The organism is Enterobacter cloacae complex sp. I2, from assembly GCF_014896205.1.
In the GTDB taxonomy this organism is placed as follows: domain Bacteria; phylum Pseudomonadota; class Gammaproteobacteria; order Enterobacterales; family Enterobacteriaceae; genus Enterobacter; species Enterobacter quasihormaechei.
On record NZ_JADBRA010000017.1, the window covers coordinates 1 to 57,671 of the forward strand.

Annotated in this window: 50 protein-coding genes and 2 pseudogenes (1 of these 52 running past the window's edge); 38 read left to right on the forward strand and 14 right to left on the reverse strand. The window is 54.8% G+C overall.

All coding sequences use genetic code 11. The features are described 5' to 3' along the window. Nucleotides 1-294: 294 nt before the first annotated feature. A complete protein-coding gene (locus IM300_RS15375) occupies nt 295-711 on the reverse strand; it encodes an ASCH domain-containing protein (protein ID WP_193037174.1) in 417 nt (138 codons plus the stop codon). A 161-nt stretch (nt 712-872) separates the two neighbouring features. On the opposite strand from IM300_RS15375, the gene IM300_RS15380 reads away from it, so the two are divergent. Further along, entirely contained in the window at nt 873-1,475 is a 603-nt protein-coding gene (locus IM300_RS15380) for a site-specific integrase (RefSeq protein WP_006818634.1), read from the forward strand. Nucleotides 1,476-1,558: 83 nt separating this feature from the next. On the opposite strand, the pseudogene IM300_RS15385 reads toward IM300_RS15380, so the two are convergent. The 4 genes and pseudogenes from IM300_RS15385 to IM300_RS15400 all read right to left on the reverse strand — a co-directional run. Next, nucleotides 1,559-1,719 (reverse strand): annotated as a pseudogene (locus tag IM300_RS15385) (arsenical resistance protein ArsH); the annotation flags it as partial. 52 nt (nt 1,720-1,771) lie between these two features. Next, complete coding sequence (locus tag IM300_RS15390) at nt 1,772-2,176, reverse strand: H-NS family nucleoid-associated regulatory protein (protein WP_193037338.1); 405 nt, start codon at nt 2,174-2,176, stop codon at nt 1,772-1,774. 571 nt (nt 2,177-2,747) lie between these two features. Beyond that, complete coding sequence (locus tag IM300_RS15395; RefSeq protein WP_006818627.1) at nt 2,748-2,975, reverse strand: hypothetical protein; 228 nt, start codon at nt 2,973-2,975, stop codon at nt 2,748-2,750. Between the two features lie 302 nt (nt 2,976-3,277). Further along, nucleotides 3,278-3,496, reverse strand: coding sequence for a cold shock domain-containing protein (locus IM300_RS15400; RefSeq protein ID WP_193037176.1), 219 nt, complete (start codon nt 3,494-3,496; stop codon nt 3,278-3,280). 266 nt (nt 3,497-3,762) lie between these two features. On the opposite strand from IM300_RS15400, the gene cspF reads away from it, so the two are divergent. The 3 genes from cspF to IM300_RS15410 all read left to right on the forward strand — a co-directional run bounded on the left by cspF (nt 3,763) and on the right by IM300_RS15410 (nt 12,959). After that, on the forward strand, nt 3,763-3,975 hold the full coding sequence (cspF, locus tag IM300_RS15405; protein WP_071601025.1) for a cold shock-like protein CspF: 213 nt from the start codon (nt 3,763-3,765) through the stop codon (nt 3,973-3,975). Nucleotides 3,976-4,056: 81 nt separating this feature from the next. Further along, nucleotides 4,057-4,221 (forward strand): YnfU family zinc-binding protein, encoded by a 165-nt coding sequence (locus IM300_RS22670; RefSeq protein WP_213076230.1) that lies wholly within the window; start codon nt 4,057-4,059, stop codon nt 4,219-4,221. A gap of 155 nt (nt 4,222-4,376) precedes the next feature. Continuing rightward, entirely contained in the window at nt 4,377-12,959 is an 8,583-nt protein-coding gene (locus tag IM300_RS15410) for a GH36-type glycosyl hydrolase domain-containing protein (protein ID WP_193037178.1), read from the forward strand. Between the two features lie 19 nt (nt 12,960-12,978). Here the strand turns inward: IM300_RS15410 and IM300_RS15415 are convergent, their stop codons facing one another. Further along, nucleotides 12,979-13,212, reverse strand: coding sequence for a hypothetical protein (locus IM300_RS15415; protein ID WP_032682062.1), 234 nt, complete (start codon nt 13,210-13,212; stop codon nt 12,979-12,981). Nucleotides 13,213-13,365: 153 nt separating this feature from the next. Between IM300_RS15415 and IM300_RS22825 the strand changes: the two genes are divergently transcribed. Then, nucleotides 13,366-13,542, forward strand: a complete 177-nt coding sequence (locus IM300_RS22825; protein WP_226842315.1) for a YnfU family zinc-binding protein — start codon at nt 13,366-13,368, stop codon at nt 13,540-13,542. Here the strand turns inward: IM300_RS22825 and IM300_RS15420 are convergent. After that, nucleotides 13,508-13,972, reverse strand: a complete 465-nt coding sequence (locus IM300_RS15420; RefSeq protein ID WP_193037356.1) for a hypothetical protein — start codon at nt 13,970-13,972, stop codon at nt 13,508-13,510. The two genes, IM300_RS22825 and IM300_RS15420, sit on opposite strands and share 35 nt — an antisense overlap. A gap of 124 nt (nt 13,973-14,096) precedes the next feature. Here IM300_RS15420 and lpxP point away from each other — a divergent pair, with 124 nt between their 5' ends. After that, nucleotides 14,097-15,005, forward strand: a complete 909-nt coding sequence (gene lpxP / locus IM300_RS15425) for a kdo(2)-lipid IV(A) palmitoleoyltransferase (protein WP_160862981.1) — start codon at nt 14,097-14,099, stop codon at nt 15,003-15,005. Between the two features lie 416 nt (nt 15,006-15,421). Here lpxP and IM300_RS15430 read toward each other — a convergent pair whose 3' ends face one another. From IM300_RS15430 to IM300_RS15445, 4 genes are all read right to left on the reverse strand, one after another. Next, nucleotides 15,422-16,231 (reverse strand): oxidoreductase, encoded by an 810-nt coding sequence (locus IM300_RS15430; RefSeq protein WP_059305025.1) that lies wholly within the window; start codon nt 16,229-16,231, stop codon nt 15,422-15,424. Next, a complete protein-coding gene (locus IM300_RS15435) occupies nt 16,224-19,334 on the reverse strand; it encodes an efflux RND transporter permease subunit (RefSeq protein WP_193037180.1) in 3,111 nt (1,036 codons plus the stop codon). Before IM300_RS15435 ends, IM300_RS15430 begins: the two co-directional genes overlap by 8 nt. Continuing rightward, a complete protein-coding gene (locus tag IM300_RS15440) occupies nt 19,331-20,440 on the reverse strand; it encodes an efflux RND transporter periplasmic adaptor subunit (RefSeq protein WP_059305027.1) in 1,110 nt (369 codons plus the stop codon). Before IM300_RS15440 ends, IM300_RS15435 begins: the two co-directional genes overlap by 4 nt. Nucleotides 20,441-20,515: 75 nt before the next feature. Beyond that, complete coding sequence (locus IM300_RS15445) at nt 20,516-21,130, reverse strand: TetR/AcrR family transcriptional regulator (RefSeq protein ID WP_193037182.1); 615 nt, start codon at nt 21,128-21,130, stop codon at nt 20,516-20,518. 89 nt (nt 21,131-21,219) lie between these two features. Here IM300_RS15445 and IM300_RS15450 point away from each other — a divergent pair, with 89 nt between their 5' ends. Continuing rightward, nucleotides 21,220-22,686, forward strand: a complete 1,467-nt coding sequence (locus tag IM300_RS15450) for an efflux transporter outer membrane subunit (RefSeq protein WP_193037184.1) — start codon at nt 21,220-21,222, stop codon at nt 22,684-22,686. A gap of 75 nt (nt 22,687-22,761) precedes the next feature. Next, the gene (locus IM300_RS15455) at nt 22,762-23,253 is read left to right on the forward strand and encodes a hypothetical protein (protein WP_059305030.1); all 492 of its coding nucleotides are present in this window, start codon (nt 22,762-22,764) and stop codon (nt 23,251-23,253) included. Nucleotides 23,254-23,344: 91 nt separating this feature from the next. On the opposite strand, the gene IM300_RS22830 is transcribed toward IM300_RS15455, so the two are convergent. Further along, nucleotides 23,345-24,004, reverse strand: a complete 660-nt coding sequence (locus tag IM300_RS22830; protein WP_193037186.1) for a TetR/AcrR family transcriptional regulator — start codon at nt 24,002-24,004, stop codon at nt 23,345-23,347. Nucleotides 24,005-24,124: 120 nt separating this feature from the next. Between IM300_RS22830 and IM300_RS15465 the strand changes: the two genes are divergently transcribed. The 7 genes from IM300_RS15465 to IM300_RS15495 all read left to right on the forward strand — a co-directional run bounded on the left by IM300_RS15465 (nt 24,125) and on the right by IM300_RS15495 (nt 30,314). After that, complete coding sequence (locus tag IM300_RS15465) at nt 24,125-25,018, forward strand: NAD(P)/FAD-dependent oxidoreductase (RefSeq protein ID WP_059305032.1); 894 nt, start codon at nt 24,125-24,127, stop codon at nt 25,016-25,018. Between the two features lie 1,720 nt (nt 25,019-26,738). Beyond that, a complete protein-coding gene (locus IM300_RS15470; protein ID WP_193037188.1) occupies nt 26,739-27,128 on the forward strand; it encodes an ammonia monooxygenase in 390 nt (129 codons plus the stop codon). 60 nt (nt 27,129-27,188) lie between these two features. After that, on the forward strand, nt 27,189-27,482 hold the full coding sequence (locus IM300_RS15475) for a hypothetical protein (protein ID WP_193037190.1): 294 nt from the start codon (nt 27,189-27,191) through the stop codon (nt 27,480-27,482). 46 nt (nt 27,483-27,528) lie between these two features. Beyond that, nucleotides 27,529-27,885, forward strand: coding sequence for a hypothetical protein (locus tag IM300_RS15480; RefSeq protein ID WP_193037192.1), 357 nt, complete (start codon nt 27,529-27,531; stop codon nt 27,883-27,885). Between the two features lie 84 nt (nt 27,886-27,969). Continuing rightward, the gene (locus IM300_RS15485) at nt 27,970-28,236 is read left to right on the forward strand and encodes a hypothetical protein (protein ID WP_193037193.1); all 267 of its coding nucleotides are present in this window, start codon (nt 27,970-27,972) and stop codon (nt 28,234-28,236) included. Nucleotides 28,237-28,277: 41 nt separating this feature from the next. Further along, nucleotides 28,278-29,108: an N-6 DNA methylase gene (locus IM300_RS15490; protein ID WP_193037195.1), complete on the forward strand. Its 831-nt coding sequence runs from the start codon at nt 28,278-28,280 to the stop codon at nt 29,106-29,108. Nucleotides 29,109-29,783: 675 nt separating this feature from the next. Then, nucleotides 29,784-30,314: an antirestriction protein gene (locus IM300_RS15495; RefSeq protein ID WP_193037197.1), complete on the forward strand. Its 531-nt coding sequence runs from the start codon at nt 29,784-29,786 to the stop codon at nt 30,312-30,314. 40 nt (nt 30,315-30,354) lie between these two features. Here IM300_RS15495 and IM300_RS15500 read toward each other — a convergent pair whose 3' ends face one another. After that, nucleotides 30,355-30,828, reverse strand: a complete 474-nt coding sequence (locus IM300_RS15500) for a transglycosylase SLT domain-containing protein (protein WP_193037199.1) — start codon at nt 30,826-30,828, stop codon at nt 30,355-30,357. 429 nt (nt 30,829-31,257) lie between these two features. On the opposite strand from IM300_RS15500, the gene traM reads away from it, so the two are divergent. The 20 genes and pseudogenes from traM to traG all read left to right on the forward strand — a co-directional run bounded on the left by traM (nt 31,258) and on the right by traG (nt 50,115). Continuing rightward, the gene (traM, locus tag IM300_RS15505) at nt 31,258-31,653 is read left to right on the forward strand and encodes a conjugal transfer relaxosome DNA-binding protein TraM (RefSeq protein ID WP_193037201.1); all 396 of its coding nucleotides are present in this window, start codon (nt 31,258-31,260) and stop codon (nt 31,651-31,653) included. A gap of 183 nt (nt 31,654-31,836) precedes the next feature. Continuing rightward, nucleotides 31,837-32,541: a LuxR C-terminal-related transcriptional regulator gene (locus IM300_RS15510; RefSeq protein WP_193037203.1), complete on the forward strand. Its 705-nt coding sequence runs from the start codon at nt 31,837-31,839 to the stop codon at nt 32,539-32,541. A gap of 78 nt (nt 32,542-32,619) precedes the next feature. Beyond that, nucleotides 32,620-32,844 carry a TraY domain-containing protein gene (locus IM300_RS15515; RefSeq protein ID WP_046622499.1) on the forward strand — a complete coding sequence of 75 codons (225 nt, stop codon included), beginning with the start codon at nt 32,620-32,622 and terminating at the stop codon, nt 32,842-32,844. A 46-nt stretch (nt 32,845-32,890) separates the two neighbouring features. Further along, a complete protein-coding gene (gene traA / locus IM300_RS15520; RefSeq protein ID WP_046622497.1) occupies nt 32,891-33,241 on the forward strand; it encodes a type IV conjugative transfer system pilin TraA in 351 nt (116 codons plus the stop codon). Between the two features lie 136 nt (nt 33,242-33,377). Continuing rightward, nucleotides 33,378-33,683: a type IV conjugative transfer system protein TraL gene (traL, locus tag IM300_RS15525; RefSeq protein WP_063449767.1), complete on the forward strand. Its 306-nt coding sequence runs from the start codon at nt 33,378-33,380 to the stop codon at nt 33,681-33,683. A 14-nt stretch (nt 33,684-33,697) separates the two neighbouring features. After that, nucleotides 33,698-34,264 carry a type IV conjugative transfer system protein TraE gene (traE, locus tag IM300_RS15530; RefSeq protein ID WP_193037205.1) on the forward strand — a complete coding sequence of 189 codons (567 nt, stop codon included), beginning with the start codon at nt 33,698-33,700 and terminating at the stop codon, nt 34,262-34,264. Beyond that, a complete protein-coding gene (gene traK, locus IM300_RS15535) occupies nt 34,251-34,994 on the forward strand; it encodes a type-F conjugative transfer system secretin TraK (RefSeq protein WP_193037207.1) in 744 nt (247 codons plus the stop codon). The genes traE and traK overlap by 14 nt, the downstream gene beginning before the upstream one ends. Next, entirely contained in the window at nt 34,981-36,384 is a 1,404-nt protein-coding gene (gene traB, locus IM300_RS15540) for an F-type conjugal transfer pilus assembly protein TraB (RefSeq protein WP_193037209.1), read from the forward strand. The genes traK and traB overlap by 14 nt, the downstream gene beginning before the upstream one ends. Before the next feature lie 20 nt (nt 36,385-36,404). Then, nucleotides 36,405-36,941 (forward strand): type IV conjugative transfer system lipoprotein TraV, encoded by a 537-nt coding sequence (traV, locus tag IM300_RS15545; protein WP_193037211.1) that lies wholly within the window; start codon nt 36,405-36,407, stop codon nt 36,939-36,941. A 306-nt stretch (nt 36,942-37,247) separates the two neighbouring features. After that, the gene (gene traC / locus IM300_RS15550; protein WP_193037213.1) at nt 37,248-39,878 is read left to right on the forward strand and encodes a type IV secretion system protein TraC; all 2,631 of its coding nucleotides are present in this window, start codon (nt 37,248-37,250) and stop codon (nt 39,876-39,878) included. Next, on the forward strand, nt 39,875-40,222 hold the full coding sequence (gene trbI, locus IM300_RS15555) for a type-F conjugative transfer system protein TrbI (protein WP_193037215.1): 348 nt from the start codon (nt 39,875-39,877) through the stop codon (nt 40,220-40,222). Before traC ends, trbI begins: the two co-directional genes overlap by 4 nt. Continuing rightward, a pseudogene (gene traW, locus IM300_RS15560) lies at nt 40,222-40,901 on the forward strand (type-F conjugative transfer system protein TraW). The gene trbI and the pseudogene traW overlap by 1 nt, the downstream one beginning before the upstream one ends. Continuing rightward, the gene (traU, locus tag IM300_RS15565) at nt 40,898-41,884 is read left to right on the forward strand and encodes a conjugal transfer pilus assembly protein TraU (protein WP_193037217.1); all 987 of its coding nucleotides are present in this window, start codon (nt 40,898-40,900) and stop codon (nt 41,882-41,884) included. The pseudogene traW and the gene traU overlap by 4 nt, the downstream one beginning before the upstream one ends. 15 nt (nt 41,885-41,899) lie before the next feature. Further along, on the forward strand, nt 41,900-42,517 hold the full coding sequence (gene trbC, locus IM300_RS15570) for a type-F conjugative transfer system pilin assembly protein TrbC (protein ID WP_193037219.1): 618 nt from the start codon (nt 41,900-41,902) through the stop codon (nt 42,515-42,517). Next, complete coding sequence (gene traN / locus IM300_RS15575; protein WP_193037221.1) at nt 42,514-44,367, forward strand: type-F conjugative transfer system mating-pair stabilization protein TraN; 1,854 nt, start codon at nt 42,514-42,516, stop codon at nt 44,365-44,367. Before trbC ends, traN begins: the two co-directional genes overlap by 4 nt. A 9-nt stretch (nt 44,368-44,376) precedes the next feature. Continuing rightward, a complete protein-coding gene (gene traF / locus IM300_RS15580) occupies nt 44,377-45,132 on the forward strand; it encodes a type-F conjugative transfer system pilin assembly protein TraF (protein WP_063865636.1) in 756 nt (251 codons plus the stop codon). 16 nt (nt 45,133-45,148) lie between these two features. Then, the gene (gene traQ / locus IM300_RS15585; protein ID WP_193037223.1) at nt 45,149-45,394 is read left to right on the forward strand and encodes a type-F conjugative transfer system pilin chaperone TraQ; all 246 of its coding nucleotides are present in this window, start codon (nt 45,149-45,151) and stop codon (nt 45,392-45,394) included. Further along, on the forward strand, nt 45,384-45,923 hold the full coding sequence (gene trbB, locus IM300_RS15590; protein WP_193037225.1) for a type-F conjugative transfer system pilin assembly thiol-disulfide isomerase TrbB: 540 nt from the start codon (nt 45,384-45,386) through the stop codon (nt 45,921-45,923). Before traQ ends, trbB begins: the two co-directional genes overlap by 11 nt. Then, nucleotides 45,923-47,296: a conjugal transfer pilus assembly protein TraH gene (gene traH, locus IM300_RS15595; RefSeq protein WP_193037340.1), complete on the forward strand. Its 1,374-nt coding sequence runs from the start codon at nt 45,923-45,925 to the stop codon at nt 47,294-47,296. Before trbB ends, traH begins: the two co-directional genes overlap by 1 nt. Continuing rightward, nucleotides 47,296-50,115: a conjugal transfer mating-pair stabilization protein TraG gene (gene traG / locus IM300_RS15600; RefSeq protein ID WP_193037227.1), complete on the forward strand. Its 2,820-nt coding sequence runs from the start codon at nt 47,296-47,298 to the stop codon at nt 50,113-50,115. Before traH ends, traG begins: the two co-directional genes overlap by 1 nt. A gap of 1 nt (nt 50,116) precedes the next feature. Here traG and IM300_RS15605 read toward each other — a convergent pair whose 3' ends face one another. Beyond that, complete coding sequence (locus IM300_RS15605; RefSeq protein WP_370552240.1) at nt 50,117-50,560, reverse strand: heavy metal-binding domain-containing protein; 444 nt, start codon at nt 50,558-50,560, stop codon at nt 50,117-50,119. Here IM300_RS15605 and traT point away from each other — a divergent pair. The 3 genes from traT to traI form a co-directional block, all read left to right on the forward strand. Then, nucleotides 50,517-51,248 (forward strand): conjugal transfer complement resistance protein TraT, encoded by a 732-nt coding sequence (traT, locus tag IM300_RS15610; protein WP_193037231.1) that lies wholly within the window; start codon nt 50,517-50,519, stop codon nt 51,246-51,248. The genes IM300_RS15605 and traT overlap by 44 nt on opposite strands. Before the next feature lie 174 nt (nt 51,249-51,422). Then, the gene (gene traD / locus IM300_RS15615; RefSeq protein ID WP_193037233.1) at nt 51,423-53,636 is read left to right on the forward strand and encodes a type IV conjugative transfer system coupling protein TraD; all 2,214 of its coding nucleotides are present in this window, start codon (nt 51,423-51,425) and stop codon (nt 53,634-53,636) included. Beyond that, nucleotides 53,636-57,671: the 5' portion of a conjugative transfer relaxase/helicase TraI gene (gene traI, locus IM300_RS15620; protein ID WP_193037235.1), read on the forward strand. 1,208 nt of this gene lie beyond the right edge of the window; the window shows 4,036 of its 5,244 coding nt (coding positions 1-4,036); the start codon lies at nt 53,636-53,638; the stop codon falls past the right edge of the window. The genes traD and traI overlap by 1 nt, the downstream gene beginning before the upstream one ends.

Here is a 57,671-nt window from a genome sequence, read left to right on the forward strand (position 1 = left end):
CTTTTTTCGGATCTGCGGACAAAATGAGAGGGATTATTGCCCGATAGGCATAAAACGTGACGGATTGTTGTGATTTGTGGATTATTGCTATTCAGGAAGGAAAACAATGTGAATATTGCCTTTAGTGGATAAATCAGCCTGGCGGCGGATCAGCGACGAAGCGACACTTATCAACTTCACGCTGAGTGTCCGTCATGACCTCGGACATCGTTGCTGCCCCTGAAGTCCGCTTTGTGCCAGAAGCGGACATTGGTATAAATGGCAATTGATGAACGTCAACCCGTTTACTCTGTCCTACAGGATCTCAACTACTTCAAACTCTTCTGTGATCAACTCCATATCTTCAGAAAAATGACCTTCGCGGCTGAAAAATCTCTGATGCTCTTTCTGCCAGTATTCAAGGCTTAAATCCCCTTCACCTTCTTTGCGAGCGAACGCCTCAGTCACATCACAAAAACGCACAAGCCGCAATGAAACCAGTCTGATCACGCAGACCGGAACATTCTGGCCATCAAGAATGATGTTATAACTCCCAATCCTCAGGGCAGAATCCTCCTGCTGGAAAGAGGCAAAAGATCCGCAAGAGGCCGTTTTGATCCCTTTTTTGATCAGGTCCGCAAGCTCGCTGGCGAGTTCCGGGCTGTCACCCATTTGCCAGGCATCTGCGCCTGGATACTTCATTTTTATTACCTCAACCTCAACCTCAACCATTGAAATCCCTTCTTTATCGTCGGTGAAAAAAAAAGTTATACATTTTTTAGCATGAGCTGTCCCGACATTATCTGTGATGCCTTTATTTAGATAGTGTGGTCCGCTTATCGCTCATAAGGGACAACCATACTCAAATCTCCTACATTGCAGGAGATTTGAGTATGAACACGTCACCGTGGAACAAAGACCGTATCATAGGCCAAAAAAAACCACTTCAGATATCTCATATCTGGGGTATCCGAATCCGGCTTGAACTGGAAGGTAAAACGCGCGATTTAGCTCTGTTCAATATGGCCCTGGACAGTAAGCTTCGAGGCTGTGATCTCGTCAAACTCAAAGTATCTGATGTTGCATATGGTAGCTCTGTTTCAAGCAGAGCTACGGTGTTGCAGCAGAAAACCGGTAGCCCTGTGCAATTTGAGATAACCAAAGGAACAAGAGAAGCTGTTGTTGCATTGATTAAGCTTGGCAATTTGCATAGTAAAGACTTCTTGTTTCGGTCTCGGGTCGGAACTAACCAGCACATTTCAACCCGGCAATACAACCGAATCTTTCATGGGTGGGTAGAAAAGCTTGGTCTCGAAGATTCTCTTTACAGCACACATTCAATGAGAAGAACAAAACCTTACCTGATCTACAAAAAAACCAAGAATCTCCGGGTGATCCAACTTCTGTTGGGTCATAAGAAACTGGAAAGCACAGTCCGTTATCTGGGCATTGAAGTCGATGATGCGTTAGAGATCTCCGAATCGATTGAAGTCTAAGGTTGTCAGGGCTGCAACAGCAGCCCTGTGCCAATAACGGACGTAGTTAAGCTCATGCAGAATGGATTCAGGAAGAACATACGTTATATTTTGTCCTGATTGACTCGGGATGAAAGCTCCTGATGGTTCTCTTTTGCTCGCTGTAACGATCTGCAAGATAACCGGTTTGTCCCTTTAGCAGTACTGTGGTTTTAAACAGCTCCTCGGCTACATCGACGGAACTAAATGTTTCTCGACTATTCTCTAAGGCAACTTGCGGCCTATACCAATAAGAGCCGTGTTATACCCGGCTCTTTTTAGCTGATTTCAAAATCTTTTAATTCCCCACCTTCAGCAATCAGATTTGAGATCTGCTTCGGCATTCGCCCCTGACCTGACCATGTTTTTGACTCTCCAGTTTCGTCAGTATATCGATACTTCGCGGGGCGGGGGGAGCACGTCCTTTTAGCCTTACCCGGAGAGCCAATAGCAGCCATAAGTTCGGAGGGGTCGATACCTTCATCAAGCATCATCTGACGAAGTGTTTCCAGTTTATCGCGGCGCTGACTTTCATTTGTTAGACGTAATGTCTCTTCTTCTCGTCGTTCTATAAGAATAATCTTAAACTTTTCCAGAACATCTTCCAGTACATCTAATGACATTTCACGAGTCTGAGAACGTAAGGTACGGATATTGTTTAACTGTGTAAGAGCATCTGACATAAAGAGACCTTTTAAAGTTTTTTCGTTGTTCAGCAAATACCAATGTCGACGGTTGCTCATCAACCCGATTTTTCTTACTGAGCATTTTAATCCTATTGGTACATATTGTTATTAATGAGGTTTAGACTACTTATATAAATCTCTTATCGCAAGACAAAATTAAGAAGAATGTGCAAGAACTAAATTCCAACTCCTACGAAATGTCCCTGCATTTTTGAAGGTACTAAAAACTATGATGCCAGGAGCCATCCGGAGAGCCTTTTTATACCCTCATAACTATTGCTTCAGTCATACCTGGTGAGCTTAAATCAGGTGAGACATTTAGTGAATTAGCGCGGCCACTTAGTAAGATTTTTCACAAATGGCAAGATGGCACGCAGGTAAGAGACACCTGCATTTTGTCAGAGGGTAGCGAATTACTCTCTCTTTATTGAGGTGTTTCTAAAAAAGTGTAATGTAAAAAAATGCCTGCTGTTAGCAGGCCATAAATTTTTTTAACTCATTTTTTGTTCGATTCTGATAAATAGGGTAAGCATGCAATTAAACGTGGAGCAGAGAGCATGACAAAATGCTATAAATATTTCCTGACCGCATCAAGTATCTCCTGTGACGTCAACTCCCTGTCAGAAGCTACGTAAACAATATCATGATCGCCAGTTAAGGAAGGAAAGCCTGCAGACATAATCCGAAGAGACCTTTCTTCACCGTTTGGATATTCCAGCCTGATAGAGGATATACCTTCCAGAACGGCCATGACTTTACAGGATTCAGCATTAAAGAAAACAAGGACTTTAATCATATTCTATTACCCTGTACATCACGTGGATGTTAACTGGCAGATGTGATTAAGGTAGAAGCAAAGATGTGATGCTTTCGGAGGCAGCCTCGCCTCTTACGCACTTTATTATTTAATAAGCAGTTAGCTTCTGCTTTCAGACTTTCATGCAGCAGTCCTGCACTTCATCACATCGGTCAGCACGCTAATAATTGCGAAAAAGCATGCTGGCCTGATATTAAGAATAAACGACCTTCATCTGATTTAAGTTATGGATCTGTCTACTCAGGAACAATCCTTCATCGTTATTGCAGATCCACAATAATTTATTTATCGCAAAGTATTACTTTTGCTGCAGCAGGACCTTTGTCACCGCTGTGAATAGCGAATTCAACTTTCTGCCCTTCAAATAAAGTTTTAAAGTTGTCGCCATTAAGCGCAGAAAAATGGACAACGATATCTTTGCTGCCATCAAGAGGAGAGATGAAGCCAAAACCTTTGTCTTCGTTAAACCATTTTACCAGGCCTGTAATTCTAGAGGTCATACTGACTCCAGTTATGCATCATTGTATTGATAGTAAACGTATGGACTCAAAAAGAGGGGATATCAACGATAGCGCCTGGTAATGAGAACTGCCCGGAAAATTTCTTACTTTCATTAGTATATCGAACTGATGGAATTCATTAAGGCACAGGGAATCGATATAAGCAAATTATATTTTAGCCGTCCAGCGGTCCTGTAGGGAAAATAAAAGTGGCTGAATGCCATTTTCAATGTATAGTCTTTACGTGTTTTCAATAAGGAATTGACTTGTCCCATAAAATGACTGGAATTGTCAAAAGCTTTGACATTCTTAGTGGTAAAGGCCTCATCATCCCATCTGATGGACGAAAAGACGTTCTGCTTCACATTTCAGCCGTTAACTCCCGCGAATCAGAATTACTCATCCCTGGAAGGCGCATAGAATTTTGCCGGATAAACGGTCTCCGGGGGCCTGTGGCTGCGAACATTTATCTTTCCTGATTTTCAGTGTGTCAAAATAGATAGATTAAAACTTAACCACATGTGGTACGGTGAAGCTCATTCATTGAAAGGTTAATGGTTATGTCTGTTATCAATTACGCAATGAAATTCTTCAGCAGTGCGTCTACTGCCACAGCTGCCTGTCCTGTTTGTGGCTTAAAATCAGTACAACCGTTGTCAAAAATCCGGCTCAACCAGACCATGCTTTGCCCCGGATGTAAGGCTCTGTTTATCTCCCGACGCTAGCTCGACCAAAACCGCAGAACAGAGCTCATGTCCTATACTTATGTTAGATTCCGGCAGCTGTTAAATCCCTGATGCCTGACGCCCATCCTGAGAGAACGTTTCTGAACTGATTTCGCAACTGCTCCTGCGCGCTAACGTCGCATCAGAGCAATGCTATGAAAATGATCCCCAGAGCGTGGTTTAACCGCTCCCGTATACTGATGAATGCTGCCGAAAACATAACGTTTTCGGCGAACGATCCTGCCGGTGAAAGCTCGCCGCGGTCAGAACTCTTTTCGACCGTCCAGATGGAACGCTACGGCCAGAAGCTGGCGCGGACTCATAAAGTATCACCGGATAAGCATCCTTATTATCTTCTGAAACGGCTTGGCGACAATGAGGCCGTCATTACCCAAAACTGCTATGAGCTTAACGCGGGTAAAAAGACCAGTATCATGCCCGCCGGTGAATGGCTGCTGGACAATTATTATCTGATTGAGGAACAAATCCGCACTGTCCGCCAGCATCTGCCGAAAAGCTTTGGCAAAGGTCTTCCGTCGCTGGTATCGCCGCTGAATTGCCCACGAATTTATCATATTGCATCAGAGGCTATTGCTCACGGCGATGGCCGCTGGGATGCCGCCAGCCTGACCAGCTATCTCACTGCCTATCAACAGGTGACGCCGCTGACGCTGGGTGAAGTCTGGGCGTTACCGGGAATGCTGCGCCTGGCGCTGATTGAAAATCTTCGTCGTATCAGTATGGAAGTGATAAAAGCGCAGCAAGACAGAAACCTTGCCGATACGTGGATAACAAGGATTGTCGAATGCGCAGAGAGTGCGCCTGGTGATTTAATCATGGTGGTTGCCGATATGGCGCGCTCCCGGCCTCCGTTAACCAGTGCGTTTGTCGCAGAGGTGGTGCGGCGCCTGCAGGGGCATGGCAACGCGCTGTCGTTACCTCTGACCTGGGTTGATCAGTGCCTTCGGGAACAGGGGATCACCACTGACGTTCTCATACATAGTTTCAATCAGCAGCTTGCCGCCAGCCAGCTGTCTGTAAGTAACAGCATTGCGGGCCTGCGATTATTGAGTGAAACGGACTGGGCTGATTTCGCCGAAACGATAAGCGTTGTCGAACAGACATTACGCAATGATCCTGCCGGCATCTATCCCCGGATGCACTTCAATACCCGGGATCATTACCGGCACGTAGTTGAGGTTCTGGCCAGAGACAGCGGTCTCAGCGAGCCTGAGGTTGCAGAGAAAGTGCTGGCGTTTTCAGAGGAAAAAGCGCCCGATACACCGGAACATCATCTTGGTTATTATCTTGCGGGCGAAGGTCGACAGGCGCTGGATATTCATCTCCTGGCAGATGCCTCAAGGCTCCTACGCTTGCGGCACAGTTTCAACAGAATAACCCTGCTGTCATGGATTGGAAGCCTGACGCTGCTGACAACCGCAGCGACCGCAGCAATATTGCACGAAACCGCCATGCAGGGCACAGACTGGCTGTTGATCGCGGTGATATTGCCTCTGATTATCGCTTTGACTCAGTTAATGAGCGATTTACTCAGTGATGCAACCACCCGTTTTCGCGTTCCTCGACCCTTGCCGGGGATGGATTTTTCAGCCGGGATTCCCGCTGACAGTGCCACCATGTTAGTCATTCCCTGCATGTTGACCAGCCACGAAAGTTTCAGCCAGCTCCTCACCAGTCTTGAAGTCTGCTGGTTAGGGAATGAAAACGAAAATCTCAGGTTCGCGCTGCTCACTGATTTTGCTGATTCTGAAAATGAACCCTCGCCGGAAAGTCACGCGCTGCTCAGACAGGCTATCGCCGATACGCAGGCGCTTAATCGCCGCTACCCCTCCGGCCGACCACGTTTTTATCTGTTACATCGCCAGCCTGAATGGAACCCCTCGGAAGGAGCGTGGATGGGCTATGAACGCAAGCGGGGAAAACTGGCGTTACTGAACAGCTGGTTGCGCCATCCCGGAACGCAATTCGTCAGCGTTGCAGAGATGCCTGCCCACCTTTTACCGGGTCACATAAAATACGTCATTACCCTGGACAGCGATACGGTACTCCCGCGCGATACGGCACACAAACTCGTCGCGACGATGGCGCATCCGCTGAATACGCCTGAGTATGATCCGGTACGCCAGAGGGTTGTCAAAGGATTCGGTATTTTACAGCCCGGTCTTGCGGAGGAGATACCACGCAACGGTCAGGGGCGTTACGCAGCCCTGCGCAGCAGCGTACCGGGCAATAACCCTTATTCGATGATGTCTTCGGATATCTATCAGGATCTCTTTGGGGAAGGCTCGTTTGTGGGCAAAGGGATTTACGATGTTGATATTTTTATGCAGGCCACTACCAACATCTGCCCAGAAAATCTGGTACTCAGCCACGATCTGCTTGAAGGATGCTATGCACGTTCGGGTCTGCTGAGCGAGGTATTACTGTACGAACAGTATCCTAATAATTATCTGTCGGATGTTGCACGACGTTCACGCTGGATCCGGGGTGACTGGCAACTGCTTAACTGGCTGAAACCACGCGTCAGAAAAGCCGATGGAACCCGGGTCAGGAATCCGCTGACCGCGCTTTCTTACTGGAAATTACTCGATAATCTACGTCGCAGTCTGGTCGCCCCCTCTTTACTGGTATTGCTGTTCTTCACTCTGCTTTGGGTACCCAATCCGGTTTACTGGCTGGGCATACTGTTGCTGATATGGCTGTTGCCAGCCATCCTCTGCATCAGCCATGACCTTCTGCATAAACCTCTGCGTCGCCGCGTGAAGCCGCATCTGTTACTGGTGGGGGCGGGCGCGCTAAAGCGTCTGTCAGGTATCAGCCTTAATTTTGCGATACTGCCGCACGAAGCCGGATATTCGCTGAAAGCGATCGCCGTGACGCTATGGCGACTGGGGATAAGCAGGCGTCACCTCAGCCAGTGGGTCAGCCACAGCCAGGACAGCAGTCAGGCCAGATCCACTGTTGCACGTTTTTATCAGGCGATGTGGCTGAACGTTGCCGGTGGCGTGACGCTGACAATACTGACCGGACAATTTGCCCCCCAACTGCTGGGGATTGCGTTACCGATCGGTTTGGTATGGTGTGTGGCCCCGCTGCTGCTGAGTTGGCTGAGTCGCCAGCCCGTGCGTAAGGTTTTTTCGCCAACTCAGGAACAAAAACAGCTGTTACGCCAGACAAGTCGTGAAATCTGGGCATTTTTTGAAACCTTTGCCACAGAAAAAGAGAACTGGCTTCCACCTGATAATTATCAGGAAATACCACAACCGACGGTGGCACACCGAACTTCTCCTACCAACATTGGTCTTTCCCTTATGGCTAACCTGACGGCATGGGACTTTGGCTACCTGCCCGGCGGAGAGGTGCTCCGGCGCGTGTCGCTCACGCTCGACACGCTGGATAAAATGGAGCACTACCGGGGCCATCTCTACAACTGGTATGACACCCGTACGCTGGTCCCCCTCAGTCCACGCTATATCTCCAGCGTCGACAGCGGCAACATGGCCGGGCATTTGTTGACCCTGCGTGCAGGCCTGTCCGCCATGCGTCATCAGCCTGTTTTAAGCAGCCAACAGATACTGGCAGGACTGAACGATACGCTGGATATTCTGGAAAAACAGTGGGGTGAGAACCCACCTGACAGCCTGAGACTGCTGCGCAAGCATTGCCTGAACGCGGTGTCGCTCTCTCCGCAGGTGTTTTTCAGCGAACTGAAAAGCATGCGCACCCAGTGCAACCATCTGACCAGCGCATGTCATCAGGGATCTCCTCTTCAGATGCGCTGGGCTGGACATCTGGAGCATCAACTGGTTCAGCTTTGCCATGAGTGGTCTCTGTTGCTTGGCTGGTTACCTGCATCCTGGAATGAACAGACGCTGCCGACGCTGAGCGAGCTTGCCCGTCCGACATTAACCGGTACAGGAACGCCTCCGGCGTCAGTGGCAGAGCAGGCCCGAATGCGACTCAATATTATCATCGAGCTGGAACAGCGGCTGGATGAGCATGCCCGGATGGATTTCGCCTTTCTGTACAGTGAAGCAACCAGTCTGCTCAGCGTCGGTTATAACTGTGACACCAATATGCCTGACAAGAGCCACTACGATCTCCTGCCGTCTGAAATCCGCCTGACCAGTTTTCTTGCAATTGCGACTAATCAGCTACCTCTTAAAAGCTGGTACGCGCTGGGTCGATTGTTTACCACGATTGATAATGAAACTGCCCTAATGTCATGGAGCGGATCCATGTTTGAATATCTGATGCCGAATCTGGTTATGCCCACCTGGCCCGGCAGCCTGCTCGATGAGATGAGTCAGTCGGCAGTTATGCGCCAGATCCACTGGGGGAAAGAACGCGGGGTACCATGGGGTGTTTCAGAGTCTGGCTATCATGCTTTTGATGTTCAGCATAATTATCAGTATCAGGCCTTTGGCGTGCCGGGTCTCGGTCTGCGCAGGGGGCTTGCTGATGACATGGTTGTCGCCCCGTATGCCACGTTGCTGGCGCTGATGGTCTCTCCACAGAAAGCCTGTGAGAACCTGTTCAGGCTGCAAAAAAATGGCGCGCACGGCGAATATGGTTTTTACGAAGCGCTGGACTATACCCCCTCACGTCTTGCAACCGGTCAGCTCTATGCGGTGGTACAGTCCTGGATGGCGCATCACCAAGGTATGGCATTTCAGGCGCTGGCTCATGTGCTGCTTGACGCCCCCATGACTGAACGCTTTATGTCCAGTACGGTATTCCGATCAGCGAGTCTGCTGTTACAGGAGCGCGTGCCGGATGCGGTCGATCTGTACAGTCCGCGCCGTCATTTTGAATCTCATGAGGGCAGGGTCAAACCCGTCCGCTATGAACCCCGTATTTTCTATAGCGTGGATACTCCCGCCCCGGATATTCAACTGCTGTCCAACGGCCATTATCATCTGATGTTGACTGCGGGGGGCGGTGGTTACAGTCGCTGGAAGGATATTGCACTAACGCGCTGGCGCAGTGATACCACCCGTGATAACTGGGGAGCATTCTGCTACATCCGCGATACCCAGACGGGAGATGTGTGGAGCAATACCTGGCAACCGACAGGCTACACCAGCGGACAAGACGAGGAAGTGTTGTTCACCGATGCGGGGGCAGAATTCAGATGCAGCTTCGGGGGACTCAGCATCAAAACTCAGGTGGTGATCTCTCCGGAGGATGATGTTGAATTGCGACGGCTCACACTGATTCATCGTGGTCGCAAGCCTCGCTCTCTGGAGCTGACAACCTATGCTGAAGTGGTACTGGCACCTGATGCCAGCGATCTGGCACACCCGGCATTCAGCAATTTGTTTATTCAGACTGAGCTGGCTCCTGAGCGTGACGCTATTCTTTGCCACCGGCGCCCGCGCTCACCGGATGAACCGGGCCCTTGCCTGTTTCACATGATGGTGGTGCATGGCGATAACCGACATAACGTGTCGTTTGAAACGGACAGGGCAAGGTTTATTGGACGTGGCAGAAACCCTGAGATTGCCCAGGCAATAGAGACGGGAGGGATGCTAAGCAACACGTCGGGCTCGGTGCTGGATCCGATACTGGCAATTCGCAACGCCATCATTCTGCAGCCGGGGCAGCCGGTTACGATTGATATCATTTATGGCATCAGCGAGACCCGTCAGCAGAGCCTGGCGTTGCTGGAGAAATATCGCGATTACCCTATCGCCGATCGCGTCTTTGAACTGGCCTGGTCTCACAGTCTGGTGGTATTGCGCCAGATGAACGCCAGTGAAGATGATGCCACGTTGTTCAATTGTCTCGCCAGCGCTGTGCTTTACCCTGTCCAGGAGCTGCGCGCCGAAGGACAGGCGATCGGCCGCAACCGGCGTGGCCAGTCCGGACTGTGGGGCTGGGCAATTTCAGGGGATCTGCCGATAGTGCTGCTGAGTATAACCAGCGAGGAAAGTATCACCTCAGTGACCACACTGATTCAGGCACACCGTTACTGGAGACAGAAAGGGTTGAATGTTGATTTGGTTATCCTGAATAACAGCCCCGGCGGCTACCAGCAGGGATTACAAAATCAGATTATGGAGTTAATTTATGCCGGGTCTGAAGCCAGTCTGCTGGATAAAAAGGGCGGGCTTTTTGTCCGCAACGGTGAGCATCTCTCCGCTGAGGATAAGTTGCTTTTGATGAGCGTGGCCTGTCTTTATCTTGATGACCGCGCAGGGGGTATTATTGAGCAGCTTAACCAGCGTATTCATACCCTGAAATCGCCGGCAAGGGCATTCATTCCGCGTGCTGTGCGCGAGCGTAATCAACATACGGACTGGAGCCCTGATACCAGTCAGTTATGCCATTTCAATGGGTACGGTGGATTTTCTCAGGATGGGCGGGAGTATCAGATCGTCCTTCGGGAAAATGCGCTTACACCGGCTCCCTGGTCGAACATACTGGCAAATTCCCGTTTTGGCAGCGTGATCTCAGAGGCAGGGCAGGCCTATACCTGGTATGAGAATGCCCATGAATACCGGTTGACGCCGTGGGAGAACGATCCGGTGAGCGATCGCAGCGGCGAGGCATTTTACCTGCGCGATGAAGAGAGCGGGGAGTGCTGGTCGCCGACGGCTTTACCTGTTCGCGGACACGGTGATTACCTGACCCGCCATGGTTTTGGCTACAGCGTTTTTGCCCATCGTGAGAGTGGTATAGACAGCGAGTTGACGGTCCTGGTTGCTGAAGAAGATCCGGTTAAACTGGTGCTCCTGACGCTCAGTAACTCTTCGGGACGGACACGTCAACTTTCCGTCACAGGCTATGTAGAGTGGACGCTCGGAGAAACACGAACGCGCTCAGCCCCTCACATTGTGACACATGTGGCCAGAACGCCCGGCGGCTGCGGGGTGCTTGCGAATAACTTTTATGGTGATAATGGTGGCGGCCGAACTGCATTTTTTGCCGTCAGCGGTAATGACTGTTCTCTGACAGGGGACCGCCGGGAGTTTATTGGCCGTAATGGTTCCCTTCACGCCCCTTCGGCCATGAAACTGCAAAAGCTTTCTGGTAAGACGGGGGCCGGTCTGGATCCCTGCGGAGCGGTGCAATCGGCGGTTACATTAATTGACGGGGACCAGAGGACGTTTATTTTTATCCTCGGCGCAGAGGAGAATGATGTTTGTGCTCAGGAGACGCTGGCCCGCTACATGAACGAGGATACGGTCCGCCAGGAGCTGAACCGGATTCATAATCACTGGCACAATGTGCTCGATAAAATCGTAGTTAACACCCCCGACACGTCCGTAAATTTACTGGTTAATGGCTGGCTGTTGTATCAGACGATCGCCTGCCGTCTTATGGCCCGGAGTGGCTACTATCAGTCTGGCGGTGCATTTGGTTTTCGCGATCAGCTGCAGGATACGCTGGCTCTGAGCCACGCTGCTCCGAACCGGATGCGTGAACAGATAATACTCTGTGCATCACGGCAGTTTATCGAGGGAGATGTGCAGCACTGGTGGCACCCGCCACACGGCAACGGTGTGCGTACCCGCTGTTCCGATGACTATCTTTGGCTGCCGCTTGCTGTTTGCCACTATGTTGAAACGACGGGGGATATGGATGCACTGGAAATACGCATTCCTTATCTGGAGGGACGCTCGCTTCAGCCTGGTGAAGAGTCTGTCTATGACACGCCGGTCATCAGCGGCACCGAAGAGACACTCTGGTTACACTGCGTCAAAGCTATTCACTATGGACTTCGCTTCGGGGAGCATGGCCTGCCGCTGATGGGGGCTGGTGACTGGAATGACGGGATGAACCGGGTGGGTATCGAGGGCAAAGGTGAAAGCGTCTGGCTGGGCTTCTTCCTGTACGACATTTTGCAGCGGTTTGCAGCGCTGGCGGAGCGCAGGCTGGATGAAAGCGTCGCCGCGATGTGCCGTTCACAGGCTCTGCGCCTGCAAAGTAATCTCGAAGCCCACGCCTGGGATGGGGAATGGTACCGGCGCGGGTATTTTGACGATGGTACTCCCCTGGGATCGAAAACCTCACAGGACTGCCGGATTGATGCGATTGCGCAGAGCTGGTCTGTATTGTCCGGCGCCGCGAGCCCGGGACGGTGCGCAAAGGCCATGCAGGCGCTGGATAAGCACCTTGTGGATAACGAAGGAGGGCTGATCAAACTGTTAACGCCTCCTTTCGACGGACACGGTCCAAATCCGGGCTACATACAGGGGTACCTGCCCGGCGTGCGGGAAAACGGAGGGCAGTATACGCATGGCGCCATCTGGGCAGTGATGGCCTTTGCCCGAATGGGGAATGCCGAACGCGCCTGGCAACTCTGGTCAATGCTCAGCCCTATAAATCATACCCTGAATGCGGACTCTGTCGGGATTTATAAAGCTGAGCCTTATGTCATGAGTGCTGATGTCTACAGCGTCGCTCCCCATACCGGACGTGCAGGGTGGAGCTGGTATACCGGTTCCGCAGGCTGGGCCTGGCGTTTACTTACCGAGGAATTACTGGGGATAAAACGTTCCGGCACTGACTTTAGTGTTCATGCCAGGTTACCGGATGAGTGGTCGTCTTTTTCTATGGCATATCAATATGGTGAAAGCCATTATCAGATTAGTGTTTCACGCGGCGATGCAGAATATTGCGTGACGCTGGATGGTGTTCTCCTCCCTGATGACAGAATACCGCTGAAGGATGATGGACAAAACCACACGGTTGAGATCATTCAGAACTGACACTGATCCCGGAGGTGCGTTAACGTCTGCCGTTAATGCGCTGATTATCCCTGAGAACATTAATCGCAGTCTGCATGGCGATTTTGTCATCCCGCCTTTTTTGTTTGTCCTGCATGACCTGAAGGTATTCCAGCAAGGTGCGGGTATTAATCGGTCGGCCCTGTTTACCCACAGCCAGCACGGCTTCGCCAAGAATAATTTTCACAGGCGGTAGTTGTGCCGGATACCAGTCAAGGGTGTCTTCTGATTTCATCTTAAATTTCTCACGGAAGGGTAGTGTATCATAAATAAGACGTTCAATTTTCAATATCTGATATCCTGATTCAGACACAACTTAACATAACTTATGCCAGTTATTTTTATATTAAAGCGTATAATAATTACTGTATTCCTCAGAGAATTATTTATGTCTTATACAAATGGGCTCAGGTATTTTAAAGAAAGACCGGTTCATGTTGCCTGCCCTGTATGCGCACACAGAGCCGATCAGAAAGCAGGTAAACTAAGAAAAGATGCGGTTCTTGAGTGCCCTCCCTGCGGACTGTTGTTCAGACCTTCAGAATGCTGGTGTATCGGCGGCTGATCAGCTTCTGCCACTTAACGTCAGTGATGTCGGAAAATGACAACGTTCCTCCTGTACTGCTGTTGTCGAGGGTATGATAATGAAATCTAAAAAATCTGTTTTTATTGAAGGGTATATCATGTCGAACAGCTGTCACGGACAGGCTGGCCAACCTTTCTGTATTCACCGGGTCAGGTTTAGTAATGGTAAATATGCGATTATTCGGGTGGCATCCGGGATATGTTTCAAACCAGGCGAAATTATTCAACGAAACGATTGTGAGTGGTTTTATAAACTTACCAAAATTCGGCTTCTTTCTTTTGAGTACCTTGATGATGATGAATCGAGAAGACAACTCCTTGAGTATCAATGATAAAACCATGGATTTATAACAGAATAAATTTGCTGGCTTACAATTCATTCCTGGCTCTTTAAATCCTTTACCAGGCATTGCAAACTTATTTTTTCTGAATTTAGATGAATTTAAATTGTCTAAAACAAAATGTATCGCTAAAGACGAATTGCCTCATTGTTTTCCTTTTGCGTTATAACCTTCATTAGCATTAAGGAAATTTATGGCACAGACTTTTACTCATAATTTACTTCATCCTCGCCACTGGCTTACCTGGTCTGGTTTGGGTCTGCTGTGGCTTCTCGTTCAACTTCCTTACCCCATTTTACATATTCTGGGTTCTGGCCTTGGAAAAATATCCAGACCCTTTCTGAAACGCCGGGAAGGAATTGCGATTAGAAATATCGAACTGTGCTTTCCCGAGATGACGCCGTTTGCCCGGAGCCAGATGGTCAATAAAAACTTTGTTTCTCTCGGGCTGGGACTGATGGAAACAGGAATAGCCTGGTTCTGGAGCGATGCGAGAGTCAAAAAATGGTTTGATGTCGAAGGGCTTGAAAATCTGACCGGTGCGACAAGGGGAGTAATGGTTGTCGGGATTCATTTTATGTCCCTTGAGTTGTGTGGAAGAGTAATGGGGTTATGCCATCCTATGATGGCAACGTATCGCCCACACAATGATCCATTAATGGAATGGGTACAGACAAAAGGGCGTATGCGTTCAAATAAAGCTATGATTAATCGACGTAATTTATCTGGTTTTGTTCATGCGCTAAAAGCTGGTGAAGCCGTTTGGTTTGCACCAGACCAAGATTATGGGTCTAAGGGAAGCGTTTTTGCACCTTTTTTCTCGGTAAAAAAAGCAGCCACGACGAACGGAACGTATGCTCTGTCAAAACTCGCTGGTGCACCCTTGATCACACTTAGCATGATTCGACGTAGCGATAAAAAAGGTTATCACATGTATATCAGCAATCCGTTGTCAGGCTATCCAGGGGAAGACAAGGTCGCCGCAGCGGCTTATATGAACAAGATCATCGAGCGTGAAATTCTCCGTGCCCCTGAGCAATACCTGTGGATGCATCGCAGGTTCAAAACGCGTCCTGAAGGCGAAGTCTCTTTATACAAATGAACCACTCTGCTTGTCATGAGCCAGAATCTATCTTTCTTGCCACTGCGTATTTGTAAAAAATTCGATAAGGAATTTCCGATCGGATTCATGTTAACGATGGCTTAACTGACAACCAAGGTTAATCAATTGAACCGGTTCGGATTTGAAGGTCCGTTTTTCGCTCACAGCGGACTTCCAACCCAGGAAACTCCTCGGCTTCGTGCCAAAAGCAGACGTTGATAACATTGTGTTATGTTAATTTATACTGAGCAAGTCGCTATGTTAATACCAGACTTTGATAGCAACGCATTCGCCCGCTTTGGTGAGATAAATACAGAATGTCTTGACACAAAAAGTCATGCCAGTTGTGCAGTACTGCACAACTGGCATATCCATCGGCTTGCATTTATTCCAGCTTAGGCATGATTCTCAAGTGACTAATCTTTCATTCCAAAGGCTTTTCTCAATCCCTTACTAACCATACTGGCAGGTGCAAAACGACGTAGTCTGGCAAGCAGCGTGGCTTCACCACCCGGTGTGTGTCGCATTTTCCATGGCCCTAATGCTGCATTAACAATTACTCCTGCAACGCTTTCGGGTAAAGAAGCAGTACTGACTTGTTTCAGTATGGTCCCCAGGGTCTGGCCTCGCGCATTCTCATAAAAGGCGATCTTTTCTGCTGTTTCAGCGGAGTTCATATCAAGTTTTGTTCTTGTAAAAGAAGGTTCAACCAGCGTAGCGCGAACGCCGATTCCACGTAGCTCGTGATCCAGGGTTTCAGACATCCCTTCCAGAGCATGTTTTGAGGCAGCGTAAATGCCCATAAAGGGCGCAGGCAGAAAGCCCAGCACGGAGCTGACATTCACGATACGCCCGCTTTTCTGATTTCGCATGTGTGGCAGTACGGCCCTTGTCGTACGTAATGCTCCGAAAAAATTGGTATCAAACAGCCGGGTAGCCTCCTCCACTGATGTTTCCTCCACTGCACCAATCAGGGACACACCCGCGCTGTTAACCAGAACGTCAATACGTCCGGCTTTGACTATCACTCTTTCAATTGCCTGTTGCACCGAATGTTCATCGCGTATATCAATTTCTGTCAGCGCAACACCATTCAACGGGGAAGCGCTATTGATATCCCTGACGGTACCATATACCTGACAACCTCTGGCTTTAAAAGCCAGGGCTGCCGCCCTGCCAATACCTGACGAAACGCCGGTAATCAGAACGACTTTATGTTCAGACATTTTTTAATCCTTCAGAAATGGATGGATTTTCCGCTGACGAGGTTGAAGTCGGGCTCTTTATCCGGAACCAGATGGCATACATGGCTGGCAGGAATACCAGCGTAATGATGGTCCCCCCCAGTGTCCCGCCTATCAGTGTGTAGGCAAGGGTTCCCCAGAACACCGAATGTGTTAAAGGGATAAAGGCCAGAATGGCCGCCATCGCCGTAAGCAGTACAGGCCGGGAGCGCTGTACCGTTGCCTCAATGACCGCATGGAAGGGTTCAAGCCCTTCCTGCTCGTTATGATGGATCTGGCCGATGAGGATCAGCGTGTTACGCATCAAAATCCCTGACAGGGCAATCAGACCAACCAGCGCATTGATGCCAAAGGGCTGGTTGAAGAGCAGCAAGGTTGGCACCACGCCTACCAGTCCCAGAGGTGCGGTCATAAACACCATTACCATCGCTGCCATTGAACGCACCTGAAGGATAATGATCAGCAGTGTCATGGCAATCATGACAGGGAATAACGGTACCATCGCCAGGGTGGCTTTTCCTGACTCCTCAATAGAGCCAGCCTCCTCAATACGGTATCCATCCGGAAGCGTTGTGATGATGGGCTGCAGCAGCTTCATAATCGCAGTGGAGACATCCGGCGGCTGCAGGGATTCGGCGATATCGCCCCGCACGGTAATGGTTGGCATACGGTCACGACGTCGCAGGACCGGGTCTTCCATGCGCACTTCGACTTCACCAACCTGCGATAGCGGAATACGCTGCCCTGCGGAGCCGACCAGAGTGAAACCCGCTATTTTCGCCGGATCAAGCCTGATATCACCGGCAACGCGTCCCATGACCTGCACCGAACGGATATCTTCACGCACCTGGGTGACAGGAACGCCCGAAAGCAGGAACTGAAGCTGCTGAGCCACTGCGTTTGATGTCAGCCCCACTGCCTGCAGGCGATCCTGATTCAGGGTGAAATGCAGTGTCGGCACGCGTGAGCCCCAGTCCGTGTTGACCGTTCTCATTAACGGGCTAGCCTGCATCAGCGTTTTCACCTTATCTGCAATGTCCCGTAATACAGTCGGATCAGGCCCTGTCACACGGAAGGCAACCGGATAGGGTGAATAGGGGCCAAACACCAGCTGGGTCACGCGAACCCGCGCCTCAGGAGCCAGTCCATCAGCCGCAGCCTGGCGAAGACGGAACTTGAGCACCTCACGGGATTCCTGACTGTCCGCCAGGATAACAATTTTCGCAAAAGAGGGGTCGGGCAGTTCCGGCGCCATGGCGAGATAAAATCGGGGTGACCCTTGCCCGATATAAGAGGTCACAATTTTTGCCTCTTTTTGGCGCTTCAGCCAGTCCTCAATTTTCGTCACGGCGGCGCTGGTTTGTTCAATGGAAGTGCCATACGGCATCTGCACTTCCACGAGGACCTCAGGCCGGTCAGACGTCGGGAAAAACTGTTTTTTCACCAGTGCCATGCCGAGAAGGGCGACGGTAAAAACCGCGATAACAGAACCTGCGACCAGCCATTTTCGCGCGATTACCCGCGTCAGCAACTGACGAAAACGGTTGTAGCGGCGGGTGTTGTAGATAGCATCATGTCCCCCTTCAACTGTTTTGATGTCTGGCAGCATTTTCACCCCGAGATACGGTGTAAACACCACCGCCACCACCCAAGAGGCGATTAAGGCAATTCCCACAATCCAGAACATATTGCTGGTGTATTCACCCGCTGTGGATTGAGCAAAACCGTTGGGCATAAAGCCGACGGCCGTAACCAGCGTACCAGCCAGCATTGGTGCAGCGGTGTGACTCCAGGCATAGGCCGAGGCTTTGATCCGGTCGTATCCCTCCTCCATTTTCACCACCATCATTTCGATGGCAATGATGGCATCATCCACCAGTAGCCCCAGCGCCAGGATGAGCGATCCCAGGGTTATTCGGTCAAAATTCTTGCCCGTGGCTTCCATCACCACAAAAACGGCAGCCAATGTTAAAGGTACCGCAGCGGCAACCACAACACCGACGCGCCAGCCCATACTGAGAAAGCAGACCACCATCACGACCAGCAGCGCCACAAAAAACTTGATCATGAACTCGTCTACGGCGGAACTGATGTTAACTGACTGATCGGTGACTTTCGCGAATGTCATGCCTAGTGGCATGCCCGCATTGATACTGGCGGCTTCCTTATCCAGCGCTTTACCCAGCTCCAGACCGTTCCAGCCCTCACGCATCACGATACCCAGCAGAAGTGCAGGTTCTCCCTGGTTACGCACCATAAAGGTCGCCGGATCTTCGTAGCCGCGCTCGACCGTTGCCACATCGGAAAGCTTCAGCGTCCTTCCCTGCACCACAACCGGCGTTTCACGAATGTTCTCCAGCTTGTCAAACGCCCCATCCAGACGGATAAAAACCTGTGGTCCACGAGTGTCTATCGAGCCGGCAGGTGTCAGCATGTTCTGGTTGTTCAGGGCAGCAAAGATATCCTGCGCAGAAACCCCCAGGGTTGCCAGACGGTCATGGGAAAATGAGACAAAAATCCGCTCGGCCTGCTCACCGATAATATTGACCTTTTTCACCCCGGGAACATGCAATAAGCGCTGGCGTAATGACTCAGCATCGCGCACCAGTAGCCGCTGTGGCTCTCCTTTTGCCTTCAGCGCAAATAGCGCAAACGTGACATCCGAGAACTCATCGTTGACCATCGGTCCTGATACTCCTGCCGGCAGGTTTTTGGCCTCATCGCTGAGTTTTTTGCGTGCCTGATAGAATTCTTCCTGGACCTCTGAGGGGGGAGTACTGTCCAGCAATGAGAGCATAGTAAAAGCCAGACCGGGACGCGTGTAGGTCTCTGTACGGTCATACCACTTGAGCTCCTGAAGACGTTTCTCCAGCGGTTCGGCTACCTGATCCTGCATTTCCTGAGCCGTCGCGCCTGGCCAGGCAGAAATGATGGTCATCTGCTTGACCGTAAAAGGCGGATCTTCTGCGCGCCCCAGTCCAAGGAACGAGAGAATACCGGCAACCGTAATCAGCAGAATGAGAAACAGTGTGATGGAACGCTCGCGCACCGCGAGCGCGGAAAGATTGAAGCGCCCGCGGCTCATGGACGACTCCCGGCGACACTGACATCGCTCTGCTTCGCCAGCCGGACAGTCTCACCGTCATGGAGCAGATGAGCCCCCAGCGCCACGACCTGTTCGCCGGGCTTAAGGCTGCCGGTCACGCTTGCCGCATCATCCCCGAGGCTGACGACCTGCACGGGCAGCCATGTCACTCTGGCGGGATTGCCTGAAATGCGCCAGACCCCCGGGCCTTTACCCGCGTCAAACACGGCAGCTAAAGGCACCTGCAGCAACGGCTGGGATGATCTGCTCTGCGCAATATGGATGGTGACAGTGGATCCCAGAGGGGCGCCAGACATGGGACCGTTGAGCACGTACCTTGCCTCAAACGTGCGCGTTAGCGGGTCGGCTGCATCAGAGAGTAACCGCAGTGTCGCGGAAACAGATTGTGTATCGCTGCCGTACAGTGAGGCCTGTGCCGCACTTCCAACTACCGGGCGCAGCGTCTCAGGCAACTGGACGACCGCTTCGCGCTGTCCAGCCCTCGCAAGCCGGATAACCGGTTGTCCGGCACTGACCACCTGACCTGGTTCGGCCAGCGTTTCCATGACCACGCCGTCAGCATCGGCCACCAGGACCGCGTAGCTCATGGCGTTTTGCGCCACATTCGCCTGCGCCTGGGCGGCACTGAGGTCAGCCCTGGCCGTGTCTGCGGCAGCCTTAATCTGATCGTAAGCGGATGCCGATACAGCGCCTGCGGTGACCAGACCGCGATAACGCGATTCGTCATCCGCTGTCTGGCGGGCACGCGCTTTTGCTGCGGCGACAGCCTGCTGTTGAGCCTGAGCCTGCAGGCTCAGATCAACCGGGTCCAGACGCATTAACGGCTGGCCACGTTTTACGGCCTGGCCGGTATCAACGAGACGTTCCAGGATTTTGCCCTGAACCCTGAAACCAAGGTCGCTCTGAATTCGTGCAACAACCACCCCCGTAAAAGCGCGGGAAAAGTCGGTTGCATTGATCGCTGCGGCAGACCTGACCAGAGGTGGCAGACTGCGTGGATCGCTGTTATCGGAAGCATCACCGCAGGCCACAAGGGCAAACGGCAACAGGCAGACAGCAAAGGTGACAGGTTTAAGCCCGAGCATGGGTTCCCTTAATTAATTAAACAGGACAGGAACCCATATTTATACCTGTGACTAAATTTGTCAATAGTCACAATGTCAGGGTGACAAACTTCTCAGAATCAGTGATGGCAGCAACACCGCCGCTGCCTGGGCGGTTTCCAGATTATATTGCAGCAGAACCGGGCTAATATAGGGACGCATGACCATAAAAATCGCATCCGCCGTCTCGTCCAGTGGCGTTTTTCTTTCGAACTCACCAGCCTGTCGCCCTTCAACAATGATCTGCTCAATAAGCTGCCGCAGGAGCTGCTCATGAGCTTGTGCTGAGGGCCATTTATCACGCACAGCAACGGCCGCGATGTCGTGCAACTTACGGTCATGAAAAAATAAATCGCAGCCGGATTCTGACAATGCCCTGAATAACCGCCTTATTTTCTCTGAGGCTGTGGGCGCATCCACAATCGCTGCGTTGACAATGTCCCTTATGATTGCCAGCCGGTTAGCACAGATCACTTCTCCGATAGCCTGTTTGGAATCGAAAAACTTATAGATATAAGCCTTTGAAAAACCAATTGCTTTGGCGAGGTCTGAGACAGTTGTTTTTTCGTAGCCAAAGTGACCGAAATGCTCAGTGGCTGCGTCAACGACCTGATCGCGGACATTATGATCGGAAGGTCCCCTGGAAGGAGTTTCATTCATTTGTTTAGTCATTTTTCCATATTAGCTCAATGAAGCCTGATTGACAACGAGTGACCATTTGGTAATGTAGTCACAATTCACATTCGACTCAAGGGTTCTTCATGTTTTCCCTAAATACACTTGCACTCATTGTAGGTGCCCTCACTCTGGCAGGCTGTACCGTTGGACCAGATTACCATCTCCCTGCGGCTCCGCTTGGGGAGCGTTATCAGGCTCAATCAGCCTTACAGCAACGCAGCACTTCCCTGCCTGCCAGTTTATCTGTCTGGTGGGAGGGTTTCAGAGACCCCCTGTTGAGCAGGCTCATTTCAGATGCACTTGAGCAAAATCTCGACCTTGCACAGTCTTCCGCCAGAATGACTCAGGCCCGGGCCGGGCTGGGAGCCGCAACAGCGGCACTGTTACCGTCCGGGAGTGTCAGTGGGCAAGCGGCGCGCGCCTATCAGTCGGTTGAAACACCATTGGGTCAGGTGGTCAATTCAACGCCGTATTATAATCGCTACGGCAATTCCTATGAAACCGATCTCAATGCAGGCTGGGAGATAGACCTGTTCGGTGGCCTGCGGCGCAGCCGACAGGCGGCCCAGGCCGATTATCAGGCTTCTGAGGCCGGTATCGCGGCGACACGTCTTGCTGTCGCCGCGCAGACTGCGGATATCTATATCACCCTGCGTGGATTACAGACCCGTCTGGATATTGCGAATAAACAGGTCATCACAGAACAGCAACTTCTGGAAAAAATTCAGCGTTTATACACCAAAGGGCTGGCTCCTCAATATCAGGTCCGCCAGGCTGAAGGCGCGCTGGCACAGGTGCAGTCAACAGTACCTGATCTGAAAAACGGGCTTGATGCCGCCATGAATGCGCTGGACGTTATGCTCGGTACCCCGCCAGGGAGCCACAGGGCTCAACTCTCTTTGCCGGGTGCTATTCCGCAGACACCCGAAATCACCGTAATGGGTACGCCTGCAGATCTGCTTCGCCGTAGGCCCGATATTATTGTCGCCGAGCGTCATCTGGCCGCATCAAGCGCACGTATCGGTGTGGCTGTCAGCGAGTATTATCCAAAGTTTTCCCTTAACGCGCTGCTTGGCAGCGCAACGGCAGTGTCAGGCGATAATCTTTTCACTGCCGGTGCCAGCCAGTCGTCGGGTGTGCTGGGATTACGCTGGCGGCTTTTTGACTTTGGTCGTATTAACGCCCAGATAGAACAGGCTAAAGGCCAGGAAGCAGAAGCGCTTGCCGCTTATCGTCTGTCAGTGTTACGCGCAACCGAAGATGTTGAGAATGCCTTCTCGGCACTGGTCAATCGCCAGACACAGGCAGCCACACTGACCCGCGGTGAAACCGCCCTGTCCAGTGCCCGACAGTCTTCTTTTATCGCTTTTCAGCAAGGAACAGCCAGCCTGATTGACGTGCTGCACAACGATGAAACGCTTCTCCAGGCTTCCGATGCCAGAGCGCAGGCGCAGACAGAATCGGCCCGTGCAGCAGTGGCGACATTCAGGGCGCTGGGCGGTGGGTGGCAAACGTCATTACCTGACGAAATAGCAAATAAACCCGGTTAAAGGAGTCCGCTGGTTTTATCAGTACGAGCAAAAAATTGTTTATTCAAATGAGCGTAACGGAAAAACGGTGGCTATATGATGACGCGAATTGGCATTCTTGGAATAAATGATCTGACTGAAATCTTTCTGTCTGAATTATTCCGCCTTGACCCTCACGCTTATGTTTTTCTTTCATCCGGAGATCATGAGCGCGCAAACCTGCTGGCAAGGAAGTTTCCCTGCTGGATTCAGGATGATGTTCAGGCGGTAATTAACGAAGCAGATACCATTATCATTACGACAGGAACATTTTCCTCTAAAAACCCGCAGGAAAAACTCGAGTACCGAAAATCACAATTAGTCTTTTTTTTGGAAGCATGGCCATCAATAAGCAGTCAGGTAATTTCACCCCAGACGGATAAAAAAATAAACTTTACAACCAGACACGTGGCGCTGGCTAACATTTCACCATTCATTCATTTAACAGAAGTGCAGATTGATGATTATCTTTTTATTCTTAAGGTCCTGTTAGTGGCAATGAAACCCGTGCATACGCTTGATGTCAATTTCAGATCGTCATCTGAATGAACCTTATCTTGACAGCAATCTTTGCAGGCGCCAGCTAAGACGCCTGGGCGTTACGTTGCGACCAGGATGGAACCGGGAATATGTGGCAGGATCAAATCCGCGATAGCGTACCCAGGATGCCACCGTGCGCAGCGATGAACATAGTGACGGCTGACCGACAATAAGATTCGATTTCGTTGTCATCCTCTGCTCTGGTCTCATCAAAGCGCGCGATCATCAGAAGGTCGGAGCCTTTGAAAAGCGCGGCAAACAAGCGAGCGGACTGAAGAGGATCTGGAACGTTCAGAAGCTGCTTAGCGTGCAACTGACGCAGGAGGACCTCGATTTGGGCGATGACATGAGCGGGTCCGGCTTCGTAATGGAGTTTGCTTAGCGACTTTTGATTCGTCTTATCAGCCATGACCATGGCTTCGACACTACTGACGTCTGATCTCAACAGCGTGCGAAGCAGTAATGATCCCACCGCCATCAGTTGATCTTCAACCGAACCATCGACGCCTTCAAGAAGTGCCTGTGGTGCAAACAACTGATGGCAGCCAGCCACGATGGCCGCACTGAACAGCGCCTCCTTGTTATCGAAGTGCCGATAGATGCTGAGTTTGGATATCTTTGCTCGCTGGGCGATTTTGTCCAGTGTCGTCGCCTGAAATCCTAATTCCACAAAGAGTTCGGACGCGGCGTCGATGATTATCTGGCCAAGCGCTTCGTTGACGGGCCGGCCTCGCCGGGTCTGGCTGTTTTTATTAGTCACTAAATATAGTCCTTGACAGTATCATAATTGCATGATTAAGATACCACGCAGTTTCATAAATATGCAAGCTGCGCCAGACACAGCCCATCTACCTCCATCCAAAACCCGGAGCCAATCACCATGAATGACGTCATTATCATCGGCGGCAGCTTTGCAGGCCTCGCCGCCGCCCTGCAGCTTGGCCGTGCCCGTCGCACGGTCACCGTTCTCGATACCGGCCTTCAGCGCAACCGCTTCGCTAGCCGCTCGCACGGTGTACTCGGCCACGATGACAAGCCACCGTCCGACATCCTGGCTGCGGCGCGGCAGCAACTCGCACGCTACCCTGCTATCAGGATGGTTAATGCCCGCGCGGACAGCATCTCCGGTACCATCGACAATTTCTCCATCCTCACTGGCGATGGTGAAACCCTGAGTGCGCGCCGCCTGATCCTCAGCTATGGCGTTGTTGACCAGATGCCTGATATTCCTGGCTTTGCTGAAGGCTGGGGGACAACCGTCATCCCATGCCCCTATTGCGACGGCTTCGAAGTTGCTGACCAGCACTGGGGCCTCGTCTGGTCTGGCCCGCAGTCGATGAATCAGGTCAGGCTCTTCCATGACTGGACCGACAGGTTAACGGTCTTCAGCAATGGTCACGACATCCCCCCCGACATACGGGCCGATCTGGCGGCCCGCCAGGTACCTCTCGTTGATGGCCGGATCACCGAAATCGCACGCCACGGGAGCCATAGAGCCACCATCAGGCTCGATACCGGCCCCGATGTCGCAGTCGATATCCTGTTCGCGCATCCGCGTACCAGTCCGTCCGCAAGCCTTCATGATGCACTGGGCCTCGCCACGATCAATACGCCAACCGGCATCGCCCTCAGGACCGACGAGCGCCGCGAAACCAGCATGCCCGGTATCTACGCCGCCGGTGACCTTGCCAACCCCGGAATACCCTCGGTCACCACGGCAACATGGCAGGGCGTGATGGCAGGTATTTTCGCTCAGCAGTCGATGCTCGTCTGAGTGCAGGCAGCATCGATCAACCCGGTTCAATTTCACATTAGACAGGAGCGCCACCATGGCTGCCATAAAACCATTCACACCTTTAGACGAAAAATTTCCGTTTGACCGCCAACTCGGTATTGCGGCCGCACCTCTCGTGCTAATCAACTTATTACGGTCATCGATCCCGCCGACAAAGCGGGCTTTCTGGACGCTTTCCGGGCGGCTGCAGAAGTCATAACGAAGGCATCGGGCTTCATTTCCATGCAACTACATCGGGCGACGGCGATAGCCCGACTTACCTGAACTATGTAGTGTGGGAATCCACCGAAGCAGTCCGCGCCGCCTTTGCTGATCCCGGGTTTCTCGCGAAATTTCCGGCTTATCCTTCATCCGTCGTGACCAGCCCGCACCTGTTCCAGAAGATCGCCGTTCGCGGATTCTGCACTGCCTGACCCCGGAAATATGGCAAGTCGTGACGGCGGGAATCTTCGCCAGCAGTCGATGCGGGTTTGAGAGCATAGATTCTTCTCCAGTTGTATCGTCGCCTTCGCTGAGATTGGTTTAGATCAGAGAGGTGGAATACATATCGTCGAGTTTGACGGAGTGGCAGGAGCGCTGATCGCTCGACTTGCGGCGCCAGAGACGATCATACGCGGGTCTGGTGTCTTATCTCTGATATTGAGTATCGTCATATTTGAGTCGCTGCAGATTTGACGCACATGAATGCGCCAATTCATCGTCCGCTCCTCGCTCACAGCAGTCGCTCCTAAAGGTTTTCCATATAATAAAACGCTTTCATTAACTCATCTTCTGTAAGCGGCGATATCAAACTCGCCCCTGTATCTTTCTCAATCTTCATCAATAGCTCGCTGCGGGTTATGCCCAATCTATTCGCAACATGGTTAGCGCAACTCCTTGCATGTGACGCTCTATGCGCAAGAAGGCCTTCTGCGGCCAGAACTTTTCTTCTTGATGACGAATGTGACATTGATTCCTCCTTTAGCCTAAACCACTCCCCGTAAAAGCATTATGCGATACAAAAAAACGATGTTCTCGCTAGCTTTAATCAGGAAACATCGTAAGCGCAAATTCGTAAACCACAATAGCTGAAGTGCCCGCTTCTCGCTCACAGCTGCCCGTCATCCCAGCTCAAAAACAGGCTTAACGTAGGATCATTTCCGTTTTCCATGCGGACTCCTTTTTTTCTGTTAGTTAGCTACTCTCAGCGTTGCGGTAATCTTTTTTGGGCTCATGTGTTTTCCGGGTAGTGAGGCTGATTGCCGGATCGGGCGTCCGGGCGGGCTGTCATGCTTCGCACAGAGCCAGCTCGCTGTCTCTGCCCGCACCCTCCGGGAGCGGGTTTCCACCCCTGACGCGACGTCAATAACACGGCTTGCTCCGACCGTTCCGGTCAGGCCGCCTCAACCGCACCGGCGGTAAAGCCGCCGCTGCTCCTCTGACCGGACCACGATTCGCCAGCGGTGATTCACGTTCCGGCGTGTGTGCATCCTCCCGCCCTCCGGCGAACCACCTCCCGTGGGTTCTGCGCGGAGGGCGTAGTCGTAGCACCGGCTGGTCACACCGCAAGGGGTGAAATGCACGCCGCCATAAACTTTTTGCAGGCAAAAACTTTCCGTCGTCGCCCCTTGCGCTGCTCCCTGTCGCCGTTGCTCCTCTGCCCTTGCCGCGAAGAACTCACCGGGAGATGGAAACATCACCAGACAAGGAGAAAACCAGAATGCACACACAGAACGTCAAAACCGCCGCTTCAGAATCTACCGGAAGATGGGGTACAGACCCGAAAAGCCGTCTTGAATGCGTTATCGCAGAACAGCGCTCTTACCTGCTGGAACTTTGCCAGGTCTGGAACCTGCAGCTTTCAGAAAGCGACGAGGCGGAAGAGGTCTGCAACATCCTGTGCGCCATGAGCAAAAACGTCTGGAATGAAGCCGTGATGGACTGGCACACCGACAAACCGCTCCTCTCATTCCACGTCGTCCAGCCGTGGCTACAGGCGAAGGCTCAGGCCGTTCGGTTGTACGGTGAAACAGGAAAGGCGGCATGGGCATATGCGAACAAGAGCCTGAAAGACTGTATGGCCTTTGAATACGCCATGCTCACGCAGTAACCACCCTTTAATTTCAACCGTGGCGGCAGAGGATGCCGCCAGCGACAACGGAGAAACATCATGAACATCAATACCGGTAATACCAGCAGCACGTTCAGCTTCGACGAATGGGAGAAAAGCGCGCTCATCGAGCTTGGAACACTGCAAAACCGCGTCAGTAAAGCCCTGCTGAAGTATCAGGGGAGCGCAGATACAGCGGCGCTGGGCGAGTCTGCAGGGCGCTATATGAAGGAACTCAGAACCGCAGTGACGCACATCATCAAAGCCACGCCAGCCATTCAGCAAAAAGTCGACGAGATTGCTGACATGCTGCACCTGATGGCGCACTTTTCCGGCATCACGTTCGACGAATAACCACCACGGCGAAACATAAGCGCCACTTACCAAAGGAGACATAACCATGCATTTACATCTGACAGAATCCTGCGCTGAATCCGGCATTCACGCAACCGCTGAGGCCGAGCGCGCGTACTGGCTGAGCCGCGAAAGATCATACGTTACCGCGCCCGTTGAAATCGACGTCACCGCGTTTCATGAGGCGGCGGGACGCATGTACCCGATGAACTGGCAGTGCAACACGGCGCAGGACACGGAAACCTTCATGCTTCAGGAGATGATTTGCGGGAACGTCACGGAAATCTATGTGCGCTGCGGTCTGCGCTACTTCCGTATGCAGGACTACAGCAACAGGAACCACGCCGACATCGTGCGGAAAGTTAAGGAGGTGTTCAGCCCGAAAACCACAGGCCAGAAATGAAAAAGGCAGACTTTCGTCTGCCATATCCCGCCGGATTCCACGCCGCTAAACGATGAATCCGGCCTCAACTAAAAGGAAACATCTATGAATCATTTCAGTAGAGCGTCGATTGTCACACCGACCGCCCTTTATGTCCAGATCTGCGCGGCAGAAAATCAGACCGTGAAAAAGCAGGTGCGGATTAAGCGCGAGGAGATCGCGCCGGAGGATCTCAGCATCGAAATGCGGGCGCTGGGCAGGCATATCGCAAAATGCCGCAGAAAGGGGCGCGCCGTTCGTATTCCTGCCATGCGCGGGAGCGAATGGGGGCAGGTGTTACGCACGCTCGAACTGACTCGGGCATGTAACTGACGAAGGAGCCGCCCCGCAGGGGCGGCATTTAAGGAGGAACTATGTCTCAACTCAGTTTTGCCAGCTTCTTTGACCAGGCGAAAGAGGCCGCACCCGTCATTCCCGTTAAGCCCGCATTGCCCGCCGTGAACGTGCAGGCAATACCGCACCGTATGATGGCCATCGAGGACGCCCGCCGCCAGTTTGTCACCGTGTTTATGGACACCGCCCGTAATTTACGCCGCTGGGAGGTGTTCAGCGATTTCATCACGCTGGCGGCCAGCGAGCTTGATATGGCGTGGATCAGAACGCCGGAGAACATAGAGCGCAGCCGTGAAATCTGCGCGAAGTACGACGAAAGCGATATCAGCAACTTTCACGCGCTTTTCAGCCTGATGGTCTGCGCGCTGGAGGCGAAATTCCATGACTTTCTCGGCGCGATCTTCATGGAACTGGAGCTGGGCGACGACCGGAACGGGCAGTATTTCACGCCCTATAACGTCCAGTCACTGCTGGCGAAGCTGCTGAGGCCGGACGTTGACGAGACGATACGCCGTGAAGGGTTTGTGACGGTGAGCGATCCGGCAAGCGGCGCGGCAGGGATGATTGTGGCGTATGCGGAATATCTGCTTGAAGCGGGCTACAACCCCTCTGAGCAAATGTTTGGTAGCTGCATCGATATCGACCCGATCGCTGCTGATATGGCGTTTATCCAGCTTTCCCTGCTGGGTATTCCCGCCGAGGTGGTTACGGGCAATACGCTCACAATGCAGCTTCACAGGGTGCGATATACGCCGGTGTATTATATCAACAACTTTGAGAAGCGCCTGGACGATCAGCGCCGTGTAGCTGCCATGCGCAAATTTTTGCAGGGACTTACGCAGGCCGCTTAACCGTATGCAGGGCAGGGGATAACCCTGCCTTTTGCGCCGCGAAAACATCACGCCCCTGCGGGGCGAACGAAAAGGGCTGCGCTGACGCGCCGCCCTTCTGCGTTCTGCGTGTACTGTTTGGCTCTTTTTTCAATTCTGGTTCTCTCTGGTATCTCATCTGCCTGCTGTTCTTCTCTGTGCTCTTTCTTCTGCTGTATCTCCTGAAGGACAAAACAGGCAGGACCATGGCCCCCTTCGGCTCCCCGTCCGTTCCGGCCGGGTCGTCGAGCCCAACTATGCCAGACAGCTGCTTGCGCACCCGTCAGGCTCCGCCGAACCCCTGCGGGTTTCGGGCTGGCGCTATGGTCTGATGGCTGACGTCAAGGGCGCGCTTGCTGTGTCCCTGTCAGGACACGCCGCTTAAACCGTGATATACATCACATTTCCATCACTTTAATGACCGGAATGACGCTTCGCCGATGGCAAATCTTCATTCCGGAACGTGCGCATTTTCCTGTCTGAAATCGTCCGGCTTCATCAATTCGCGGAGGGCTGCTTTTAGCAACATTCCCTTTTTAAATACAGGGGTAAATAAACGCTTCGCGCCCCTGGATTTAAAAATTGCCTGTTGCTCATTGCCCTTCGCCGCTCAGTGATGAAGTCGAACATTAATTATTCAGACAGGGAGAATGTAAAATGCGCACGAAAAACGTCAACACCGCCACTAATGAATCAGCCGAACATTTTTATCAGGAATTTACGGAAAGCTGCCGTGTGGTTCAGCCAAAAACAAAGTTAAAAGTTGTTCCGTTTCTGTTCTGCTCGCCAGCAGGTGACACACTGGTTGCTGACTGGTTACGCCGTCATTCTGATTATGACGGCGGAAACTGGGATTATTTTCTCATCCCAAAAGGCTTGCAGGGAAAAATTGCGGCGGACACGATAATCAGCACGCAGGTGATCACGGGATTTATTGCTCCCGCCGGAGAGTTGAACTTTAAACTGGATATCCCCGGAAACTATTTCAGCGCTGAAGTCAGTGCTCAGGCTGCGGGTATCATTGCCACGCTGATGGTAATGAATCAGCTGTCATGGAAATTGTCAGAAATGGGACCGACCTGTTCAGAGATGTGTGATGGGTTAATTGCCCGTCAGGATGCCATCAAGGATTACATCAGTATAATTAAACACCCTCAGCGTGCTTTAATCTGGCGTGCAATTGACTGACCGTTAAGAAGTAAAAAAAGGCTCATAAATGAGCCTTTTTTTACTTCTTAACGATGGCACCGGATTTTTTACTCTCCTTGATGGCCCTGTACGTTGCCTCAATTTTACGGGCGTATTCATATCTCCTCTGAGCCTGCTTATCTGTTTTTCTGAAACCTGCATTATATGCGCCCACTGCCTGCCAGCTAACTCCCCACTTCCTGAATGCAATCGCGAGATAGTAGGCTCCTGTGTAGATATTCATACAGGGGTCAGAAAGCAGGTGCTCGGGTTTTATTCCGTAACGGGCCAGTTCGCTGAAGTGCTGGGAGTCCACCTGCATGAGTCCGGAGCCAAACCCCGAAACAGGATTGTATCCTTTAACATCAGTGCGGAAATTTGATTCATTCCAGGATATTGCACGCAGCAAATCCGGATCAATTCTGTAATCCTTCCCCGCCATGTCGAAACAGTCTGCGGCATTGAGCGTGCCAGATATAATCAGCGATATAACAATAGTGACGATCCGTTTCATTTCTTCCTCCGGGCACGATGCCGGAAATACGTTAATCCATCCCGGAGCCGTATTCAACTAATATGCACTCCTCACCACAAAATCACCACACCCCACGCAAAACGTACTTTTTGCTGATTGGCTATTCAGTTCAGTAACTTAGCGTTTGAATAATTTGAAATAATTTATTTTAAATTACTAATCAGGTTCACTTGTGACTACTGTATGAATCTCTGGAGATCCGTCAACGATTCATATACGATTCACAATATTGTTTTCATGAAGTTAGGTAATAGTGATTCGCCGGCAATCTGCCATGTGAATCGCCGACGATTCGTTATAAAACTACTGGATGAATCGCAGGCAATCCGCCTGAGCTTTGTCGGTTAAACGGCGCTGTTCAGGAGTCGAAAAGTTATTCTTCCACAGCATAATAAAAGGATCTAAGTTATGGCAAAAATACAGGCATACGTAAGCGATGACGTGGTCAATAAAATAAACGCAATTGTCGAACAGCGGCGGGCAGAGGGTGCCAGAAAAGAGGATGTGAGCAGTTCCAGCGTTATCTCAATGCTCGTTGAGCTGGGGCTGAGGGTTTATGAGGCGCAGATGGAGCGCAAGGAGTCTCCGTTCAATCAGATGCTTTTCAATAAAACGATTCTCGCAGCTGTCCTTAAATCACAGTTTATTACCAGCAAGCTGCTGGCAATGGAATCCTTGAGTCCTCATCTGACCGGGTACGAAAAGTTTGAGTTCAGGTCGATGGTGCAGAACATACGTGAAGATGTTCAGGCGATAGTAAATAACTTCTTTCCGGAAAATGATGCAAATTCCGAAAATGATTAACTATAAAACTGAAATAAAAAAATATATTGATCTGCGATTTTCTAATGACAATAACCGAAGGTAAAGGTATATTTTAAGTGTGACTTAACTAAAATTTGATGCGGCAATTATTGCCGATTCGCTGGTAAGGAGGGATTAGGCCCCTCCTTACCAGCTACCCACAAAACCTTCTAAGGAGGCTCTATGAGTGCGCGCGATCCTAATGTTCCTGCCCAAGTAAGTCAATCACTAGATCTTGATAATGCCATTAAGCTCGTAGATAGGCTTTACTGTAACTCTCAACTTCCTGTCTGTATCCGCAATCAGTTCCGCGAAGTAATTTATAAAAATGATGCATTTCACCATTTCTTTCATCCGGCATCTAAGGATTATGCGGGATTTAGCTTTGATAAAGATGAGATTGAACTTGAGTTATCAAGTATAGAACTTGAATCGTTCATGATGGGACCCGGCACTGCAATCTGTCGAACCTTTAGCTTTAAAGGCGAGTATTACCAGTTGCGCATAGAAATACGTGTTATTGATAATGCACTGTTCGCTGTGTGGTTTATAAATTACTTTCCAGACTATAAAGCACTTTTCAAAGTGAGAGATGTTATAACATATAATGGCTTCAATTTGGATGCTTTTCTTAGTGAGTTAACAACGAGGCAAATGGTTACCTTATCATTTTATATGATAGGCTTTCATGTCAATACGATATCTAAAGCGCTTGGAGTATCTGAAGCAGCAGTTTCTAATCGTATGTCAAGTGTTAAAAATAAACTGAAAACCAGTTTTATCGATTTTGACGAATTCAGGATTTATTGTCTTAAAGAAAATGCATATTTCAAAATGGTAAAGGTTGTTTTAAAAATACTTAATGTTAATAGATCGTTAAATAAGTAGTGTATAAATCTCGGTATTGCTTAAATTGGAATTGCCATGGCAGGATTGCTTCACGGAATTCTTAACAAAGGGATTAATATGATTCGACGCCAAAGGCTCCGAGGTCCAAACATAACCATGTCTATTTATCTGGACCCCGATACAGACCTTCGACTCCTTAAGGCAAAAGACAGAAGTGGTCGTTCAAAGTCGCAGGAAGCTCTGCTGAGGCTTCGTGACCACCTGGAGAAATACCCTGACTTCTATAACTCTGAAATGGCGGAGGTGATACCTAATAATTTAAGTAAACATAGTGATGAGTAACTTAAGATTTTTCCAGTAATAAATGTTTGATTAAAGGACTAATGAAATGACTGATGTATCTGTAATGAATGACGTAACTTCTGCTCCGGCTAAAAAGAAATTCAGCAAGCTGGGTTTCCTTAAGGCACTGAAAGTTGCGCTGCCCGTTGCTGCTGTCGCGGCATTCTTCCCTGAAACCGTACTGGCTGCCTCCACGGGTAAAGATCTGATGGCGAGTGGTGACGATACCGTTAAGGGCACCTTCGGTAAGGACTCCAGCGTCGTCAAATGGGTGATCCTCGCCGAGGTACTCGTCGGGGCCGTCATGTATATGACCACCAAGAACCTGAAGTTCCTTGCTGGCTTCGCAATTCTGTCGGTGTTCGTGACGGTTGGTATGTCCGTTGCCGGATATTAATCCCCCTCACGGGTTAGTACTGATCTCCATTTAATACCTGAAAAAGTATTTATGGGCGCATCGCGCTCAGGGGATTGCTTTGCCCTGAAAACGGCTGGCGGCTTATTTTGCTGCCAGCCGACATGCGGACTGAAATATGGCTGACGACTCTCTCAAAAAATACCGATTTCCGGAAACGCTGACCAACCAGAGCCGCTGGTTTGGCCTGCCCGTGGACGAGCTGATCCCTGCCGCCGTGTGTATCGGCTGGGGTTTCTGGACCCAGCACTACATCCCCGGAATTATTGCGGCGGTGCTGGCGTATCTCGCAATAAAAAAACTCAAGAAAGGGCGGGGAAGCGCCTGGCTGCGCGACCTCGTGTACTGGTATATGCCGACCGCGTTGCTGCGGGGAATATTTCACGACGTCCCGGACTCCTGCTACCGCCAGTGGATTAAATAAACGGAACCGAATACATGGAACATGGAGCTCGCCTTAGTACCCAGCGCGTAATTGCCATCGGTTTTATTTCGATGGGCACGCTGCTGCTTCTGAGCAGCATCACGAACGTTATTCAGGGCGTGAATAACTACCGCCTGCAAAACGAACAAAAAACGGTGGTCACACCGATGCTGTTTCGCGCGCCGTTCGCGGTGTCGCAGAACCAGTCGGATGCCTCCTATCTGCAACAGCTGGCGCTCTCGCTTATTGCCCTGCGACTGAACGTGACGCCGGAAACCGTCAACGCGTCTCACGAGCAGCTGCTCACCTACGTTCGTCCCGCCGCGCAGAACGATCTGAAAATCAAGCTTGCCGGGGATGCGAAGCGCATCAAGGACAACAACGTTAACTCCGCCTTCTACATGACCAGCGTGCAGGTGTATCCCGCCATCAGCCGCGTGGAGGTGCGCGGACAGCTGAAAACCTGGATAGGCGACTCTAAACCCTATCCGGACATGAAGCATTACGTGCTCACGTTTGAGCGCGAGGACGGCATCAGCTGGCTCAGCCATTTTGGAGAAATCACCGATGAGAAGAAATAAGCGCCACAGCCTGCCCGCGCTGTTGCTTTTCGTTTGTGGCCACGGCATCGCAGCGCCTCAGGCGCAGACCGCGACGGTGGTACCGCTCTCCAACGGCGGTCAGGCCAGCATCGCGCTGAGCAATACCGATCCCAACCTCTTCACCGTGGCGGGCGATCGCGTCACGGCCCTCACCAGCCTCGACGGCGAGCTGACCCGCCAGGAGCAGACGGCCAGCGGTGGCGTTATTGTCAGCACCCTGAACAAGAAACCGTTCACCTTCATCCTTGAGACCGAGCGGGGCCTGAACTTCTCAGTGCGTGCCGTACCGCGTGCGGGTGCGGGCAGAACGGTGCGCCTGGTCAGCGAGCTGTCCGGTACGGGAGAGGCGGCACGGAGCTGGGAGGAATCCTCACCGTATGAGGCCACGCTGGTCTCCCTCAGCCAGCACCTGCTGGGCGGCAGACTGCCGGAAGGGTGGTACGAGCTTCCCGTTACCCGCGAGTCGCTGACGCCGCCGCCGGGCCTGCTGGCCAGCGCCGAGCGCGTCTGGGTCGGCAACCATCTGAAGGTGGTGCGCTACCGCGTCACTAACCGGAGCTCTGAGGTTCGTCGCGTATCTGAAAGCGATTTCTGGCAGAACGGTATCCGCGCGGTGCTCTTTGCCGAACCGGCCCGCAGCCTCATGGCTGGCGGCGCGATGCAGGTGTACATCATCAGCAGCGGGGAGGCGAACCATGGCCAGCATTAACGCCGTTGTGAAGCGCAAGCAGTTCCTCTGGCTGGGCATCGTGCTGGCCAGCGTCGGCGTGGTGGGCGGGGGCGGCTGGTATCTGGCTGACGCCCGCTATGACGGCGCCTCTGCCGCGCAGGGAGAAAACGAGCCTGCTCCTGATATGACGGGCGTGGTCGACAGCACCTTTGACGCGAAGGTGCAGCAGCACGCCACCACGGAGATGCAGGCCACCGCGTCTGATATGAAAAAACACTACGAAGAGATGCGTCGCGAGCTGGATCTGCTCAGCAAGGGGCAGGCGAGCTACCAGCGTCAGATAGACAAGCTGACCCAGGATAACGCGGCGCTTACCGCGCAGGTCAGCGCGCTGGGCGTTAACCCCGTAACTACATCGGGCGAACCCGCGCCGCAGCCGCTGGTGCCCGCACCAGGTCCGGAGGGGGAACCTCAGCCTGTGTCCTTCCCGCCGCAGACGCAGGCGGGTGCAGTGCCTCCGCCGACCGCGTTCTATCCGGGTAACGGCGTGACGCCGCCGCCTCAGGTGCAGTACCAGCCCATTCCGGTCCCTAACCAGCTGCGCCGCCAGAGCTTTGTCCGCGAGGATAAAAAGGGCCCCTCCCTGCCGTACATCCCGTCCGGCAGCTTTGCCAGGTCCATGCTGATCGAGGGCGCTGACGCCAACGCGTCCGTAACCGGCAACGAGTCCACCGTGCCGATGCAGCTGCGCATTACGGGCCGCGTCGAAATGCCCAACAGCAAAAGCTACGACCTGACCGGCTGCTTTATCGGTCTTGAGGCCTGGGGCGACGTGTCCAGCGAGCGCGCCATCGTGCGCACCCGCAACATCAGCTGCCTGAAAAACGGCGTCACCATCGACCAGCCGATCAGGGGGCACGTCAGCTTCATGGGCAAGAACGGCATCAAGGGTGAGGTGGTCATGCGCAACGGCAAAATTCTGGGCTGGGCGTGGGGCGCGGGCTTCGTTGACGGCATCGGGCAGGGCGTGCAGAGCGCCTCCCAGCCGTCGGTCGGTCTGGGTGCCACCGCCTCGCTGGGCGCGGGTGACGTCATGAATATGGGGATTGGTGGCGGTGCCTCCAAAGCGGCCCAGACCCTCAGCGATTACTACATCAAGCGTGCCGAGCAGTATCACCCGGTCATACCGATCGGGGCAGGCAATGAGGTGACAGTTGTTTTCCAGGATGGCTTCCAGCTGAAGACTATCGAGGAGCTTGCGCAGGAGCAGGAGAAGAGCAGGAGCAGTGCCGGAGCTGCTGACAGCAGCCCCGTGCCTGCGCCATCCCTTCCGCAGGGCAACCTCAATGGCTTCAGCACCGATCAGATGCTGAACCAGCTGGGCAAGCTTAACAAGAATCAGTTTATGCCGGACTCCGGCTCTCAGTAACGCACGCAAAGGAACCGCTTATGAACAGGACTTTCCCTTTCGCACTCTCCCTGGCCAGCGTCCTGATGCTGTCCGGCTGTGCCGGTACGGCCAGCGATTTTGAATGTAACGCCACCACGTCCGACACCTGCATGACCATTGAGCAGGCCAACGAGAAGGCCAAACGCCTTGAGGAAAGCGCGGTAAAGCCGGATGCGGCCTCGCTGCCACGCCTGGCTGAGGGCAACTTCCGCACGGCCTCCGCGCAGCCGCTGACGCCGCCTCCGGTACCTGCACTGTCCGTTGCGTCGCGAAGCGCACCGTCCGGCGGATCTCACTTCGTCGCGAATCCGTTTGCGCACTCTGCTGACGTGAAGCCCGCGAGTAAGACCGCCCCCGTCGTGGCACCGCAGCCGACGTACGAGTCCATCGTTGACCCGCGTCCGCTGCGCCTGGGCGAGAAGACAGCCGGACTGTGGATAGCCCCCTATATCGACACCCGGGACGTGTATCACCAGCCGGGCCGCGTGTTCTTTGTGGTTAAACCGTCCGCCTGGGGTAAGCCCCGCGTTAACTGAGTTTCTTCCCGCCGCCCGACGTGGCGGCTTTTTATCAACAATCCGTCGTTATCACGCGTGCCCTGAAACGTGAAAAGGGATGGGCGGTAGCGTGTCAGCAGCGGCTTGAGTTTCAGTCAAAACAGTATCAGAGGTGGGGATGAACATGAGTAGTGCCGAAAAGGGAAATTTTATGGTTGTGGGCAGTACAGGCGGCGGCAAGACAACGCTCTGTTATGAGGTGCTGAGGAAACGTCTTTCAAGGAAACAGCGCACCGACTGGCTACGCCTGCGAAACGTTGTTCAAAAAAACAGGGAAGACAAGTCATGAGCAACCCTCTGGATACCGTTACACGCACGGTCAACGCGCTGCTGACTGCGCTGAAGATGCCCGATGAGTCCTCTGAAGCCAATGACGTCCTTGGTCAGATGCGCTTCCCGCAGTTCAGCCGCCTGCTGCCGTACCGCGACTACGACGCCGAAACGGGCCTCTTCATGAACGAGAAGACGATGGGCTTCATGCTGGAGGCGCAGCCCATCAACGGGGCCAACGAAACCATCGTTTCGTCGCTGGAAAACCTGATGCGCACCAAACTTCCCCGCGAGGTGCCGGTGGCCATTCACCTAGTCTCCAGCCACCTGGTCGGGCGCGACATCGAGTATGGCCTGCGCGAGCTCTCCTGGACGGGAGAACAGGCCGAGAAGTTTAACGCCATCACGCGCGCCTACTACCTGAAGGCCGCCGAGGAAGGTTTCCCGCTTCCCGATCACCTCAACCTGCCGCTGACGCTGCGCAACTACCGCGTCTATATCTCCTGCTGCGTGCCCCGCAAGCGCGGCAGCAAGGCCAGCGTAATGGAGATGGAGAACCAGGTGAAAATCATCCGCGCCTCGCTTCAGGGGGCGCAGATTTCCACCCGCAGCGTGGATGCTGACGCCTTTATCTGTATTGCCGGCGAGATGATCAACCACAATCCGGATGCGCTGTACCCGACGGCGCGCGAGCTCGATCCGCTCAAGGACCTGAACTACCAGTGCGTGGACGATACCTTTGACCTGAAGGTGAAGGCTGACCATATGACGCTGGGGCTGCGCGAGAACGGGCGCAACAGCACTGCGCGCATCATGAACTTCCAGCTGACCAAAAACCCGGAGATGGCCTTTCTGTGGAACATGGCCGACAACTACAGCAACCTGCTGAACCCGGAGCTGTCCGTCTCCTGCCCGTTTATCCTGACGCTGGTCCTCAGCGTCGAGGACCAGGTGAAGGCGCAGAACGAGGCCAACCTGAAGTTTATGGATCTCGAGAAGAAGTCCAAAACCAGCTACGCCAAGTTCTTCCCGGGTGTGGAACAGGAGGCGAAGGAGTGGGGCGATCTGCGCCAGCGCCTGTCGTCCGGCCAGTCCTCGCTGGTGAGCTATTTCCTCAACATGATCGTCTTCTGCCGGGATGACCAGGAGGTTGCCTTGAAGGTGGAGCAGGACGTCCTGAACAGTTTTCGCAAGAACGGCTTTGAGCTGATCTCCCCGCGCTTTAACCAGATGCGTAATTTCCTCGTGAATCTGCCGTTCATGGCGGGAGGCGGTCTCTTTAAGCAGCTGCGCGAGTCCGGCGTGGTGCAGCGCGCCGAGAGCTTTAACGTGGCGAATCTCGCGCCGGTGGTGGCCGACAGCCCACTCGCCACCTCCGGCCTGCTGGCACCGACCTACCGTAATCAGCTGGCGTTTATCGACCTGTTCAGCCGCGGCATGGGTAACACCAACTTTAACATGGCGGTATGCGGCACTTCTGGCGCCGGCAAGACCGGGCTTATTCAGCCCCTGATACGCAGCGTCATCGACTCCGGCGGCTTCGCCGTGGTGTTTGATATGGGCGACGGCTACAAGTCCCTGTGCGAGAACATGGGCGGGGTATACCTCGACGGCGAGACGCTGAAGTTTAACCCGTTTGCCAACATCACTGACGACACCATTGATGAGATGGCCGAGCGCCTGCGCGACCAGCTGTCGGTGATGGCCAGCCCCAACGGGAACCTGGACGAGGTGCACGAGGGCCTGCTGCTCAAGGCGGTGAAGGCCACCTGGCTTACGAAGAAAAACCAGTCTCGCATCGATGACGTGGTCGACTACCTGGTGATGGCCCGCGACAGCAGAGAGTATGAAGGCTCACCGACCATCCGCAGCCGCCTCGATGAGATGGTGGTGCTGCTGACCCAGTACACCCGCGACGGCGTCTACGGCAGCTACTTCAACTCCGATGAGCCGTCCCTGAGGGACGACGCCCGTATGGTGGTGCTGGAGCTGGGCGGACTGGAGGACAGGCCGTCCCTTCTGGTGGCCGTCATGTTCTCGCTCATTCTTTACATCGAGAACCGCATGTACCGTACGCCGCGCAGCCTGAAGAAGCTGAACGTGATCGACGAGGGCTGGCGTCTGCTGGACTTCAAAAACAACAAGGTCGGGGCGTTTATCGAGAAGGGCTACCGCACCGCGCGCCGCCATACCGGGTCGTATATCACCATCACGCAGAATATCGTCGACTTTGACTCGGATACGGCCTCCAGCGCCGCGCGCGCGGCATGGGGTAACTCGTCCTACAAAATTATCCTCAAGCAGTCGGCCAAGGAGTTCGCCAAGTACAACCAGCTGTACCCGGATCAGTACTCGCAGCTGCAACGCGACATGATTGCCCGCTTCGGCAGCGCAAAGGACAACTGGTTCAGCAGCTTCATGCTCTCCGTTGAGCACCTCACGTCCTGGCACCGCCTGTTCGTCGACCCGCTCAGCCGGGCAATGTACTCCTCGGACGGCCCCGACTTCGAGTTTGTACAGCAGCGACGGCGCGAGGGGGCAAGCATTCATGACGCAGTATGGGAGCTGGCCTGGAAAAAGTCCGGACCGGAAATGGCCTCGCTGGAGCGCTGGCTGGAAGAGCATGAAGGGAAGAAAATCCGATGAAAAAACGCACGTTACTCACCGCCTCGCTGATTGCCGGCACGCTGGTTGCCAGCGCGGGCATCAGCTGGCTGACCTGCCGCCTCAGCATGCCCGCCGTGGCCGCATTTGACATGAAGTCTACCGTGGATGCCTTCTTTGACAGCGCGAGCCGCCGCTCGCTCGACGAGGCGCAGACGAAGGCGCTCTCGGAGCGCTTTAACGCCTCACTGGAAGCCAGCCTGCGCAACTGGCAGGTACGTCACCGTGGACTCATCCTCGTTGCCCCTGCCGTGGTGCAGGGGGCACCGGACATCACGCGTGAAATCCAGACCGACGTGGCCCGCCGGATGAAGGAGGGGGCGTAATGCGCGCCCTTGCCCTGAGCATGATGCTGCTGAGTTCCGTTACTGCCGCGTCAGATCTCGGTACCTGGGGCGACCTGTGGCCGGTCGCGGAGCCGGACATGCTGATCGTGATTGAGCAGCGACTTCAGGCGCTACAGCAGTCCGGCGAGATGGATAAAAAGATGGGAGACTTTAAGGAGCGGGTGGTGCGCAACAGCCAGCGCCCGCCTCCCGTGGCGGGGATCACCCGCAGCGCCCGCCTCCCGTGGCGGGGATCACCCGCGCGGTGCGCTATGAGAAGCGCTGGTTTGATCCGAGCGTGCTGGTGGACAGGGATTTGGCTGACGGGCACGGCAACGTCTTTGCCCGCGCGGGCCAGGTGTTTAACCCGCTGGCGGTGGTGCCCTTTAACCAGACGCTGCTCTTTATCGACGGCGACGATCCTGACCAGCTGGCGTGGGTCCGGCGCCAGAAGCCCGCCACGCTGGTTTCGCGCATTATCCTGGTGCGCGGCAATATCCCGCAGACCTCGGAGGCGCTCGACAGCCGGATCTTCTTCGATCAGAACGGCGTGCTCACCGCGCGGTTCGGCATCAGCCAGGTTCCGGCCCGGGTGACAGCGGCACCGAGCGGGCTGCGCCTCCGGGTGGAGATTATCCCCCCGCTGCTGACGGAGCATGATGCGGGAGGCACGCCATGAGGACGCTGTTTACCGCACTCATCGGGCTGCTGCTCTGGGGTAACAGCCACTCTGCCTCGGCCGACGCGGCCTGTGACGGTAATTTCGTGAATCCGATCACCGATATCTGCTGGCGCTGCATGTTTCCGCTCTCGCTCGGCAGCACATCGGTGACGGGCGGCGACCTGCCGGATACGAAGAACCCCGGCAGCCCCATCCAGATCTGCCCGATGACGCCTGTGGCGCGAATTGGCCTGGCCATCGGGTACTGGGAGCCGATGGCGCTGACCGACGTGACCCGATCGCCGGGCTGCATGGTGAACCTCGGCGGCTTCTCCATCAACCTCGGCAAGATGGGGATGGGAACTGCGAAGAAAGAGGACAAGGCGGTGAACGGCGCGTTCTACCACGTCCACTGGTACAAGTACCCGCTGACGTACTGGCTGAACATTATCACCTGCGTGGGATGCCTTGAGGGCGGGGACCTCGATATTGGCTACCTGTCCGAGATTGACCCGACCTGGGGGGACAGTGCCCTGACCTCCATTCTCAATCCGGAAGCGGTCATCTTTGCCAACCCCATCGCGCAGGGAGCGTGTGCGGCCGACGCGATGGCCAGCGCGGCGAAAACCGCCATAGACACGCTGTTCTGGTGCGCAGGCTCTCAGGGGACGATGTATCCCTTCAACGGCTGGGTGAGCAACGAGTCCAGTCCCCTTCAGTCGTCGGTGCTGGTCAGCGAGCGCATGGCGTTCAAGCTGCACCGCCAGGGGCAAATCATGGAGAGCATCGGCGAGGACACGAAGGTCTGCAATGAGTATCCGTCGCCGATCATCCCCAAGACCCGCTGGCGCTACCAGATGGTGAACACCCATCCGGACGTTGCGCAGTGCCATCCCTTCGGTCGGACGGTGATGCGCTGGGAAGCGGGGCGAAACCCGCCGAACACGAAGAAAAACTACGGCTATCTGCTCTGGCGCAAGCGTAACTGCGTCTTCCTCTGAGAAAAGGACACCCTCATGAACATCAGGATCGTATCAGGATTACTGCTCATAATGCTCTGCGGCGCAGCGTCAGCAGACACCGGGTCAGATCGCGCGTTCATCCGCGACCAGGAAACCGTCAGCCAGCAGCTGCGGGCGCAGGACCACAGCGCGCTGCGTGACATGCTCTCACAGCAGGTGTGGCAGAACCCGCTCTCGGCAGAGGACACCCGCTTTATTGGCGGACTGAAGCAGCGCCAGCAGGAGGCTCAGCAGGACAAGCCGACGCACGGGGCGCTGTACTTTGTCTCCTTTGCCATTCCGGAGACCGGCCTGAAGCGCATGCTGACCGAGGCCCGCCGCTACGACATTCCCGCCGTGCTGCGCGGGATGGTCAACAACGATATGAAAGCCACCGCTGACGCGGTCATGTCGCTTGTCCAGGAAGGCAGCGCCTCCGGCGTGGCCATCGATCCCAACCGCTATCGTGAGTACGGCATCACCAGCGTGCCGTCCCTGGTGGTGTACTGCGAAAGTGGGCACGACGTCATCCGCGGCAACCTCCGCCTGAAGCAGGCGCTCGGGAAAGTGGCGGAACAGGGAGACTGCCGCGATGAGGCGCGGGCACTGCTGGCTAAGGGAGGCAACGCATGAAACGGCATGTACCGGTCGTCTCACTTTTAGCGCTCCTGGCTCTCACGTTCAGTGCTTACGCAAGAGCTGATGCGGACGCGCAGTATAAAGCCGGCTCCGACTTTGCAAAACAGATCAAGGGGCAGGGGGAAAGCAGCCTCAGTAACTTCAACCCGTCAGCCACGCTTCCGGGCTATACCGCCTCGCCTGCGGAGACAAAATACTACGGTGGCGTGACGGCAACCGGTGACGGGGCGCTGAAGGCAGATGCGGCCACCGGCTGGACCACCAATGAGGCCACGAAGGCGGTGACCGACGCCTTCATTAACAACCCGAAGGAGACTATCTCTCAGGACGCGCCGTTCATTACCGCCAGTAAGGACGTGCAGGGGCGCGCTGACAGCATCATCGGCCAGACCGGACAGCTACAGTGCAGCGCGCAGAACATCAGCCGCAGCGAATTCACCAACTATACCTGTGAGCGCGACCTGCTGGTTGAGCAGGCCTGTACGCGCACGGCCAGCATTACCGGCCACTATGAAGATACATCTGAAACAAAACAGATTGTTATCCAGTCTCAGAATATTTCGTTTGCTTCCTCCGAAGCGGGATACACAGGAACATGGACTGCGCCGGTGACAGGGAAGGTTGTTGCTGCAACAGCTACCTATTCCTGGAATAAACGTCTGGCGTTCAGTAATCCTAACTGGTTTATGCGAGTAACCACGCCTTTCGGGTTGATTTCCATGGATAACGATACCGGTAGCCTGGTGCTGAGTAGCGGTATGCAGCTGAAGAAAGGCGCTGGGATGGTGTTTTCCATTCGTACCAGGAGAAACAATCCCACTACAGATTCAATCTGGAAGCACAGCAATATGCGCTACAGCTTCACCGTTACGCTCCAGATTGAAATTCCCGCCAAAAAATGGGTACCAGACGTGGTCTGGAACGAATCCTGTCCGTTCAGCAAGAGCGAAGGTACGCTCAAAAAAACCGAGTGCATCTCGCCAGGCAGCACGAAAACGGTGGTCGTCGACGGCATAACCTATCCGGTGACGCAGGCCTGCTGGCAGTACCGCGACACGTACATGACCCAGGCCGCCGATAACGGCAGCTGCAAAACGTATACGGATAACGCCGCCTGCACGCTGGCCTCGCGCAGCTGCGCCTTCACGGCTGAAGACGGCAGCGGCTGCCTGCATGAATACGCCACGTACTCCTGCGAAACGCGCACCGCCGGCAAGGTCATGATATGCGGCGGAGACACGTTCTGCCTCGACGGCGAGTGCGACCGCGCGCAGCAGGGCAGCAACAACGACTTTGCGCCGGTGGTCTCGGCGCTCGCGGCCCTTGCCGCAGCGGGTAAGGATGCGGCTGCGATTAACAGCGTCAACGTCCGCGCCTTTACCGGCACCGCGAAGTTCTGTAAGAAGTTTGCGGCGGGCTTCAGCAACTGCTGCAAGGATTCCGGCTGGGGCCAGGACGTCGGCCTGGCCAGCTGTAGCAGTGACGAGAAGGCGCTCGGCAAGGCGAAGGAGAAAAAGCTGACGGTAAGCGTCGGGGAATTCTGCTCGAAGAAGGCCCTGGGCGTGTGTCTGGAGAAGAAGCGCAGCTACTGCCAGTTTGATTCAAAGCTTGCGCAGATTGTGCAGCAGCAGGGGCGCAACGGCCAGCTGCATATCGGGTTCGGCAGCGCCAGCAGCCCGGACTGCCGCGGCATCCCCCAGACCGAGTTACAGCAAATCAAATTCGACGCGCTGGACTTCACGAACTTCTACGAAGACCTGCAGAACAACCAGAACATCCCGGACAACGATGTCCTGACCCGGCGGGTGCAGGAAGAAATCGCCGCGCAGCTGAAGGCGCAATAAGGAGGTCCCATGAATAAACGCACGTTAATCAGCATTGCTGTGGGGCTGACGGCTGTGATGCCAGCCCTGACAGTGTCAGCAAACGACGCGGGATGGCAGTGGTACAACGAGAGCCAGAGGCGTCCTGATGCCGAATCCACGGTTACGCCGCCCGCCCCCGCACAGCAGGACATTATGGAAAAGCTCGCCACGCTCCAGCAGGCGACGAAGCGCGCCATGTACGAGGCCATTCTGTATCCGGGCGTGGAGAACTTCGTGCGGTACTTCCGGCTACAGAACTACTGGACACAGCAGGCCGGGCTGTTCTCGATGAGCGCCAAAAAGGCGATGCTTGAACATCCGGAGCTGGACTATAACCTCCAGCACAGCCACTACAACGGCACGGTTCGCAACCAGCTGGCCGCCGACTTTGCCGACCAGCGCCGCGCTATCGAGACCCTGGCGCAGCATTACGGCGTGATGTTCTTTTACCGCGGCCAGGATCCGATCGACGGCCAGCTGGCGCAGGTGATCAACAACTTCCGCGAGACCTATCACCTCAGCGTTATCCCGGTCTCGGTGGACGGCATCGTAAATCCGCTTTTGCCGGACACCCGTATTGACAGCGGGCAGGCGGCTCGCCTCGGCATCAGCCACTTCCCGGCCCTGATGCTGGCCGACCCGAAAAGCGGCACCGTCAAACCCGTTTCTTACGGATTTATCAGCCAGGACGACCTGGCGAAGCAGTTCCTCAACGTTTCAACCGATTTTGCCCCCAACTTTTAAAACAGGGAGAGTTTCCATGCGCAGATTTCGTTTTCGCCTGCCCGAGTTTGACGTGCCCGGACTCTGGGTACTGAGCCTGGGCATCTGGTTTCATATCGTGTCGCGCCTGGTGCGCCACAACCCGTCCATGGCCGTTACGCTGGCGCAGATAATCGGCCTGTCGATGGCGCTGTGGGGCGGCTACCGCATCGTTAACCGGTGGATCGCGCAGGCACGCGAGGCAGAGAAGCGTCAGGAGGAGGGGGAGCATCATGAAGGCTAACTCAGCGATCGCGGTCGCCGCGCTTATCTTCAGTATGGCCACGCAGGCTTCCACGCTGGACGAGATCAAATCGTTGTGGAACCCGCAGGGCATACGTGCAACGACCGGCGCGCAGCAGACAGATACCGTCGCTGCAAGGCCCGCGCCCGCCAGACCACCCGTCTGGTACCGCCTCAGCAACGGGCAGCAGGTCAACCTGGCCGACTGGAAGGTGGTGCTGTTCATGCAGGGACATTGCCCTTACTGCCACAAGTTCGACTCGGTGCTGAAGTCGCTCTCGCAGCAGGTTGGTTTCGGGGTGATGGCCTACACCATCGACGGCCAGGGTGATGCGGCCTTTCCGGAAGCCCTGCCCGCGCCGCCGGAGGTGATGAAGACCTTCTTCCCGAACCTGCCCGTGGCAACCCCGACCACCTTTCTCGTGAACGTAAATACCCTTGAAGCCCTGCCGCTGCTTCAGGGGGCGACGGACGAACAGGGCTTTATGGCCCGTATGGACACCGTCCTCCAGATGCACGGAGCTAAATGATGGTAAACGTTTTCAGACGCCGCGGACTGCTGTGCGGCATCCTTCTTGCGTGCTCGTCGACCGTTTGTGCCGACGTGAACAGCGACATGAACAGCTTCTTCAACAAGCTGGGCTTTGCGTCCAATACCAGCCAGCCACAGGTCTGGCAGGGGCAGGCGGCGGGCTATGCCACAGGCGGCTCGCTTTACGCCCGCACTCAGGTTAAGACCGTCCAGCTGGTCTCCATGTCGTTACCCGACATCAACGCCGGGTGCGGGGGCATCGATGCCTACCTCGGCTCGTTCAGCTATATCAACAGCGACCAGCTACAGCGCTTCGCCAAGCAGATTATGTCCAACGCCGCGGGCTACTTCTTTGACCTCGCCCTGCAAACCACCGTGCCGGAAATCAAGACGGCCAAGGACTTCCTCCAGAAGATGGCCAGCGACATCAACAGCATGAACCTGAGCTCCTGCCAGGCCGCACAGGGCATTGTCGGCGGGCTGTTCCCGCGTACTCAGGTCTCCCAGACCAAGGTGTGCCAGGACATTGCCGGTGAAAGCAATATGTTTGCGGACTGGGCGGCATCCCGCCAGGGCTGCACCGTGGGGGGCAGCCTCGACAAGGTGCGTGATAAGGCCGGGAAAGAGGACGAAGAGCGCATCACCAAAAACATCAACATCATCTGGCATTCGCTGGGCAAGAACGGCATGTTCAGCGGGAACAAAGAGCTGAGGGAATTCATCATGACCCTCACCGGGACCCTGATTTTTGATGAGAAGGGGAACATCACGCCTCTGCCTGCCCGTACTACCGACCGCGACATCATTAAGGCAGTAATGGAGGGTGGGACGGCGAGAATTTACCACTGCAACGACAGCGAGAAGTGCCTGAAGGTGGCAGCCGACGCGACCGTCACCATCAGCGAAAAGAATGCCCTCAAAAATCAGATAAAGGACATTCTCTCCAGCATCCAGAACAAGGCCGCCACGGACACCGCGCTGACCGACAAGGAGAAGGGGTTTGTCTCCAGCACCACAATTCCGGTCTTCAAGTACCTGGTGGACCCGATGATGCTGGGCGTCTCGGACAGCCTCGTCTACCAGCTGACGGACTACATCGGCTACGACATCCTGCTTCAGTACATCCAGGAGATGGTGCAGCAGGCGCGGGCCATGATGGCCACGGGTAACTATGACCAGGCCGTTATCGACAGCATCAATAACAACCTCAACGAAGCCACGCGGCAGATCGCGTCCTTCCAGGCGCAGGTGCAGGTGCAGCAGGACGCGCTGCTGGTCGTTGACCGCCAGATGAGCTACATGCGCCAGCAGGTTTCGGCCCGCATGCTTCAGCGCTATCAGAACAACTATCACTTCGGAGGAGCACGCTGATGCAGGCCATATACGTGATTGCGGGCGGAGACTGGCTGAGCCAGACGCTGAACGCGATAGTGACTTTCATGAACACCGACAGTTGGGCCATCATCCGCCGGATCGTGACTGCGCTCTCGGTGCTGGTCGTAGCCATCTCCTGGCTGCGCCGCCATAACATTATGGACATGCTGGGCTGGATAGCCACCATCGTTCTGATGTCCCTGCTGGTCAGCGTGCGTACACCGGTGCAGATTATCGACAACAGCGACCTGACGAAGGTGTACAAGGTCGATAACGTGCCCGTGGGCCTCGCGCTGCCCGCATCGCTGACGACCACCATCGGGCACGCCCTGGTGCAGGGCTACGAGATGGTCTTTTCGCAGCCGGACAGCGTGACCTACAGCAAGACCGGCATGCTGTTCGGCGCGAACCTGGTCGCGCGCAGCACCGACTTCCTGTCGAAGAATCCCGAAATCACCACGCTGTTTTCGGACTACGTGCAGAACTGCGTGATGGGGGATATCTTCCTCAACGGGAAGTACACCCTGGACGAGCTGATGAACAGCACCGATCCCTACACCATCATTTTCTCTAAACCCAGTCCGCTCCGGGGGGTTTTTAACAAGAACAATCAGTTTATGACCTGCGAACAGGCCGCAAATGAGCTTAAACCAAAACTGGCGCTGGATACCCAGACGGGCGGAAAGAGCTGGAGCTATTACGCGCGCTGGCTCTTTGGGGGACGTCCGAACCCCGATCTCCTGCTGAACCAGATGCTCGGGGAAAGCTACAGCTATTTCTACAACTCCGGGACGAGCGCCTCGCAGATAATCCGGCAGAACGTGACGATGAACGCCCTGCGTGAGGGGATTATGGGCTATGCGGCACGTAACGGCGACACATCGAGCCTGCTGAATATCGCCACCACGACCTCAATGGAGAAGCAGCGCCTGGCGCACGCCACAGTCGGTCAGGTGGCCCTGCGATCCCTGCCTATGTCTCAGACGCTGATTGTGGGGCTGACCATCGGTATCTTCCCCCTCATGGTGCTGGGCGGCATGTTTAACGCGGTCACGCTTAACGTGCTGAAGGGTTACGTCATGGCGATTATGTGGGTGCAGAGCTGGCCGCTGCTTTACGCCATCCTGAACAGCTGCATGACGTTCTACGCGAAGGCGAACGGTTCACCGGTGGTGCTCTCCGAGCTGTCGCAGGTGCAGCTGAAGTACTCGGACCTCGCCACCACTGCGGGCTATCTGTCGATGCTTATTCCGCCGCTGGCGTGGGGGATGCTGAAAGGTCTGGGTTCGAGCTTCTCAAGCCTTTACAGCCACCTGGCGTCCTCAGCCATCAGCCCGGCGGCGACGGCGGCTGCGGGAGCGGTGGACGGCAACTACTCTTACGCGAACATGCAGACCGAAAACGTCAGCGGGAACAGTTTCAACACCAACAGTTCGACCCTGTTCGGCCAGATGAGCCATCAGCTGTCTAACGGGGCGACGTCGACGCAGATGCGGGATGGCAGTACGGTGACTGACTCCACACAGGCGGCGAGCAAGCTGCCGGTGAGCATTAACTTTGCCCGCCAGCTGGCCTCCGCACAGCAGGAAATGGCGCGTGAGGCGCAGACGCAGTCCCAGAGCGCCATGCAGAGCTTCAGCAGCAGCATGTCGAGCACGTGGCAGACCCTCAGCCAGTTTGGCACCAACCGGGGGAGCAGCGACACGATGACTCAGGGCGCCGACAGCACCATGAGCGCGCAGGACTCCATGATGGTCAGCAAGATGCGCAGCGCGGTGGAGAGCTATGCGAAGGGGCACAACATCAGTAATGAGCAGGCGACTCAGGAGTTGGCGGCAAGAAGCACACGTGATTCTCTTGGTTTTTACGGTGATGCTCATGTTAAGGGAGGTATGGGGGTTAGTATTCTTGGAAATGGTGCTCAGATTGGAGGACAGTTCGGGGTTAAAGCAGCTCGAGATTTCGAAGATAATGATTCTCATCAGGCTAGCATTAGCACAAGAGCCAGTCAGGATGCCCGTCATGATCTAGATGCAAAATCCTCTCAGGATTTTAAAGAGGCCAGTGATTACTTCACCAGCCGCAAGGTCAGCGAGTCCGGCAGTCATACGGATAACAACGCCGCTTCTCGCGCGGATCAGCTATCGGCCTCGCTGAGTTCTGCAAAACAAAGCCTTGAGCAGTATGCGACCAGCCTGGCGCGCAGCAAGGAGTTTGCTGAAATGGCGTCCCGTACTGAAAGCATGAGCGGCCAGATTAATGAAGACCTGAACCAGCAGTTTGCGCAGTACGTTCGCAGACAGGCGCCACATGATGCCGACAAGCTGCTGACAGATACGGCATCACCTGAAGTGGCTGATAAGCGCAGGGAGCTGGCCTGGTCGTTCGTTCAGGAGCAGGTTCAGCCGGCTGTTGATACGGCATACTCATCGGGGCGTTCGGAAATTGGGGCCTCATTGGAAGGGGTGGTGTCGGGCGAAAACAAAGAGGCTGTTATGGCTGACCATCAGTTACATCAGGGTATTATTAACCAAAGAACATTGGACAATAATATCCGTAATGATGTGAAACATCAGGTTGAAGATATGACGTCGGAATATCGTTCACAGATTAATACGACTGTAAGAAATGTTCGTGACGGGGAGCAAGATATAAATCAGCAGTATACTGGATTACAGAATCATCATAAAAAAGATGAATTATATCAAAACCAAAAATTTAATGAAGAAAAGGCTACCCAAGAGCGACTGCCGGGGGCAGACACTCCGGATGAACTGCTTAATAAGGCCAGAGAGTATATGGATAAAAATAGTTAAATCATATATCTTCCAGCATAACAGCATCACCAGTTGCTATCAGATAACTCGTAACAAAAGTATGCCCGTTTCTCTGATATGAACCGGAAGTATACTGAAGATTAATGATTGCGTTTGCTCCTAATTTTTTTGCTTCGTTAAATAGAGCAGCAAGTAGTTCATCATCTTCATTACGGTATTTGGCGGTTATTTCTGATGTGGTGGCCTTTACTAGGCCGAAGTTTTTCAAGACTTTCATTTGTGGAGGTGTCGAAGTAAAAATCTGAAAATGAGCCGTGGTACTGACATCTAGTTTTCTTTCAAAAATTCCCATAAATATCCTAAGAAATTGCTGTGTTAAAAAAACTTTTAAATTGTACAACACTTCAAGATTGAATATAAATGATAACAAGGAAATCCTTATGAAAATGGAAAAAATAATGATTGCAGCTCTGGTCAGTTCCACTTTGGTCCTTTCCGGCTGCGGCGCGATGAGCACAGCAATTAAGAAGCGTAACCTTGAGGTGAAAACCCAGATGAGTGAAACCATCTGGCTGGAGTCTTCCTCAGAGCGTACCGTTTATCTGCAGATCAAAAACACCTCTGACAAGGACATGAGCGGGCTACAGGCTAAGGTCGCTGACGCGGTGAAAGCCAAAGGCTATCAGGTCGTCTCCTCTCCGGATAAAGCCTATTACTGGATTCAGGCCAACGTGCTCAAAGCCGATAAAATGGATCTGCGAGACGCCCAGAGCTGGCTGAGCCGTGGTTATGAAGGGGCAGCGGCAGGTGCGGCGCTGGGGGCGGGTATTATGGCATACAACTCCAGCTCTGCGGGTGCCACGCTGGGTGTTGGTCTCGCCTCCGGGCTTATTGGCATGGCGGCGGACGCCATGGTTGAGGATATCAACTACACCATGATCACCGACGTGCAGATTGCCGAGCGTACGAAGGCGGTTGTCACCACCGACAATTTTGCCGCGCTGCGTCAGGGCACTTCCGGCTCTAAAATTCAGACCAGCTCAGAGCAGGGAAATCAGCACAAATACCAGACCCGTATCGTATCTAACGCGAACAAGGTCAATCTGAAGTTCCCGGAAGCACAGCCTGTGCTTGAAGACCAGCTGGCCAAATCCGTCGCAAACATTCTCTGACAGGTGCCGACAGGGCGGACCCGCCGCCCTGTTTATCTGACACAACTTCTCGTTTTTCAACGCTAACGCTTTATGGCTGCACAAATCTTTGTGCGGTCATAAAGGGTTGCCGGCAACGCCGGAATACTTTGCCTTTGCCGCCAGTGTGACGGCACACACCACCGGACCGACATCATGAGTTTTAATGCCAAGGATATGACCCAGGGCGGTCAGATCGCGAGCATGCGCATTCGCATGTTCAGCCAGATCGCCAACATCATTTTGTACTGCCTCGTTATTCTCTTCGGGATCATCGTCGCCCTGACGCTGGCCGTGAAGCTTTCGTGGCAGACTTTCGTCAACGGCATGGCCTGGTACTGGTGCCAGACGCTTGCCCCTATGCGCGATGTTTTCAGGTCCCAGCCCGTTTACACCATTCGCTACTACGGCAAGGAACTGAAGTATAACGCGCAGCAGCTGTTGCAGGACAAGTACGTTATCTGGTGTGCTGACCAGGTCTGGACCGCTTTTATCCTCGCGGCCATCATTGCCGCCGTGGTCTGCGTCATCGCCTTCTTTGTCACCACGTGGATTCTGGGGCATCAGGGCAAGCAGCAGAGCGAGGACGAGGTCACCGGCGGTCGCCAGCTGACCGACGACCCCAGAGAAGTGGCCAGAATGCTCATGCGCGACAATCTGGCATCTGATATCAAAATTGGCGATTTGCCGCTCATCAAAAACTCCGAGATACAGAACTTCTGCCTGCACGGTACCGTCGGGGCAGGGAAGTCCGAAGTCATCCGCCGCCTGATGAACTATGCCCGCAAGCGCGGCGACATGGTCATCGTCTACGACCGCTCCTGCGAGTTCGTTAAAAGCTACTACGACCCGTCAATCGACAAGATACTCAACCCTATGGATGCGCGCTGCGCGGCCTGGGATTTATGGCGCGAGTGCCTGACACAGCCTGACTTCGATAACGTCTCCAACACCCTCATCCCGATGGGCACAAAGGAAGATCCCTTCTGGCAGGGCTCCGGTCGCACCATCTTTGCCGAAGCGGCCTACCTGATGCGTAACGACAAGGACCGCAGCTACAGCAAGCTGGTCGACACGCTGCTCTCCATCAAGATTGAGAAGCTGCGTTCATACCTTCAGAATTCGCCGGCGGCGAACCTGGTGGAGGAGAAAATCGAGAAGACGGCCATCTCGATCCGTGCGGTGCTGACAAACTACGTCAAGGCCATCCGCTACCTCCAGGGCATCGAGCACAACGGTGAACCCTTCACCATCCGCGACTGGATGCGCGGCGTGCGGGAAGACGGGCGGAACGGCTGGCTGTTTATCTCCTCAAATGCCGATATCCATGCCTCCCTGAAGCCGGTCATCTCCATGTGGCTGTCCATTGCCATCCGTGGCCTGCTGGCCATGGGGGAAAACCGCAACCGGCGCGTCTGGATTTTTGCCGACGAGCTGCCGACCCTGCACAAGCTGCCGGACCTGGTTGAAATCCTGCCGGAGGCGCGTAAGTTCGGCGGCTGCTACGTCATCGGCATCCAGTCCTATGCCCAGCTGGAGGATATCTACGGCCAGAAGCCCGCGGAAACGCTGTTCGACGTGCTGAACACCCGCGCGTTCTTCCGTTCACCGTCTCGCAATATCGCCGAGTTCGCCGCCGGTGAAATCGGCGAGAAAGAAATCCTCAAGGCTTCAGAGCAATATTCTTACGGTGTGGACCCGGTGCGTGACGGTACGTCGGTCGGTAAGGATATGGAGCGCGTGACCCTGGTCAGCTACTCCGATATCCAGACGCTGCCCGACCTGTCCTGCTACGTCACCCTTCCCGGGCCGTATCCGGCGGTGAAGATGGCCCTGAAATATCAGGAGCGCCCGAAGGTGGCACCTGAATTCATTCAGCGCCACATCGACCCTCAGGCCGAGCAGCGCCTCAATGCGGCACTCGCGGCCCGCGAGGCCGAGTCCCGCAGCGTGGCCATGCTTTTCGAGCCGGATACGGAAGTCGTTGCTCCGGTGTCAGGTACGGAGAATGCTGGCCAGCCACAGCAGCCACAGCAGCCACAGCAGCCACAGCAGCCACAGCAGCCACAGCAGCCACAGCAGCCACAGCAGCCACAGCCTGCCCCTGTCGCAGCCAGTACCTCCGCTGCGGTCGCCGCCGTTGCGGGCACCGGCGGCACCGAATCGGTACTTGAGACGAAGGCAGAGGAGGCAGAGCAGCTGCCGCCGGGCATTGATGAAAGCGGCGAAGTGGTCGATATGGCTGCCTGGGAGGCCTGGCAGGCGGAGCAGGACGAGCTGACGCCGCAGGAGCGGCAGAGGCGTGAAGAGGTGAACATCAACGTTCACAGGACGCATGACGACGATCTTGAGCCGGGAGGATACATCTGATGATGAGCATCGGCTCGGTTAAGTCTGCCGGCAGCGCGGGCAACTACTATACCGACAAGGACAACTACTACGTTATCGGCAGCATAGGCGAACGCTGGGCGGGTGAAGGCGCTAAGGCGCTGGGACTCAGCGGCAGCGTGGACGTGAAAACCTTTACCCGCGTGCTGGAAGGAAAGCTCCCCGACGGCAGCGATCTGAGCCGCGCCCAGGACGGGACCAACAAACACCGTCCTGGCTACGACCTGACGTTTTCAGCGCCCAAAAGCATCTCGGTGATGGCCATGCTGGGCGGCGACACGCGCCTCATCGACGCCCACAACCGCGCTGTGGACACGGCCATTACGCAGATCGAGGTGCTGGCCTCCACGCGCGTCATGACCGACGGCAAAAGCGAGACGCAGCTGACCGGCAACCTGGTGATGGCGCTGTTTAACCACGATACCAGCCGCAACCAGGAGCCGCAGCTGCACACCCATGCCGTGGTGGCCAACGTCACGCAGCACGACGGAACCTGGCGCACGCTCAGCAGCGACAAAATCGGAAAGACCGGCTTTATCGAAAACGTCTACGCGAACCAGATAGCCTTTGGCCGCCTGTACCGCGCCGCGCTGAAGGACGACGTGACGGCAATGGGCTACGAGACCGAAACGGTCGGCAAGCACGGAATGTGGGAGCTGAAGGGCGTCCCGACGGAGCCGTACTCCAGCCGCAGTAAGGCCATACGCGAGGCGGTCGGGGACGATGCGTCCCTGAAGTCGCGCGACGTGGCGGCGCTCGACACCCGTCAGTCCAAGCAGAAGGTCGATCCGGAGCAGCGCATGGCTGATTGGATGGCCACCCTGAAGGAAACGGGATTCGACATCCAGGCCTACCGTGAGGCCGCTGACCTGCGGGTACGTGAAGGTGCCGTTCCGGTGAGCACTCCGGAATCCCCTGATGCGCCTGCGGCGGTCAGCCAGAGCATCGCCATGCTGAGCGACCGGCGGGCGCGGTTTACCTACTCCGAGCTGCTGGCCACCACCCTCGGCCAGCTGCCCGCGCGTCCCGGCATGATTGAGCAGGCGCGGGAAGGCATCGATGCGGCCATCAAAAACGAGCAGCTGATCCCGCTCGATAAAGAGAAGGGGCTGTTCACCTCAAACGTTCATGTTCTGGACGAGCTGTCCGTGTCGGCGCTGTCGCGCGAGCTTCAGCAGCAGGGCCGCGTGGACGTCTTTCCCGACAAAGGCGTGCCACGCAGCCAGACGTTCAGCGATGCCGTCAGCGTGCTGGCGCAGGACCGCTCTCCGGTGGTCATCATCTCGGGACAGGGCGGCGCGGCCGGACAGCGCGAGCGCGTGGCGGAGCTTGCCATGATGGCGCGCGAGCAGGGCCGCGACGTGCAGATTATGGCCGCCGACCGCCGTTCGGCCGCAAACCTGGCCAGGGATGAGCGCCTCAGCGGCGAGCTGATCACCGACAGGCGCGGACTGACTGAAGGGATGACGTTCATTCCCGGCAGCACGCTGATAGTCGACCAGGGCGAGAAGCTGACCCTGAAAGAGACGCTGACGCTGCTCGACGGCGCACTGCGCCATAACGTCCAGCTGCTGATTGCTGACAGCGGCCAGCGCACCGGAACCGGCAGCGCGCTGACCGTGATGAAGGAGGCGGGCGTCAGTACGCTGGCCTGGCAGGGCGGCGAGAAAACCCGGGTCTCGGTCATCAGCGAGCCGGACAGGCGCGAACGCTACGATCGTCTGGCGACGGACTTTACGAAGAGCATCCGTGCCGGCAAGGAGGCCGTGGTGCAGATTAGTGGCGCCCGCGAGCAGGCGGCGCTGGCGGCCACCGTGCGCGATGCCCTGAAAGGTGAAAAGGTGCTGGGCGAGCGCGATATCCGCATTACCACGCTTGAGCCGGTGTGGCTTGACGGACGACACCGGCAGGTTCGGGATCACTACCGGGAGGGCATGGTGATGGAGCGCTGGAATGCTGAAGAGCGCAGCCGCGAGCGCTTCGTTATCGATCGCGTCACCGCCCGCAACAACAGCCTGACGCTGCGCAACGCGCAGGGTGAAACGCAGGTGGCCCGCCTGACGGAACTCGACAGCAGCTGGTCCCTCTACCGCACCGGCACCCTCCAGGTGACCGAAGGTGACCGCCTGGCCGTGCTGGGCCAGACGCAGGGCGCGCGCCTGAAGGGCGGGGACAGCGTGACCGTGACGGGCATCGATGAGAAGGGTATCCACGTCAGCCTGCCGGGGCGAAAAACGCAGGTGGTGCTGCCGGCGGGCGACAGCCCCTTCACGGCACCGAAGATCGGTCAGGGCTGGGTGGAGTCGCCGGGCCGATCGGTGAGCGACAGCGCTACGGTCTACGCCTCGCTGACGCAGCGCGAGATGGATAACGCCACGCTGAACGGCCTGGCCCGCAGCGGTGCTGAGATCAGGCTCTATTCCGCGCAGACGGTGCAGAAAATGGAGGAGAAGCTGTCCCGTCAGTCTGCCTGGACCGTGGTGACGGCGCAGGTGAAGGAGGCCGCCGGGAAGGACTCTCTTGGCGAAGCGCTGGCGCATCAGAAGGCCGCGCTGAACACGCCGGAGCAACAGGCCATCCATCTTGCCATTCCTTCGCTTGAGGGTAACGGGCTGGCGTTCACCCGACCGCAGCTGATGGCCGCCGCGAAGGATTTCGCACAGGACAAGCTCAGTCTGGCCGCGATTGGGGATGAAATTGCGCGCCAGACGCGCAGCGGGGCGCTGATATCGGTGCCTGTTTCGCAGGGGAACGGGCTGCAACAGCTCGTCTCGCGTCAGTCCTACAACGCTGAGAAAAGCATTATCCGCCACGTTCTTGAGGGAAAGGATGCCGTCACCCCGCTGATGGGCAAGGTTCCGGACGCGCAGCTGGCGGGCCTGACCGACGGGCAGCAGAACGCCACGCGCATGATTCTGGAGTCCCCCGATCGCTTTACCCTGGTCCAGGGCTACGCGGGCGTGGGCAAGACAACGCAGTTCCGGGCGGTCATGTCGGCCATCGGCACGCTGCCGGAAGAGCAGCGGCCGCGCGTTATCGGCGTGGCCCCGACTCACCGGGCGGTGGGGGAGATGCGCGATGCGGGCGTGCCCGAATCACAGACACTGGCGGCTTTTATCCACGACACGCAGCAGCAGCTGCGCGGCGGCGAGCGGCCGGACTTCAGCAACGTGCTGTTCCTCATCGACGAAAGCTCGATGGTGGGCAACGCCGACATGGCGAAGGCGTACAGCCTGATTGCGGGGGGCGGCGGGCGCGCGGTATCGAGCGGCGACACCGACCAGCTACAGTCCATCGCGCCCGGCCAGCCCTTCCGGCTGCTTCAGAAGCGCAGCGCCATCGATACGGTGGTGATGCAGGAGATAGTCCGCCAGACCCCTGCGCTTCGGCCAGCGGTGTACAGCCTCATTGAGAGGAATATCGGCAGCGCCCTGACCACCCTTGAGAGCGTGGCGCCTCAGCAGGTTCCGCGCAGGCCGGACGCGTGGCAGCCTGACGGTTCGGTCATGGAGTTCAGCCGCGAGCAGGAGAAGGCGATTGCTGATGCGATTAAGGCCGGAGACCTGGCGCCCGGCGGGCAGCCCGCAACACTGCTGGAGGCCATCGTGAAGGACTACACGGGGCGCACGCCGCAGGCGCAGGCGCAGACCATCGTGATCACCGCCCTGAACGCCGACCGGCGCCAGCTCAATGCGATGATCCACGACGCGCGCCGCGAGGCGGGAGAGCTGGGCGAGAAAGAGGCGATCGTGCCCGTGCTGACGCCGGCAAACATCCGCGACGGCGAGCTGCGGCGAATGGACACCTGGCAGACTCACGCCAGCAGCATGGTCCTGCTGGACAACACCTACTACAGAGTAGATGCGCTGGATAAGCACGCGCACCTGGTGACACTGAAGGACGAACAGGGCAATACCCGCAGTCTTTCACCCGCACAGGCGACGACCGAAGGCGTGACGCTGTACAGCCAGGACACCATCGCCGTCTCGCCGGGGGACCGGATGCGCTTTTCAAAAA

Bases quoted from the DNA above. Each gene is read 5' to 3' on its own strand.
- IM300_RS15375 (WP_193037174.1), bottom strand. From the start codon at position 711: ATGGTTGAGGTTGAGGTTGAGGTAATAAAAATGAAGTATCCAGGCGCA.
- IM300_RS15380 (WP_006818634.1), top strand. From the start codon at position 873: ATGAACACGTCACCGTGGAACAAAGACCGTATCATAGGCCAAAAAAAA.
- IM300_RS15390 (WP_193037338.1), bottom strand. From the start codon at position 2,176: ATGTCAGATGCTCTTACACAGTTAAACAATATCCGTACCTTACGTTCT.
- IM300_RS15395 (WP_006818627.1), bottom strand. From the start codon at position 2,975: ATGATTAAAGTCCTTGTTTTCTTTAATGCTGAATCCTGTAAAGTCATG.
- IM300_RS15400 (WP_193037176.1), bottom strand. From the start codon at position 3,496: ATGACCTCTAGAATTACAGGCCTGGTAAAATGGTTTAACGAAGACAAA.
- IM300_RS22670 (WP_213076230.1), top strand. From the start codon at position 4,057: ATGTCTGTTATCAATTACGCAATGAAATTCTTCAGCAGTGCGTCTACT.
- IM300_RS15410 (WP_193037178.1), top strand. From the start codon at position 4,377: ATGAAAATGATCCCCAGAGCGTGGTTTAACCGCTCCCGTATACTGATG.
- IM300_RS15415 (WP_032682062.1), bottom strand. From the start codon at position 13,212: ATGAAATCAGAAGACACCCTTGACTGGTATCCGGCACAACTACCGCCT.
- IM300_RS22825 (WP_226842315.1), top strand. From the start codon at position 13,366: ATGTCTTATACAAATGGGCTCAGGTATTTTAAAGAAAGACCGGTTCAT.
- IM300_RS15420 (WP_193037356.1), bottom strand. From the start codon at position 13,972: ATGCCTGGTAAAGGATTTAAAGAGCCAGGAATGAATTGTAAGCCAGCA.
- lpxP (WP_160862981.1), top strand. From the start codon at position 14,097: ATGGCACAGACTTTTACTCATAATTTACTTCATCCTCGCCACTGGCTT.
- IM300_RS15430 (WP_059305025.1), bottom strand. From the start codon at position 16,231: ATGTCTGAACATAAAGTCGTTCTGATTACCGGCGTTTCGTCAGGTATT.
- IM300_RS15435 (WP_193037180.1), bottom strand. From the start codon at position 19,334: ATGAGCCGCGGGCGCTTCAATCTTTCCGCGCTCGCGGTGCGCGAGCGT.
- IM300_RS15440 (WP_059305027.1), bottom strand. From the start codon at position 20,440: ATGCTCGGGCTTAAACCTGTCACCTTTGCTGTCTGCCTGTTGCCGTTT.
- IM300_RS15445 (WP_193037182.1), bottom strand. From the start codon at position 21,130: ATGACTAAACAAATGAATGAAACTCCTTCCAGGGGACCTTCCGATCAT.
- IM300_RS15450 (WP_193037184.1), top strand. From the start codon at position 21,220: ATGTTTTCCCTAAATACACTTGCACTCATTGTAGGTGCCCTCACTCTG.
- IM300_RS15455 (WP_059305030.1), top strand. From the start codon at position 22,762: ATGATGACGCGAATTGGCATTCTTGGAATAAATGATCTGACTGAAATC.
- IM300_RS15465 (WP_059305032.1), top strand. From the start codon at position 24,125: ATGAATGACGTCATTATCATCGGCGGCAGCTTTGCAGGCCTCGCCGCC.
- IM300_RS15470 (WP_193037188.1), top strand. From the start codon at position 26,739: ATGCACACACAGAACGTCAAAACCGCCGCTTCAGAATCTACCGGAAGA.
- IM300_RS15475 (WP_193037190.1), top strand. From the start codon at position 27,189: ATGAACATCAATACCGGTAATACCAGCAGCACGTTCAGCTTCGACGAA.
- IM300_RS15480 (WP_193037192.1), top strand. From the start codon at position 27,529: ATGCATTTACATCTGACAGAATCCTGCGCTGAATCCGGCATTCACGCA.
- IM300_RS15485 (WP_193037193.1), top strand. From the start codon at position 27,970: ATGAATCATTTCAGTAGAGCGTCGATTGTCACACCGACCGCCCTTTAT.
- IM300_RS15490 (WP_193037195.1), top strand. From the start codon at position 28,278: ATGTCTCAACTCAGTTTTGCCAGCTTCTTTGACCAGGCGAAAGAGGCC.
- IM300_RS15495 (WP_193037197.1), top strand. From the start codon at position 29,784: ATGCGCACGAAAAACGTCAACACCGCCACTAATGAATCAGCCGAACAT.
- IM300_RS15500 (WP_193037199.1), bottom strand. From the start codon at position 30,828: ATGAAACGGATCGTCACTATTGTTATATCGCTGATTATATCTGGCACG.
- traM (WP_193037201.1), top strand. From the start codon at position 31,258: ATGGCAAAAATACAGGCATACGTAAGCGATGACGTGGTCAATAAAATA.
- IM300_RS15510 (WP_193037203.1), top strand. From the start codon at position 31,837: ATGAGTGCGCGCGATCCTAATGTTCCTGCCCAAGTAAGTCAATCACTA.
- IM300_RS15515 (WP_046622499.1), top strand. From the start codon at position 32,620: ATGATTCGACGCCAAAGGCTCCGAGGTCCAAACATAACCATGTCTATT.
- traA (WP_046622497.1), top strand. From the start codon at position 32,891: ATGACTGATGTATCTGTAATGAATGACGTAACTTCTGCTCCGGCTAAA.
- traL (WP_063449767.1), top strand. From the start codon at position 33,378: ATGGCTGACGACTCTCTCAAAAAATACCGATTTCCGGAAACGCTGACC.
- traE (WP_193037205.1), top strand. From the start codon at position 33,698: ATGGAACATGGAGCTCGCCTTAGTACCCAGCGCGTAATTGCCATCGGT.
- traK (WP_193037207.1), top strand. From the start codon at position 34,251: ATGAGAAGAAATAAGCGCCACAGCCTGCCCGCGCTGTTGCTTTTCGTT.
- traB (WP_193037209.1), top strand. From the start codon at position 34,981: ATGGCCAGCATTAACGCCGTTGTGAAGCGCAAGCAGTTCCTCTGGCTG.
- traV (WP_193037211.1), top strand. From the start codon at position 36,405: ATGAACAGGACTTTCCCTTTCGCACTCTCCCTGGCCAGCGTCCTGATG.
- traC (WP_193037213.1), top strand. From the start codon at position 37,248: ATGAGCAACCCTCTGGATACCGTTACACGCACGGTCAACGCGCTGCTG.
- trbI (WP_193037215.1), top strand. From the start codon at position 39,875: ATGAAAAAACGCACGTTACTCACCGCCTCGCTGATTGCCGGCACGCTG.
- traU (WP_193037217.1), top strand. From the start codon at position 40,898: ATGAGGACGCTGTTTACCGCACTCATCGGGCTGCTGCTCTGGGGTAAC.
- trbC (WP_193037219.1), top strand. From the start codon at position 41,900: ATGAACATCAGGATCGTATCAGGATTACTGCTCATAATGCTCTGCGGC.
- traN (WP_193037221.1), top strand. From the start codon at position 42,514: ATGAAACGGCATGTACCGGTCGTCTCACTTTTAGCGCTCCTGGCTCTC.
- traF (WP_063865636.1), top strand. From the start codon at position 44,377: ATGAATAAACGCACGTTAATCAGCATTGCTGTGGGGCTGACGGCTGTG.
- traQ (WP_193037223.1), top strand. From the start codon at position 45,149: ATGCGCAGATTTCGTTTTCGCCTGCCCGAGTTTGACGTGCCCGGACTC.
- trbB (WP_193037225.1), top strand. From the start codon at position 45,384: ATGAAGGCTAACTCAGCGATCGCGGTCGCCGCGCTTATCTTCAGTATG.
- traH (WP_193037340.1), top strand. From the start codon at position 45,923: ATGGTAAACGTTTTCAGACGCCGCGGACTGCTGTGCGGCATCCTTCTT.
- traG (WP_193037227.1), top strand. From the start codon at position 47,296: ATGCAGGCCATATACGTGATTGCGGGCGGAGACTGGCTGAGCCAGACG.
- traT (WP_193037231.1), top strand. From the start codon at position 50,517: ATGAAAATGGAAAAAATAATGATTGCAGCTCTGGTCAGTTCCACTTTG.
- traD (WP_193037233.1), top strand. From the start codon at position 51,423: ATGAGTTTTAATGCCAAGGATATGACCCAGGGCGGTCAGATCGCGAGC.